The organism is Nocardioides sp. (assembly GCF_044226305.1).
Taxonomy (GTDB): Bacteria; Actinomycetota; Actinomycetes; order Propionibacteriales; family Nocardioidaceae; genus Nocardioides.
On record NZ_JBGAHF010000008.1, the window covers coordinates 1 to 57,006 of the forward strand.

General features: G+C 73.7%; 54 protein-coding genes and 1 tRNA gene (1 of these 55 only partly in view). 40 read left to right on the forward strand and 15 right to left on the reverse strand.

Going from position 1 to position 57,006, the window contains the following annotated elements:
- Nucleotides 1–3: 3 nt before the first annotated feature.
- Nucleotides 4–1,128 (reverse strand): DUF1015 family protein, encoded by a 1,125-nt coding sequence (locus tag ACILQ5_RS09965; protein WP_395657842.1) that lies wholly within the window; start codon nt 1,126–1,128, stop codon nt 4–6.
- 14 nt (nt 1,129–1,142) lie between these two features.
- Between ACILQ5_RS09965 and ACILQ5_RS09970 the strand changes: the two genes are divergently transcribed.
- From ACILQ5_RS09970 to ACILQ5_RS10025, 12 genes are all read left to right on the forward strand, one after another.
- Nucleotides 1,143–2,174, forward strand: a complete 1,032-nt coding sequence (locus ACILQ5_RS09970) for an HAD-IIA family hydrolase (RefSeq protein WP_395657843.1) — start codon at nt 1,143–1,145, stop codon at nt 2,172–2,174.
- Between the two features lie 9 nt (nt 2,175–2,183).
- Entirely contained in the window at nt 2,184–2,420 is a 237-nt protein-coding gene (locus ACILQ5_RS09975) for a hypothetical protein (RefSeq protein WP_395657844.1), read from the forward strand.
- Nucleotide 2,421: 1 nt separating this feature from the next.
- Nucleotides 2,422–3,261, forward strand: coding sequence for a TlyA family RNA methyltransferase (locus tag ACILQ5_RS09980; RefSeq protein ID WP_395657845.1), 840 nt, complete (start codon nt 2,422–2,424; stop codon nt 3,259–3,261).
- A complete protein-coding gene (locus ACILQ5_RS09985) occupies nt 3,258–4,226 on the forward strand; it encodes an NAD kinase (protein WP_395657846.1) in 969 nt (322 codons plus the stop codon). Before ACILQ5_RS09980 ends, ACILQ5_RS09985 begins: the two co-directional genes overlap by 4 nt.
- The gene (gene recN, locus ACILQ5_RS09990; protein WP_395657847.1) at nt 4,219–5,970 is read left to right on the forward strand and encodes a DNA repair protein RecN; all 1,752 of its coding nucleotides are present in this window, start codon (nt 4,219–4,221) and stop codon (nt 5,968–5,970) included. The genes ACILQ5_RS09985 and recN overlap by 8 nt, the downstream gene beginning before the upstream one ends.
- A gap of 81 nt (nt 5,971–6,051) precedes the next feature.
- Entirely contained in the window at nt 6,052–7,236 is a 1,185-nt protein-coding gene (steA, locus tag ACILQ5_RS09995) for a putative cytokinetic ring protein SteA (RefSeq protein WP_395657848.1), read from the forward strand.
- A complete protein-coding gene (locus ACILQ5_RS10000; protein WP_395657849.1) occupies nt 7,233–8,099 on the forward strand; it encodes a copper transporter in 867 nt (288 codons plus the stop codon). Before steA ends, ACILQ5_RS10000 begins: the two co-directional genes overlap by 4 nt.
- Before the next feature lie 57 nt (nt 8,100–8,156).
- Nucleotides 8,157–9,887: a CTP synthase gene (locus tag ACILQ5_RS10005; RefSeq protein ID WP_395657850.1), complete on the forward strand. Its 1,731-nt coding sequence runs from the start codon at nt 8,157–8,159 to the stop codon at nt 9,885–9,887.
- Between the two features lie 5 nt (nt 9,888–9,892).
- The gene (locus tag ACILQ5_RS10010; RefSeq protein WP_395657851.1) at nt 9,893–10,519 is read left to right on the forward strand and encodes an NUDIX domain-containing protein; all 627 of its coding nucleotides are present in this window, start codon (nt 9,893–9,895) and stop codon (nt 10,517–10,519) included.
- Nucleotides 10,516–11,640, forward strand: a complete 1,125-nt coding sequence (gene ald, locus ACILQ5_RS10015) for an alanine dehydrogenase (protein ID WP_395657852.1) — start codon at nt 10,516–10,518, stop codon at nt 11,638–11,640. Before ACILQ5_RS10010 ends, ald begins: the two co-directional genes overlap by 4 nt.
- A gap of 25 nt (nt 11,641–11,665) precedes the next feature.
- Nucleotides 11,666–12,589, forward strand: coding sequence for a site-specific tyrosine recombinase XerD (gene xerD, locus ACILQ5_RS10020; protein ID WP_395657853.1), 924 nt, complete (start codon nt 11,666–11,668; stop codon nt 12,587–12,589).
- A 5-nt stretch (nt 12,590–12,594) separates the two neighbouring features.
- On the forward strand, nt 12,595–15,105 hold the full coding sequence (locus ACILQ5_RS10025; protein WP_395657854.1) for a DEAD/DEAH box helicase: 2,511 nt from the start codon (nt 12,595–12,597) through the stop codon (nt 15,103–15,105).
- A gap of 41 nt (nt 15,106–15,146) precedes the next feature.
- On the opposite strand, the gene ACILQ5_RS10030 is transcribed toward ACILQ5_RS10025, so the two are convergent.
- Nucleotides 15,147–16,523 (reverse strand): glycosyl hydrolase, encoded by a 1,377-nt coding sequence (locus tag ACILQ5_RS10030; RefSeq protein WP_395657855.1) that lies wholly within the window; start codon nt 16,521–16,523, stop codon nt 15,147–15,149.
- Between the two features lie 23 nt (nt 16,524–16,546).
- On the opposite strand from ACILQ5_RS10030, the gene ACILQ5_RS10035 reads away from it, so the two are divergent.
- The 6 genes from ACILQ5_RS10035 to ACILQ5_RS10060 all read left to right on the forward strand — a co-directional run bounded on the left by ACILQ5_RS10035 (nt 16,547) and on the right by ACILQ5_RS10060 (nt 20,814).
- Nucleotides 16,547–16,858, forward strand: a complete 312-nt coding sequence (locus ACILQ5_RS10035; protein ID WP_395657856.1) for a GNAT family N-acetyltransferase — start codon at nt 16,547–16,549, stop codon at nt 16,856–16,858.
- A 355-nt stretch (nt 16,859–17,213) separates the two neighbouring features.
- Nucleotides 17,214–18,107 (forward strand): ParA family protein, encoded by an 894-nt coding sequence (locus ACILQ5_RS10040; RefSeq protein ID WP_395657857.1) that lies wholly within the window; start codon nt 17,214–17,216, stop codon nt 18,105–18,107.
- Complete coding sequence (locus ACILQ5_RS10045) at nt 18,104–18,448, forward strand: hypothetical protein (RefSeq protein ID WP_395657858.1); 345 nt, start codon at nt 18,104–18,106, stop codon at nt 18,446–18,448. Before ACILQ5_RS10040 ends, ACILQ5_RS10045 begins: the two co-directional genes overlap by 4 nt.
- Entirely contained in the window at nt 18,445–19,356 is a 912-nt protein-coding gene (locus ACILQ5_RS10050; protein ID WP_395657859.1) for a segregation and condensation protein A, read from the forward strand. The genes ACILQ5_RS10045 and ACILQ5_RS10050 overlap by 4 nt, the downstream gene beginning before the upstream one ends.
- On the forward strand, nt 19,328–20,047 hold the full coding sequence (gene scpB, locus ACILQ5_RS10055; RefSeq protein WP_395657860.1) for an SMC-Scp complex subunit ScpB: 720 nt from the start codon (nt 19,328–19,330) through the stop codon (nt 20,045–20,047). Before ACILQ5_RS10050 ends, scpB begins: the two co-directional genes overlap by 29 nt.
- Nucleotides 20,044–20,814, forward strand: coding sequence for a pseudouridine synthase (locus tag ACILQ5_RS10060; protein WP_395657861.1), 771 nt, complete (start codon nt 20,044–20,046; stop codon nt 20,812–20,814). The genes scpB and ACILQ5_RS10060 overlap by 4 nt, the downstream gene beginning before the upstream one ends.
- Nucleotides 20,815–20,836: 22 nt before the next feature.
- Here the strand turns inward: ACILQ5_RS10060 and ACILQ5_RS10065 are convergent, their stop codons facing one another.
- Entirely contained in the window at nt 20,837–21,574 is a 738-nt protein-coding gene (locus ACILQ5_RS10065) for an N-acetyltransferase (RefSeq protein WP_395657862.1), read from the reverse strand.
- Between the two features lie 140 nt (nt 21,575–21,714).
- Here ACILQ5_RS10065 and ACILQ5_RS10070 point away from each other — a divergent pair, with 140 nt between their 5' ends.
- From ACILQ5_RS10070 to ACILQ5_RS10120, 11 genes are all read left to right on the forward strand, one after another.
- Nucleotides 21,715–22,236, forward strand: a complete 522-nt coding sequence (locus ACILQ5_RS10070) for a nitroreductase family deazaflavin-dependent oxidoreductase (RefSeq protein ID WP_395657863.1) — start codon at nt 21,715–21,717, stop codon at nt 22,234–22,236.
- A 17-nt stretch (nt 22,237–22,253) separates the two neighbouring features.
- A complete protein-coding gene (locus ACILQ5_RS10075; protein ID WP_395657864.1) occupies nt 22,254–23,039 on the forward strand; it encodes a helix-turn-helix domain-containing protein in 786 nt (261 codons plus the stop codon).
- 4 nt (nt 23,040–23,043) lie between these two features.
- Nucleotides 23,044–23,436, forward strand: a complete 393-nt coding sequence (locus ACILQ5_RS10080) for a VOC family protein (RefSeq protein ID WP_395657865.1) — start codon at nt 23,044–23,046, stop codon at nt 23,434–23,436.
- Between the two features lie 101 nt (nt 23,437–23,537).
- The gene (aroH, locus tag ACILQ5_RS10085) at nt 23,538–23,924 is read left to right on the forward strand and encodes a chorismate mutase (RefSeq protein WP_395657866.1); all 387 of its coding nucleotides are present in this window, start codon (nt 23,538–23,540) and stop codon (nt 23,922–23,924) included.
- 8 nt (nt 23,925–23,932) lie between these two features.
- Nucleotides 23,933–24,994, forward strand: a complete 1,062-nt coding sequence (locus ACILQ5_RS10090) for a prephenate dehydrogenase (RefSeq protein ID WP_395657867.1) — start codon at nt 23,933–23,935, stop codon at nt 24,992–24,994.
- Nucleotides 24,995–25,005: 11 nt separating this feature from the next.
- Nucleotides 25,006–25,677 carry a (d)CMP kinase gene (gene cmk / locus ACILQ5_RS10095; RefSeq protein ID WP_395657868.1) on the forward strand — a complete coding sequence of 224 codons (672 nt, stop codon included), beginning with the start codon at nt 25,006–25,008 and terminating at the stop codon, nt 25,675–25,677.
- Nucleotides 25,674–26,438 (forward strand): lysophospholipid acyltransferase family protein, encoded by a 765-nt coding sequence (locus tag ACILQ5_RS10100; RefSeq protein WP_395657869.1) that lies wholly within the window; start codon nt 25,674–25,676, stop codon nt 26,436–26,438. Before cmk ends, ACILQ5_RS10100 begins: the two co-directional genes overlap by 4 nt.
- Nucleotides 26,435–27,796, forward strand: a complete 1,362-nt coding sequence (gene der, locus ACILQ5_RS10105) for a ribosome biogenesis GTPase Der (protein ID WP_395657870.1) — start codon at nt 26,435–26,437, stop codon at nt 27,794–27,796. Before ACILQ5_RS10100 ends, der begins: the two co-directional genes overlap by 4 nt.
- A 12-nt stretch (nt 27,797–27,808) precedes the next feature.
- A complete protein-coding gene (locus tag ACILQ5_RS10110) occupies nt 27,809–28,816 on the forward strand; it encodes a hypothetical protein (RefSeq protein ID WP_395657871.1) in 1,008 nt (335 codons plus the stop codon).
- 37 nt (nt 28,817–28,853) lie between these two features.
- On the forward strand, nt 28,854–29,405 hold the full coding sequence (locus ACILQ5_RS10115; protein ID WP_395657872.1) for a DinB family protein: 552 nt from the start codon (nt 28,854–28,856) through the stop codon (nt 29,403–29,405).
- Nucleotides 29,406–29,474: 69 nt separating this feature from the next.
- Nucleotides 29,475–29,548 (forward strand) — tRNA-Pro (locus ACILQ5_RS10120).
- 26 nt (nt 29,549–29,574) lie between these two features.
- Here ACILQ5_RS10120 and ACILQ5_RS10125 read toward each other — a convergent pair.
- Nucleotides 29,575–31,908: a heavy metal translocating P-type ATPase gene (locus ACILQ5_RS10125; protein ID WP_395657873.1), complete on the reverse strand. Its 2,334-nt coding sequence runs from the start codon at nt 31,906–31,908 to the stop codon at nt 29,575–29,577.
- An 87-nt stretch (nt 31,909–31,995) separates the two neighbouring features.
- The gene (locus ACILQ5_RS10130; protein ID WP_395657874.1) at nt 31,996–32,892 is read right to left on the reverse strand and encodes an alpha/beta fold hydrolase; all 897 of its coding nucleotides are present in this window, start codon (nt 32,890–32,892) and stop codon (nt 31,996–31,998) included.
- Between the two features lie 156 nt (nt 32,893–33,048).
- On the opposite strand from ACILQ5_RS10130, the gene ACILQ5_RS10135 reads away from it, so the two are divergent.
- From ACILQ5_RS10135 to ACILQ5_RS10145, 3 genes are all read left to right on the forward strand, one after another.
- Entirely contained in the window at nt 33,049–34,515 is a 1,467-nt protein-coding gene (locus ACILQ5_RS10135) for a WS/DGAT domain-containing protein (protein WP_395657875.1), read from the forward strand.
- A gap of 66 nt (nt 34,516–34,581) precedes the next feature.
- The gene (locus ACILQ5_RS10140; protein WP_395657876.1) at nt 34,582–35,124 is read left to right on the forward strand and encodes a dual specificity protein phosphatase family protein; all 543 of its coding nucleotides are present in this window, start codon (nt 34,582–34,584) and stop codon (nt 35,122–35,124) included.
- Nucleotides 35,125–35,213: 89 nt separating this feature from the next.
- Nucleotides 35,214–36,362, forward strand: coding sequence for an NDMA-dependent alcohol dehydrogenase (locus tag ACILQ5_RS10145; RefSeq protein WP_395657877.1), 1,149 nt, complete (start codon nt 35,214–35,216; stop codon nt 36,360–36,362).
- Between the two features lie 60 nt (nt 36,363–36,422).
- Here the strand turns inward: ACILQ5_RS10145 and ACILQ5_RS10150 are convergent, their stop codons facing one another.
- The 4 genes from ACILQ5_RS10150 to ACILQ5_RS10165 all read right to left on the reverse strand — a co-directional run bounded on the left by ACILQ5_RS10150 (nt 36,423) and on the right by ACILQ5_RS10165 (nt 41,965).
- Nucleotides 36,423–38,780 carry a lysylphosphatidylglycerol synthase domain-containing protein gene (locus tag ACILQ5_RS10150; protein ID WP_395657878.1) on the reverse strand — a complete coding sequence of 786 codons (2,358 nt, stop codon included), beginning with the start codon at nt 38,778–38,780 and terminating at the stop codon, nt 36,423–36,425.
- Nucleotides 38,777–40,873: an alkaline phosphatase family protein gene (locus tag ACILQ5_RS10155; protein ID WP_395657879.1), complete on the reverse strand. Its 2,097-nt coding sequence runs from the start codon at nt 40,871–40,873 to the stop codon at nt 38,777–38,779. The genes ACILQ5_RS10150 and ACILQ5_RS10155 overlap by 4 nt, the downstream gene beginning before the upstream one ends.
- Before the next feature lie 65 nt (nt 40,874–40,938).
- Nucleotides 40,939–41,763: a siderophore-interacting protein gene (locus ACILQ5_RS10160; RefSeq protein WP_395657880.1), complete on the reverse strand. Its 825-nt coding sequence runs from the start codon at nt 41,761–41,763 to the stop codon at nt 40,939–40,941.
- Nucleotides 41,687–41,965, reverse strand: coding sequence for a hypothetical protein (locus ACILQ5_RS10165; RefSeq protein WP_395657881.1), 279 nt, complete (start codon nt 41,963–41,965; stop codon nt 41,687–41,689). Before ACILQ5_RS10165 ends, ACILQ5_RS10160 begins: the two co-directional genes overlap by 77 nt.
- Nucleotides 41,966–42,209: 244 nt before the next feature.
- Here ACILQ5_RS10165 and ACILQ5_RS10170 point away from each other — a divergent pair, with 244 nt between their 5' ends.
- Both ACILQ5_RS10170 and ACILQ5_RS10175 read left to right on the forward strand, forming a co-directional pair.
- A complete protein-coding gene (locus ACILQ5_RS10170; RefSeq protein ID WP_395657882.1) occupies nt 42,210–43,718 on the forward strand; it encodes a cobyric acid synthase in 1,509 nt (502 codons plus the stop codon).
- Complete coding sequence (locus ACILQ5_RS10175; RefSeq protein WP_395657883.1) at nt 43,715–44,233, forward strand: bifunctional adenosylcobinamide kinase/adenosylcobinamide-phosphate guanylyltransferase; 519 nt, start codon at nt 43,715–43,717, stop codon at nt 44,231–44,233. Before ACILQ5_RS10170 ends, ACILQ5_RS10175 begins: the two co-directional genes overlap by 4 nt.
- Before the next feature lie 9 nt (nt 44,234–44,242).
- Here the strand turns inward: ACILQ5_RS10175 and ACILQ5_RS10180 are convergent, their stop codons facing one another.
- Nucleotides 44,243–44,803, reverse strand: a complete 561-nt coding sequence (locus tag ACILQ5_RS10180) for an AAA family ATPase (RefSeq protein ID WP_395657884.1) — start codon at nt 44,801–44,803, stop codon at nt 44,243–44,245.
- Nucleotides 44,804–44,894: 91 nt separating this feature from the next.
- Here ACILQ5_RS10180 and ACILQ5_RS10185 point away from each other — a divergent pair, with 91 nt between their 5' ends.
- Nucleotides 44,895–45,629, forward strand: a complete 735-nt coding sequence (locus tag ACILQ5_RS10185; RefSeq protein ID WP_395658045.1) for a spermidine synthase — start codon at nt 44,895–44,897, stop codon at nt 45,627–45,629.
- Nucleotides 45,630–45,761: 132 nt separating this feature from the next.
- On the opposite strand, the gene ACILQ5_RS10190 is transcribed toward ACILQ5_RS10185, so the two are convergent.
- The 3 genes from ACILQ5_RS10190 to ACILQ5_RS10200 form a co-directional block, all read right to left on the reverse strand.
- Nucleotides 45,762–47,360 (reverse strand): long-chain-fatty-acid--CoA ligase, encoded by a 1,599-nt coding sequence (locus ACILQ5_RS10190; protein ID WP_395657885.1) that lies wholly within the window; start codon nt 47,358–47,360, stop codon nt 45,762–45,764.
- Nucleotides 47,361–47,435: 75 nt separating this feature from the next.
- Nucleotides 47,436–48,560: an acyl-CoA dehydrogenase family protein gene (locus ACILQ5_RS10195; protein ID WP_395657886.1), complete on the reverse strand. Its 1,125-nt coding sequence runs from the start codon at nt 48,558–48,560 to the stop codon at nt 47,436–47,438.
- Nucleotides 48,561–48,575: 15 nt separating this feature from the next.
- Nucleotides 48,576–49,763, reverse strand: coding sequence for an acyl-CoA dehydrogenase family protein (locus ACILQ5_RS10200; protein ID WP_395657887.1), 1,188 nt, complete (start codon nt 49,761–49,763; stop codon nt 48,576–48,578).
- Between the two features lie 110 nt (nt 49,764–49,873).
- Here ACILQ5_RS10200 and ACILQ5_RS10205 point away from each other — a divergent pair, with 110 nt between their 5' ends.
- The 4 genes from ACILQ5_RS10205 (at nt 49,874) to ACILQ5_RS10220 (ending at nt 53,251) form a co-directional block, all read left to right on the forward strand.
- Complete coding sequence (locus ACILQ5_RS10205) at nt 49,874–51,055, forward strand: Rieske 2Fe-2S domain-containing protein (protein WP_395657888.1); 1,182 nt, start codon at nt 49,874–49,876, stop codon at nt 51,053–51,055.
- Between the two features lie 4 nt (nt 51,056–51,059).
- Entirely contained in the window at nt 51,060–51,353 is a 294-nt protein-coding gene (locus tag ACILQ5_RS10210) for a hypothetical protein (protein WP_395657889.1), read from the forward strand.
- A 4-nt stretch (nt 51,354–51,357) separates the two neighbouring features.
- Nucleotides 51,358–52,458, forward strand: coding sequence for a 2Fe-2S iron-sulfur cluster-binding protein (locus ACILQ5_RS10215; RefSeq protein ID WP_395657890.1), 1,101 nt, complete (start codon nt 51,358–51,360; stop codon nt 52,456–52,458).
- A 163-nt stretch (nt 52,459–52,621) separates the two neighbouring features.
- Nucleotides 52,622–53,251 carry a hypothetical protein gene (locus ACILQ5_RS10220; protein ID WP_395657891.1) on the forward strand — a complete coding sequence of 210 codons (630 nt, stop codon included), beginning with the start codon at nt 52,622–52,624 and terminating at the stop codon, nt 53,249–53,251.
- A 30-nt stretch (nt 53,252–53,281) separates the two neighbouring features.
- Here the strand turns inward: ACILQ5_RS10220 and ACILQ5_RS10225 are convergent, their stop codons facing one another.
- Entirely contained in the window at nt 53,282–53,953 is a 672-nt protein-coding gene (locus ACILQ5_RS10225) for an MBL fold metallo-hydrolase (protein ID WP_395657892.1), read from the reverse strand.
- Nucleotides 53,953–54,636, reverse strand: coding sequence for a maleylpyruvate isomerase family mycothiol-dependent enzyme (locus tag ACILQ5_RS10230; protein WP_395657893.1), 684 nt, complete (start codon nt 54,634–54,636; stop codon nt 53,953–53,955). The genes ACILQ5_RS10225 and ACILQ5_RS10230 overlap by 1 nt, the downstream gene beginning before the upstream one ends.
- Before the next feature lie 146 nt (nt 54,637–54,782).
- On the opposite strand from ACILQ5_RS10230, the gene uvrA reads away from it, so the two are divergent.
- Nucleotides 54,783–57,006: the 5' portion of an excinuclease ABC subunit UvrA gene (gene uvrA, locus ACILQ5_RS10235; RefSeq protein WP_395657894.1), read on the forward strand. 755 nt of this gene lie beyond the right edge of the window; only the first 2,224 of its 2,979 coding nucleotides appear in the window; it begins with the start codon at nt 54,783–54,785; the stop codon falls past the right edge of the window.

The window sequence follows — 57,006 nt, forward strand, 5'->3', positions numbered from 1 at the left end:
GGCTCATCCGTCGCGCAGCGCGCGGATGAGCACGCCCACGTTCGGCTTCGGTTGGAAGGAGGTCGCCTTCTCCGGCAGCAGGCGGTCGGCCGAGCACGCCGCCAGCACCTCGGCGAAGCCGGGCGCGGGCATCAGGACGGCGGTGCCTCGGCGGCGCCCGACGGCGTCGAGGGCGTCCTCGACCGTGTGGTGGTACCCCACCCGCCCGGGGACCGCCCGCAGGGCCGGCACCAGGCGCTCGTGCAGCACCTCGACCGCCAACCGGTCGGCCGGCACCTCGAGCCGGACCGTGCTCCAGGCCCGGCCGTCGGTCACGGCGAGGGTGTCCGGGGTGAGCGCGGCGAGGGCTTCCTCCCGGGAGGCTTCCTGGAACGCCGCGCCGGTGTGCCGTGCGGCGTCGGCGACGTCGGCGAGCGAGGTCCTGGCGAGCACCCGGTGCACCGGGCCGAGCCGGAGCGGCGTGTCCTGCTGGTCGACCAGCATCGCGAGCCCGGCGCGGCCGGCGGGCGAGGGGTGGGTCCGCTGGAGCTGGAGGTAGGCGGCGTAGCGGTGGTGACCGTCGGCGATGAGGACCTGCTGGTGTGCGAGAGCAGTGTCGACCGTGGCGAGCTGCCCGGGGTCACGGACCGCCCACACCCGGTGCCGCTGACCGCCACGGTCGACGAACTCGCGGACCGGCGGCCCCTCCTGCACCTCGTCGAGCAGGGCGCGGACCCGCTCCGGACCCTGGTGGACCAGCAGGATCGGCGCCGGGTTGATCTGCATCTCCCGCATCCGCGTGGCGAGCTGGTCGACCTGGCGGGGGTGGATGCCCTCGTGCGGGAAGACCGCGACCTCGTCGCGGTCGGTGGCCAGGCGCGAGATGTCGAGGGCGCCGACCAGGGCGCGGACCGCGAGGTCGCCGACCGCGTACTCGTGGAGGTAGACCGCCGGCTCCGCGTCGTGCTGGACGTGCCCGCGTCGCTCCCACCGCTCGAGACGCTCGGCGACGTGCCGGTAGGGGCGGGTGAAGCCGCGGACGGCGCCGGGAGCGCCGATCCGGGACGGGTCGAGGGTCAGGCCGCGAAAGGGCAGGAGCCGCAGCGGCCGGGCCACGTGGGGAGCGGGGACCAGCGAGTGGGCATCCACCTCAGCATCGTAGGGTGCCAGCACGCCCGGACCCCGAGGAGGGACGCGTGCTCGGCTCGTCAGCCCAACCGTTGTGCCAGGACTACGACCTCGCGATGCTCGACCTCGACGGTGTGGTCTACGTCGGGGGCGACGCCGTCCCGGGCGCCCCCGGGCACCTGGCCGACGCCCGCGCCGCCGGGATGCGGCTGGCGTTCATCACGAACAACGCCTCGCGGCCGCCGGCCCAGGTGGCCGAGCACCTGCGCGAGCTCGGCGTGGCGGCCGAGGTGGACGACGTGGTGACCTCGGCGCAGGCGGCGGCCCAGGTTCTGGTGGACCGGTTCGGCGCGGGCGCCCGGGTCGTGTCGCTGGGCGCGGTCGGGCTCCGGGAGGCGCTCGGTGCGGCGGGGCTGGTCCCCGTCGGGGCCGACGACGACGCGGTCGCGATCGCCACCGGGTACGGGCCGGACGTCCTGTGGTCGGAGATCATGCGCGCGGCGGTCCGCATCCGCGACGGTCTGCCCTGGGTGGCCAGCAACACCGACGGCACCTTCCCGGCGGCGTTCGGGGTCGCGCCCGGGCACGGCGTGCAGGTCGACATGCTGCGCCGGTTCACCGGGGTGGACCCGGTCGTGGCCGGGAAGCCGGAGCGGCCGCTGCTCGACGAGACCGTGCGCCGAGTCGGCGGGCGACGACCGCTGATGGTCGGGGACCGGCTCGACACCGACATCGAGGGCGCGCAGCGGGCGCAGCTGGACTCGTTGCTGGTGCTCACCGGCGTGACCGGCCTCCCGGAGCTGGTGGCTGCGCCCCCGGAGCTCCGGCCGACCTTCGTGGCCCCCGACCTCGCCGGGCTCCTCGAGACCCACCAGGCGCCGGTGGCGGACGGTGACGGTTTCGCCCTCGGCGGCTGGCACGCCGCCGTCGCCGACGGAGGCCTGACGGTGGCGGGTCACGGCGCGCCGGCCACCTGGTGGCGCGCGGTCGCCGTGGCCGCGTGGACCCACCTCGACGCCTCCGGGACACCGGCGGACGTGTCGGGGCTGTCGACCCCTGCGCGATAGCCTCGAGCCATGAGTGACGACCCGGGGCTTCACGACCCCGCGCAGGAGCCGGCCGAGGCGGATCCGGCCGCGCCCGAGCACGAGCGCGTCCGGACCGGCGTGCCCCGGGTGGACGAGGTCATCGTCGCCGTCGAGGAGCTCGAGGACCGGCCGGTCGAGGAGCACGTCGGCGTCTTCGAGACCGCCCACGAGCAGCTGCGCCAGGCCCTCGACGCTCCGGACGACGCGCCCGACGACCCGGCCTGACGTGCCGCCACGACGCCTGCGTCTCGACGCGGAGCTGGTCCGTCGCGGTCTGGCCCGGTCCCGTGAGCACGCCAGCGAGCTGATCGCCCAGCGCCGGGTCACGGTGTCGGGGGCGCTGGCGACCAAGCCGGCGACGGGCGTCACCACGGACGTGGCGATCGTCGTGGCCACCGACCCGGACCGGCCCGAGTACGTCTCGCGCGGCGGGCACAAGCTGGCCGGCGCCCTGGCGGTCTTCGAACCGGCGGGCTTCGTCGTCGACGGCCGCCGCTGTCTGGACGCGGGTGCGTCGACCGGCGGGTTCACCGACGTGCTCCTGCGGCACGGCGCCGCGCAGGTGGTCGCGGTCGACGTGGGCTACGGCCAGCTGGCCTGGAAGCTGCAGCAGGACGAGCGGGTGCTCGTGCGCGACCGGGTGAACGTCCGGGAGCTCACCACGGAGATCACCGGCGGGCCGGTGGACGTCGTCGTGGGGGACCTCTCCTTCATCTCCCTCCTGCTGGTGCTCGACGCGCTGCTCGGCGTGACCGCACCGGACGGCGACCTGGCCCTCATGGTCAAGCCGCAGTTCGAGGTCGGGAAGGACCGGGTGGGCAAGGGCGGCGTGGTCCGCGACCCGGCGCTGCGCGCCGAGGCGGTGTCCGCGGTCGCGGACGCCGCGGCCGAGCGAGGGTGGGGAGCACACCTGCTCGCGACCAGCCCGCTGCCGGGGCCGTCGGGCAACGTGGAGTTCTTCCTCTGGCTGCGCCGTGGACCGGCCGACCTCGACGCGGACGCCATCCACACCGCGGTGCGTGCCGCCGCTCCGCCGGGGGCGGCGGGTGAGAAGGTGGACCCGTGACCGCGACCGACCCGACGGCCGTCCGCCGCGTGCTGCTCGTCGCCCACACCGGGCGCGACGACGCGCGGGAGGTGGCGCGCGGGTTCGCCAAGACGCTCGGTGCCCACGGCCTGCTGGTCCGGCTGCTCGCCTCCGACGCCCGCGACCTCGGGCTCGAGGACACGGCCGAGGCCGTCGAGGTGGTCGACAGCGCCCACGGGGCCAGTGCCGACTGCGAGCTGGTGCTCGTGATCGGCGGCGACGGCACGATCCTGCGGGCCGCGGAGCTCACCCACGACGCCGGGACGCCGGTCCTCGGCGTCAACCTGGGACACGTCGGGTTCCTGGCCGAGGCCGAGTACGAGGACATGGAGTCGACGATCGAGGCGATCGTCGCCCGGCGCTACAGCATCGAGGACCGGCTCACCCTGGACGTGACGGTGCAGCGCGACGGCGAGGTGCTCGCCCGCACCTGGGCCCTGAACGAGGCGAGCGTCGAGAAGGCCGCGCGCGAGCGGATGATCGAGGTCGTCGTCGAGGTCGACGGCCGCCCGCTGTCGCGCTGGGGCTGCGACGGCGTGGTGTGCGCGACGCCGACCGGCTCCACGGCGTACAACTTCAGTGCCGGCGGCCCGGTCGTCTGGCCGGGCGTCGAGGCGCTGCTGATGGTGCCGATCAGCGCCCACGCCCTCTTCGCGCGGCCGCTGGTGGTCGCGCCGTCCTCGGTGCTCGCCGTCGAGGTCCTCGCCCGGACCGACGGCTCGGGCGTGCTCTGGGCCGACGGTCGCCGCACCGTGGAGCTGCCGCCGGGTGCCCGGATCGAGGTGCGCCGCGGCACCATGCCGGTCCGTCTGGTGCGGTTGCACGAGGCCCCCTTCACCGACCGCCTGGTCGCCAAGTTCGGGCTCCCCGTCGAGGGCTGGCGGGGCTCCAACGAGCGCCGGCGGCGGGCGCCCGGGGACGATCCGGGGAGCGCCGGTGCTTGAGGAGATCCGGATCAGCTCGCTCGGGGTCATCGAGTCCTCGACGCTGGAGCTCGGGCCCGGCCTGACCGTGATCACCGGTGAGACCGGCGCGGGCAAGACGATGATCGTGACCGCGCTCGGCCTGCTGCTCGGTGGCCGTGCCGACACCGGTGCGGTCCGGACCGGTGCCCGCACGGCCCGGGTGGAGGGGGTCGTCCGGGTCGACCGCCTGCCGGAGGTCGCTGCCGCCGTCGAGGACGCCGGCGGCGAGGTCGAGGACGGCGCCGTCGTCCTGGCCCGCAACGTGTCGGCGGAGGGCCGCTCCCGCGCGTTCGCGGGAGGCGCCTCGGTGCCGGTGTCGACCCTCGCCGAGCTGGCCGAGCCGCTGGTGGCGGTGCACGGTCAGTCCGACCAGCACCGGCTGCTGAGGGCCCGGGCGCAGCGCGAGGCGCTGGACCGCTTCGGGGGCGAGACGCTGGCCGGGCTGCTGACGACCTACACCGACCTGCACCGCCGACTCGAGGCCACCGAGCGCGAGCTGGACGAGGTCGTGGCCACCGCCCGGGAGCGGGCGCAGGAGGCCGACCTGCTGCGGTTCGGGCTCCAGGAGGTCGAGGCCGTCGCGCCGGAGCCGGGGGAGGACGTCGTCCTCGCGGCCGAGGAGTCGCGGCTGGGCTTCGCGGACACGCTGCGTGCCGCCGCCGAGCAGGCCCGGGAGGCGCTCTCCAGCGAGCAGGGCGGCCCGGACGCGCTGGCGACCTCGTCCGCCGCCCGCACCCTCCTCGACGGGGTCCGCGAGCACGACGCCGAGGCCGGCGAGCTCGCCGACCGGCTGGCCGAGATCACCTACCTGCTCTCCGACGTCGCGGCCGACGTCGCCTCCTACGCCGCCCGCATCGACACCGACCCGGCCCGCCTCGCCGCGGTCTCCGAGCGGCGCGCCGCGCTCACGGCGCTGACCCGCAAGTACGGCGAGTCGATCGACGAGGTGCTGGCGTGGGCCGACCGCTCCGCGACCCGCCTGCTCGACCTGGACCACACCGACGAGCGGATCGAGGCGCTGCGCGCGGAGCAGGCCGACCTCCGTCGCGACCTGGCCGCGGCCGCGGGCGCGCTGTCCGCCGCGCGGCGCGAGGCGGCGGGCCGGCTCGGGGAGGTCGTGACCGCCGAGCTCGGGCTGCTCGCGATGCCCCACGCCCGCCTGGGCGTGGACGTGCGCCAGGTCGAGGTGCCCCCGCCCGAGGCCGGCTCGCACGGACCGCTGCTGGTCGACGGGCGCCGGCTGCGCTACACCGCCTCCGGCGTGGACGAGGTCGAGCTGCTGCTCGCCGCCAACACCGGCGCGGAGCCGCGCCCGCTCGCCAAGGGTGCCTCGGGCGGTGAGCTGTCCCGCGTCATGCTGGCCCTGGAGGTGGCGCTGGCCGGCACCAGTCCGGTGCCGACGTTCGTGTTCGACGAGGTCGACGCCGGGGTGGGTGGTGCCGCGGCCGTCGAGGTCGGCCGTCGCCTGGCCCAGCTGGCCCGCTCCGCCCAGGTGCTGGTGGTGACCCACCTGCCGCAGGTGGCGGCGTACGCCGACCGGCACGTCGTCGTCGAGAAGTCCTCCGACGGCACCGTGACGAGCTCCGGACTGACGCTCCTCGACGACGAGCAGCGCGAGCGCGAGCTCTCCCGGATGCTGGCCGGGCTGGCCGACTCCGACACGGCGCTGGCCCACGCCCGCGAGCTGCTCGACGTGGCCCAAGAGGCACGCGCGGCCGGGTAGCCGGCACCGCCCGGGCAGGTGACGCGCCCGGCCTCGCGGGTCCGCTGATCACCGGTCCTCGGCTGGCAGCATGGGAGCGTCATGAGGATCTCCGTACGCACCCGCCCCTCCGTCGGTCTGCCCGGCCTCGTCGGCACCGCTCGCGTCGATCGCCGCACCCGCGGCCTGCTGCCGCGGCTCCGTCCCGGCGACATCGCCGTGCTCGACCACGTCGACATGGACCGGACGACCGCGCAGGCCCTCGTGGACGCCGAGGTCGCTGCCGTCGTCAACGCCGCGCCGATGATCTCCGGGCGCTTCCCGAACCTCGGACCCCAGGTCCTCGTCGAGGCGGGCGTCCTCGTCGTGGACGGCATCGGTGCGGCCGGGCTCGCCGCCATCGCCGACGGCAGCACGGTGCGGGTCCACGACGGGTCCGTCCTCGCCGGGGAGGAGCTCCTGGCGTCGGGCCGCGAGGCCGACGCCGAGACGATCGCCGCGGAGCTCGACGGGGCGCGGACCGGACTGGTCAGCCAGCTCGAGACCTTCACCTACACCAGCGCCGAGTTCCTCCGGCGCGAGCAGGACCTCCTGCTCCACGGCACCGGACTGCCGCGGCTGGGCTCCCGCATCGCCGGTCGGGCGGTGGTCGTGGTGGTCCGCGGGCACGACCACGAGCGTGAGCTGGAGCTGATCGGACCCTTCCTGCGCGAGCAGCAGCCGGTCCTCGTCGGCGTCGGCGGCGGCGCGGACGTCCTGCGGGCGGCCGGGCTGCAGCCGGACGTCGTGGTGGTCGATGCCGGCGCCGAGGACTCCGAGATGCCCGCCGCCAAGACCCTCAAGGCCGCGCGCGACGTGGTCGTGCGCTCCGACCGGGGCTCCGGCCGTGGCCAGCTCGAGCAGCTCGAGCGGCTCGGCGTCCGGGCGCTCGCGTTCGAGTCCGCGGCCACCGCCGAGGACGCCGCCCTGATCCTGGCCGACGCCGGCGAGGCGGCGGTGATCGTCGGCGTCGGGATGCACGCGACGCTGGAGGACTTCCTCGACCGGCAGCGCGGCGGTCTGGCCAGCACCTACCTGACCCGGCTCAAGGTCGGGCCGCGCCTCGTCGACGCCGCAGCCGTCCCCTACCTGTACTCCGGCCGGGTCCGACCCTGGCACCTGTTCCTGGTGATGATCGCCGGTCTGGTGGCCCTGGCCGCCGCGATCGCCGTCACCCCCGTCGGCCAGGAGTGGGCCGACCAGCTCTCCTCCTGGCTGTCCGACACCGTCCAAGGACTTCTTCCGTGATCTCGTACCGTCACCACATCGTCTCGCTCGTCGCCGTCTTCCTCGCTCTCGCCGCCGGCATCGCGCTGGGCGGCGGCCCCCTCAGCGACCTCGGCCGCGACGACCAGCCGGCGTCGGCGAGCACCACCCCGGACCGGACCGTCGAGCAGCACGCCTCCTACGGCGACGAGTTCGCCACCGCGTCGGCGGCCGCCCTGTACGCCGGCGGGCTCAAGGACCAGAGCGTCTCGATCGTCACGATGCCGGGTGCGGACGGCGCCACCGTCAACGCCCTCGGCGCCCAGGTCGAGGCGGCCGGCGGGACGGTCGGCGGGACGTACGACGTCCAGCGCACGCTCACCGACGTCTCGGAGAAGTCGCTCGTGGACACCCTGGGCAGCCAGCTCGGGACGCAGCTCGGCTCGGGCGCGGTGAGCGCCGACGCGTCGACGTACGTCCGGATCGGGCAGCTGGTCGGGTTGGCGGTGGCCCGCTCGGAGCTGCCGAGCTCGGACGCCACCTCGGTGCGCGAGAGCCTCGCCGGCGCCGAGCTGCTGACCTCCCCGGACGGCGCGCTGCGCGCACCCGTGGTGGTGCTGGTCCTGGGCCGGCACACCGACCCGGCGATCCTCTCGGGCGTGGTGGCCGGCCTCGCGGAGAAGGCGACCGGGCTGGTCGTGGCCGGGACCACCGCGTCGGCGGCCGCGGCCGGCGACCTCGGTGTCCTGCGCGGCGACGCCGCCGCCGACCACGCCGCCACCGTCGACGGCGTGGAGACACCGCTGGGCCAGGTGACGGCGGTGCTCGCCGCCATCCGCTCGCTGACCGTGCAGGGCGGTGCCTTCGGCGCCGCCGGCGCGGACGGCGCCGTCCCGCTCCCGTGAGTCCGTCGGTGCGTCGGACGCCGGACGTGAGCCGGCTCTGACGTAGGATGGAGTCCCGTGAGTAGCCGGACGCCGACCAAGCACGTGTTCGTGACCGGAGGCGTCGCCTCCTCGCTCGGGAAGGGACTCACGGCGTCGAGCCTGGGGAGCCTGCTCAAGGCGCGCGGTCTGCGCGTGACCATGCAGAAGCTCGACCCCTACCTGAACGTCGACCCGGGGACGATGAACCCGTTCCAGCACGGCGAGGTGTTCGTCACCAACGACGGGGCCGAGACCGACCTCGACATCGGTCACTACGAGCGCTTCCTGGACACCGACCTCAACCAGATCGCCAACGTGACGACCGGGCAGGTCTACTCGAGCGTGATCGCCAAGGAGCGCCGCGGCGACTACCTCGGGGACACCGTCCAGGTGATCCCGCACATCACCAACGAGATCAAGGACCGCATCCTCGCGATGGGCACGCCGGTCGACGGCAGCGAGGTCGACGTCGTGATCACCGAGGTCGGCGGCACCGTCGGCGACATCGAGTCGCTGCCGTTCCTCGAGGCGGCGCGCCAGACCCGGCACGAGATCGGCCGGGACAACTGCTTCTTCCTGCACGTCTCCCTGGTGCCGTACATCGGACCGTCCGGGGAGCTCAAGACCAAGCCCACCCAGCACTCCGTGGCGGCGCTGCGTCAGGTCGGCATCCAGCCCGACGCGGTGGTCTGCCGCGCCGACCGGGAGCTGCCGCCGTCGATCAAGCGGAAGATCTCGCTGATGTGCGACGTCGACGAGGAGGCCGTGGTGACGGCCGCCGACGCGCCGTCGATCTACGACATCCCCAAGGTGCTGCACGGGGAGGGGCTCGACGCGTACGTCGTACGGCGGCTGGACCTGCCGTTCCGCGACGTCGACTGGACCAAGTGGGACGACCTGCTGCGCCGGGTGCACCACCCGATCGAGCACGTGACCGTCGCCCTGGTCGGCAAGTACGTCGACCTGCCGGATGCCTACCTCTCCGTCGCGGAGGCGCTGCGGGCGGGCGGCTTCGCCCACGAGGCCAAGGTCAACCTGCGCTGGGTGGCCTCCGACGAGTGCCAGACCCCGGCGGGCGCGGCCAAGCAGCTGCAGGACGTCGACGCGATCTGCGTGCCCGGCGGCTTCGGCGTGCGCGGCATCGAGGGCAAGCTCGGCGCCCTGACCTTCGCCCGCACCCACGGCATCCCGACCCTCGGCCTGTGCCTGGGCCTGCAGTGCATGGTGATCGAGTACGCCCGCAACGTGGTCGGGCTCGAGAAGGCCGGGTCCACCGAGTTCGACCCCGACAGCCCCGAGCCGGTGATCGCCACCATGGCCGAGCAGCACCAGTACGTCGAGGGGGCCGGCGACCTCGGCGGCACCATGCGGCTCGGCCTCTACCCGGCCGCGCTCAAGGAGGGCTCGATCACCCGTGAGGTGTACGGCGCGCCGCTCATCGACGAGCGGCACCGCCACCGCTACGAGGTCAACAACGCCTACCGCGAGCAGCTCGAGGAGGCCGGCCTGGTGTTCTCCGGCACCTCGCCCGACGACAAGCTGGTCGAGTTCGTCGAGCTCCCGCGCGAGGTCCACCCCTACTACGTCGCCACCCAGGCGCACCCCGAGCTGCGCTCCCGCCCGACCCGCCCGCACCCGCTCTTCGCAGGCCTGGTCGGTGCGGCGATCGAGCGGCAGCGCGAGCTGCGGTTCCCGATCGACGAGACCGGGCTGCGCCGCGACCCCGACGACGCCGCCGACGGCGCGCTCGAGCACGAGGACGCCTGATCGCGGTGCCGCCCGAGCTCGCGGACCTCCCCGAGGAGTGGCCGGTCTCCGCGAGCCGGGTCGCGTACGACGGCGGCTGGGTCGTCCGGGTCCGCGAGGACCAGGTGCGCCGTCCCGACCACCCCGAGGAGGAGCCGTTCGCCCGGCTGGTCGTCGAGCACCCCGGCGCGGTGGTCGTGATCGCCGTGGACGACGAGGACCGGGTGCTCTGCCTGTGGCAGTACCGCCACGTCATCGGGCGACGGCTCGTCCAGCTCCCCGCGGGGCTGCTCGACAAGGCGGGGGAGGACCGGGTCGAGGCCGCGCGCCGCGAGCTGCTGGAGGAGGCCGGCCTCGAGGCCCGGGAGTGGACGCACCTCACCTCGACGTACTCCTCGCCCGGCTTCACCAGCGAGCTCTCGCACTACTACCTCGCCCGGGGGCTCACCAGCGTGGACCGCGGGGACTTCCGGCCGCAGCACGAGGAGGCCGAGATGGAGGCCGCGTGGGTCCCGTTCGCGGAGCTGCACGACGCCGTGGTCGCCGGTCGGCTGTCCGACGCCCACCTCGCCATCGCGGTGCTGGTCGCCCGGAGTAGGCTCGCGCCCGCGCCCCGAAGGAGTGGCGCAGATCACCGAAGGAGCAGTCAGTGAAGGTCGGCGTCCCGAAGGAAGTCAAGAACCACGAGTACCGGGTGGCGATCACGCCGATCGGCGTGCACGAGCTGGTCGCGCACGGTCACGAGGTGGTCATCGAGCAGGGTGCGGGCCTGGGCTCGCAGATCCCCGACGAGGAGTACGTCGGTGCCGGCGCGACGATGGTCGCGACCCCGGAGGAGGCCTGGGGCACCGACGGTGGCGTCGACATGGTGCTCAAGGTCAAGGAGCCGGTGTCGGAGGAGTACCACCGGATGCGGGAAGGGCTGACGCTCTTCACCTACCTGCACCTGGCCGCCGACAAGCCGCTGACCCAGGAGCTGCTGGACCGCAAGGTGACCGGCATCGCCTACGAGACCGTGCAGCTGCCCTCGGGCGGGCTGCCGCTGCTGTACCCGATGTCGGAGGTCGCGGGCTGCCTCGCGCCGCAGGTCGGCGCGTACTCGCTGATGAAGGCCCAGGGCGGCCGCGGCGTGCTGATGGGTGGCGTCGGCGGGGTCGCCAACGCGAAGGTCGTCATCATCGGCGCCGGGGTCTCGGGCCAGAACGCCGCGAACATCGCGCTCGGGATGGGCGCGGACGTGACGCTGCTCGACACCGACCTGGACAAGCTGCGGATGTCGTTCTGGCGCTACAACAACCGGGTGCACGGGCTGGCGTCGTCGAAGCTGGCCATCGAGCAGCAGGTCACCGAGGCCGACCTGGTCATCGGTGCGGTGCTGATCCCCGGCGCTGCTGCGCCGAAGCTGGTCTCCAACGAGCTGGTCTCGCGGATGAAGCCGGGCTCGGTGCTCGTCGACATCGCCGTCGACCAGGGCGGCTGCTTCGAGGACACCCACGCCACGACGCACTCGGACCCGACCTACCAGGTGCACAACTCGACCTTCTACTGCGTCGCGAACATGCCGGGCGCGGTGCCGAACACCTCGACCTACGCGCTGACCAACGCGACCCTGCCGTACGCCGTGGCGCTGGCCGACAAGGGCTGGCAGCAGGCCTGCCGTGACGACCGCAGCCTGGCGCTCGGGCTCAACACCCACGCCGGCGACCTCACCAACGGGCCGGTCGGCCAGGCGGTCGGGATCGACGCCGTCGAGCTGGACGGGGTGCTCGCCTGAGCCGCACGGGATCGACCCCGGCGACATGAGCGACCTCCAGCGTGCCGTCCGGACCTACCTCGACCACCTCTCGGTCGAGCGGGGTCTCGCGACGAACACGCTCACGTCGTACCGTCGCGACCTCCGCCGGTACCAGGAGTACCTGGCGGAGGCGGGGGTGGACGACCTCGCGTCGGTCACCGAGTCGACCGTGTCCGACTTCCTGGTCCGGCTGCGCGAGGGCGACGAGCGGCACCCGGCGCTGAGCTCCACCTCGGCGGCGCGGACCGTCGTCGCCGTCCGTGGGTTCCACAAGTTCGCGGTGGCCGACGGCCTGGCGGAGGTGGACCCGGCCAGCGGGGTGAAGCCGCCGACGCCGGCGAAGCGGCTGCCCAAGGCGCTGCCGCTGGCCGACGTGGAGGCGATCCTGGACGCGGCCGGTGCCCCGGGCACCACGCTCGCGCTGCGCGACCGTGCCCTCCTGGAGGTGCTCTACGGCACCGGCGCCCGCATCTCCGAGGCGGTCGGGCTCGACGTCGACGACCTCGACATGGTGGACGGCACCGTGCTGCTGCGCGGCAAGGGCAGCAAGGAGCGGCTGGTGCCCGTCGGCTCGTTCGCCCGGGAGGCGGTGGACGCCTACCTGGTGCGTGGCCGGCCCGAGCTCGTCGCCGCGGGCCGCGGGACCCCGGCGCTGTTCCTCAACGCCCGTGGTGGCCGGTTGTCGCGGCAGTCCGCGTGGTCGGTGCTGACGAAGGCGGCCGACCGGGCGGGAGTCACCCGGGACGTCTCGCCGCACACGCTGCGGCACTCCTTCGCCACGCACCTGCTCGACGGCGGCGCCGACGTCCGGGTGGTCCAGGAGCTGCTCGGTCACGCCTCGGTCACGACCACCCAGGTCTACACGCTGGTCACCGTCGACAACCTGCGCGAGGTCTTCGCGACGGCGCACCCGCGCGCCCGGGACTGAGTGCCGTGCCCGACCTCCTCGACGACATCACCGGCGCCGCGGCCGACCGCGGCCTGACGCTCTACGACCACCAGGAGGAGGCGATCCTCGCGCTCCTGTCCGGTGACAACGTCGTGCTCGCGACGCCGACCGGCTCCGGGAAGTCCCTCGTCGCCGAGGCGGCCCACCGGGCCGCCCTCGCGGAGGGCCGGGTCTCCTTCTACACCGCCCCGATCAAGGCCCTGGTGAGCGAGAAGTTCTTCGCGCTCGTCGAGCAGTTCGGGGCCGAGGACGTGGGCATGCTGACCGGCGACGCGTCGGTCAACGCGGACGCTCCGATCATCTGCTGCACCGCGGAGGTGCTCGCCAACATCGCGTTGCGCGAGGGCTCCGGGGCCGACGTCGGGCTCGTCGTCATGGACGAGTTCCACTTCTACGCCGAGCCGGACCGCGGGTGGGCCTGGCAGGTGCCGCTGCTCGAGCTGCCGCAGGCGCAGATGCTGCTGATGTCGGCGACGCTGGGCGACGTCAGCGACCTCGCCGCCGACCTCACCGGGCGCAACGGCCGGCCGACGACGGTCGTCGACGACGCCGTACGACCGGTGCCGTTGACGTTCACGTGGGCGACGACGCCGATGGCCGACACGCTCGAGGAGCTGGTCACGACCGGCCAGGGCCCCGTCTACGTCGTGCACTTCACCCAGAAGGACGCCGTCGAGCACGCGACCTCCCTGCTCAAGGCGGCCTGGGTCCCCAAGCCCGACCTGGGCTCGCGCCTGGACCAGGTCCGGTTCGGCGCCGGCTTCGGCAAGACCCTCTCGAAGCTGCTCCGACGGGGGATCGGCGTCCACCACGCGGGGATGCTGCCCCGCTACCGGAGGCTGGTCGAGCAGCTGGCCCAGGCCGGGCTGCTCGGCGTCATCTGCGGGACCGACACCCTCGGCGTCGGCATCAACGTCCCGATCCGCACGGTCCTGTTCAGCGGGCTCGCGAAGTTCGACGGCAGCCGCCAGCGGATCCTGCGGACCCGGGAGTTCCTCCAGATCGCCGGCCGCGCGGGCCGCGCGGGCTTCGACACCGCCGGCTACGTCGTCGTCCAGGCACCCGAGCACGTCATCGAGAACGAGAAGCTGAAGGCCAAGGCCGAGGAGCGCCGGGCCTCGGGGCGCAAGAACGCCAAGGCCCAGCTGCGGAAGCCGCCCGAGGGCACGGTCGTGTGGACCGAGCAGACCTTCGAGAAGCTGGTGGGCGGCACGCCCGAGCCGCTCGTCTCGCGGATGAAGGTCGACAACGCGATGCTGATCAACGTCCTCGCGCGCGAGGAGGACGCCTTCCCGGTGCTGCGTCGCCTCCTCATGGACAACCACGAGGACCGACGCAACCAGCTCCGGCTCGCGCGCCGGGCGCTGCGGCTGGCCCGGTCGCTGGTGCACTCGGGGGTGCTGACCCGGCTCGACACGCCCGACGAGCACGGCCGCCGCTACGTCCTGACCGTCGACCTGCCCGTCGACTTCGCCCTCAACCAGCCGCTGGCGCACTTCGCGCTCGCGGCGCTCGACGTGCTCGACCCCGAGGCGGACGAGCACACGCTCGACATCGTGTCGGTGGTCGAGTCGGTCCTCGAGGGCCCGCGGCAGGTCCTCCTCCAGCAGCAGTACGTCGCCCGCGGCGAGGCCGTCGCGGAGATGAAGGCCGACGGGCTGGAGTACGACGAGCGGATGGCGCTGCTGGAGGACGTGACCTGGCCCCGGCCGCTCGCCGAGCTCCTGGAGGCGACCTACGAGATCTACCGCGAGCGGCACCCCTGGCTCCGCGAGGACGCGCTGCAGCCGAAGTCGGTCGTGCGGGAGATGTACGAGCAGGGCATGTCGTTCACCGACATGGTCTCCCGTTACCAGCTGGCCCGGTCCGAGGGGCTGGTGCTCCGTTACCTCACCGACGCGTACCGCACCCTCCGGCAGACCGTGCCCGAGCACCACCGCACCCCCGAGCTCGAGGACCTCGTCGAGTGGCTGGGGGAGACGGTGCGGCAGACCGACTCCTCGCTGCTGGACGAGTGGGAGGCGCTGGCCGACCCCGAGCACGTCCGCACGGACGTCGCACACCACGAGCCGCCCCCGCCGCCGCGCCCGATCTCGAAGCAGGACCGGGCCTTCCGGGTGATGATCCGCAACGCGATGTTCCGCCGGGTCGAGCTCGTCGCCCGCGACGACCTGGACGGCCTGATGGCGATCGAGCGGTCGGCCGCGGACCGCACCGACCCGCCGGGGGAGGTGCTGATGACCCGGTCCGCATGGGACGCGGCCATCGAGGACTACTACGCCGAGCACGACCGGGTCCTCCTGGACGCCGACGCCCGCGGTCCGGCGCTGCTGGCCGTCGCGGCCACCGGCCGGACCTGGCGGGTCACCCAGACCCTCCACGACCCGGCAGGGCACCACGACTGGGTGGTCGAGGCCGAGGTCGACCTCGACGCCTCCGACGAGGCCGGCGAGCTGGTGCTCCGCACCACGGCGATGCGCCGGCTGGGCGGCTGAGGTCGCGGCGCAGCCGGGGGACCTCCGAGGGTTCAGCGGGTTCAGAGGGTGCAGAAGCCGAACGGGCAGGAGTCCAGCCAGGACAGGCCGCCCTTGAGCGAGGAGATCTGCTTCGCGCCGGCGGCGTCGTCGACCCAGAGCAACGCCCAGACCGGTGGCCGGGCCTGGGCCCGGGCGGTGGCGGTGACGTTCGCGGCGCTCCAGACCTGCTTCTTGTCGGCGTACGGGCCGATCTCGGTGAACGCCATCCGGCGCACCTTCTTCGCCACCTCGGCGTAGCCGTCCATCGACGGCGCCTGGCTGCGGTGGCTGCCGGTCGAGGGCCAGTAGCTGTCGATGCCGGCCACGTCGACCTTGGCCGGGAGCAGGGTCTGGGGGGCGGCGATGCCCTTGCGGCTGCTGGCCGCGAACGAGTAGGCCCACAGCACGTTGTGGACGCCCGCGTCCCGGGCGCGCTGCTGCATCTCCCGCCAGACCGCCTTGTAGGTCGACGCGGTCGGTCGGCCCCACCAGAACCAGTCACCGTTGGCCTCGTGCAGCGGGCGGAACACGACCGCCACGCCGGCGTCCTGGAAGGCGTGGAGCACGGCGAGCTGCTCGTCGTAGTCGGCCCAGAAGGCGGCCGCCTCCGGGGTGTCCTGCAGCACCGCACCGAGCTGGTGCCAGCTGCGGTCGTTGTAGGAGTCGGCGGCCCCGGTGTGCGGGTTGGGCGTGTGCCACGACGCGGTCAGCACCGCTCCGGACTGCGCCGAGGCGACCAGGTCGGAGAAGGCCTGGTCGAAGAAGGGAAACTCGTAGGTCTTGGTCTTGCCGAGCTCCATCAGGTCGAACCCGACGACCGAGACGCGGCGGTCGCCGAGCGCGGTCAGCGGCGCCTGGTAGGGCAGCGTCGACATGTTGAGCTCCTGGCCGACGCCCATCAGCCCGGCTCCCTGCCAGCGGTCGAGGCGGGCGGCGAGGCACCGAGCGGCAGCCGTCGCCTCGGGGTCGACGAGGGCGACCTTGGGGGAGCAGGCGGTCGGGGAGGACACCTTGAGCGTGACCGTGGGGCTGGTGACCTGCGGCTTGCCGTGCCACGGCACGGCCACCACGCGGAGGACCTGCGGCCCGGCGGCGCTGGTGTCCAGCGGCAGGACGTTGCGCCCCGAGCCGTCGGCGGTGGTGTCGGCGACGGGCGTCCACGCCCCGTCGGTGAGCCGCTGGACGGCGAGCGGGCGGTCGGCCTGGGCCGGCGTCAGCTTGGACACGAGGGCCGCGGGCTCGCCGACCGTCACGACCGGCGGTGCCAGGCGGGCGGCGAGCGTCGCCTTCTCGGCCCGGGGGTGCGGGCGCGCGTGACCGGGGGTCGACACGGCAACGATCAGTCCCCCCGTGAGCAACCCCACCAGTACGGCCTTCGCGGCCCCCCGTGGTCGCACACCCGCAGTCTACGGTGGGGGGCATGACCGACGTCGCGACTTCACGCAACCTTGAGGATCAGCGCTGGGAGGGGCGCGTCGACGGCGAGCTGGCCGGCTTCGCCTCCTACCAGCTGACCGACGAGCTGGTGGTCTTCACCCACACCGAGGTCGACGACCGGTTCGAGGGCAAGGGCGTGGGATCGGCCATCGTGCGGGCCGCGCTCGACGACGTCCGGCGGGAGGGGACGCGCCGGGTGCTGCCGCTGTGCCCGTTCGTCAAGGGCTGGATCGGCCACCACCCCGACTACGCCGACCTCGTGTACGGCGCCCCCGCGAGCACGGCGCGGGACTGATCCGTCCTCCACAGGTGAGTGCACAGGCAGGGGGTCGCCTGTGCACCCGGAGCCGCGCGACTGCACAGGTCATCAACAGATTTGGCCCGTGGCCTGGGGGTTTCGCCCCCCGTCTTGTCGCTGTCGGGGCCCGCACCTAGAGTCGCCCGCGAGTCGGACACATGTCGTCGAGTCGACATGTGGACGACCTACCGGGAGGAGCGTGGGGATGAGCGCAGGCGGCACCTACGGAGGAGCCACGTCCAGCGGGAGCGCCGCGAGCCAGGTGCCACCCTTCGTGCGCACCCCCGTCCCACCCAACCCGTCCCCCGATCGACCGTCCACCGACGCACCCTTCCCCGAAGCCGGAGACCACGTGGCTGACGCCCTGCCCTTCGAGCGGCCCGTCGAGCGACCCGCGGCCGAGCGCCCGCTCGGCCCGACCGGTCGCCCGATGCCCGACCTTCCCGAGCCCCGGGTCCTCACCGAGCACGGGCCCGCCCGGGTGGTCGCCATGTGCAACCAGAAGGGCGGCGTCGGCAAGACCACGACGACGATCAACCTCGGGGCGTCGCTGGCCGAGTACGGCCGCAAGGTGCTGCTGGTCGACTTCGACCCGCAGGGCTCGCTGTCGGTGGGCCTCGGCCTCAACCCGCACGAGATGGACCTGACCGTCTACAACCTGCTCATGGAGCGCGACGTGGTCCTCGAGGACGTCGTGGTGCCCAGCGGCGTGCCGGGCATGGACCTGCTGCCCTCCAACATCGACCTGTCGGCGGCCGAGGTGCAGCTCGTGCACGAGGTGGCCCGCGAGCAGACGCTGCAGCGGGTGCTCGCCCCGGCGATCGCCGAGTACGACGTCATCCTCATCGACTGCCAGCCCTCGCTCGGCCTGCTCACGGTGAACGCGCTCACCGCCAGCGACGGCGTGATCGTGCCGCTGGAGTGCGAGTACTTCGCCCTGCGCGGCGTGGCCCTGCTGAAGACGACCATCGACAAGGTGCAGGAGCGGCTGAACCCGCGGCTCGAGATCGACGGCGTGCTGGGGACCATGTACGACGGCCGCACGCTGCACAGCCGCGAGGTCATGGAGCGGCTGGTCCAGGCGTGGGGCGACCTGGTGTTCCACACCGTCATCCGGCGCACCGTGAAGTTCTCCGACTCGACCGTCGCCGGCGAGCCGATCACGACGTACGCGTCGGCGTCGGCCGGGGCCGAGGCCTACCGCCAGCTGGCCAAGGAGGTGCTGGCTCGTTGTCTCGACGGGTGAGCCTTCCCGCTGCCGACGACCTGTTCCGTCCGACCGCCCCGGCCGCCGCCCCGGCGCCTGCGCCCGAGAGCGCGGCGGAGGAGCCGGACCAGGGCCCGGACCAGGGCCCAGGCAAGGACCGCAAGCCGAGCGGCCGGGTGCGGCACGACGAGAAGATGACGGTCTACGTCACCTCCGACGAGCTGCTCGACCTCGAGCACGCCCGGCTGGTGCTGCGCCGGTCGCACGGCCTCGCGGTCGACCGCGGCCGGCTGGTGCGCGAGGCGGTCGCGATGGTGCTCGCGGACTTCGAGACCCACGGTGACGACAGCGCGCTGGTGCGACGATTGACCGAGGAATGACCGCCCAGCCCGACGTCTCGCCGACGGAGGCCGCCGCCCCGGGGTTCGAGGTGCGCCTGGACAACTTCGAGGGCCCCTTCGACCTGCTGCTCAACCTGATCGCCAAGCACAAGCTGGACATCACCGAGATCGCGCTGTCGAAGGTCACCGACGAGTTCATCGCGCACGTCAAGGCGGCCGGACCGACTTGGGAGCTGGAGCAGACCACGTCGTTCCTCCTCGTGGCCTCCACCCTGCTCGACCTCAAGGCCGCCCGGCTGCTGCCGCAGGGCGACGTGGAGGACGAGGAGGACCTCGCGCTGCTCGAGGCCCGCGACCTGCTCTTCGCCCGGCTGCTGCAGTACAAGGCCTTCAAGCACGTCGCCGGGTTCCTCGAGCAGCGGCTGGCCACGGAGTCGCGGCGGCACCCGCGGGCCGTCGGCCTCGAGGAGCGGTACGCCGGCCTGCTGCCCGAGGTGCTCATCGGCATCGGCCTGGAGCAGTTCGCCCAGCTCGCGGCCAAGGCGCTCGAGCCCAAGCCGGTGCTCGAGGTCTCGCTGCACCACATCCACGCGGCGAAGGTCAGCGTGCGCGAGCAGGCCGCCCTGGTGGTCGAGCGCCTGCAGCGGCAGGGCACGATGACCTTCCGCGCCCTGTGCGGCGACTCGCCGGACCGGCTCACGACGGTGGCGCGGTTCCTGTCGCTGCTCGAGCTGTTCCGGGAGGGTGCGGTCGCATTCGACCAGGTCAGCCCGCTCGGGGAGCTCACGATCCGCTGGACCGGCTCGGAGGACGCGGACGTGGACGACCTGATCACCGACGAGTTCGACGGCGCCCCGCCCGAGGCGGAGCCCGCACCTGCGCAGGGAGGGACCGATGACCGAGTCGAGGACGGAACCGATGACGGAGTCGATGACGCCGACGGCTGACGAGACGCTCGCCGTGCCGGTGGCGGCGCTGCGACCCGCGCTCGAGGCGGTGCTGATGGTCGCGGACCAGCCGCTGGAGGCGGTCACGCTCGCGACCGCGGTCGGTTACCCGGTCCCGGAGGTGACCGCCGCGCTGGACGCCCTGGCCGCGGAGTACACCGAGCAGGGCCGGGGCTTCGACCTGCGCAACGTCGGCGGCGGCTGGCGCTACTACACCCGCGACGAGTACGCCGCGGTCGTCGAGGGCTTCGTGCTCGACGGCCAGCAGGCCCGGCTCACCCAGGCGGCCCTGGAGACGCTCGCGGTGGTCGCCTACAAGCAGCCGGTCTCCCGCGCCCGGGTCTCGGCGATCCGCGGCGTGAACGTCGACGGCGTGATGCGGACGCTGCTCAACCGGGGCCTGGTGGAGGAGGCGGGCCACGACCACGCCACCGGGGCCAACCTCTACCGCACCACCGGCTACTTCCTCGAGCGGATCGGGGTCACCTCGCTCGACGAGCTGCCCGAGCTGGCGCCGTACCTCCCGGACATGGACGACCTCGAGGACGAGCTCGCCGAGATGGTGGCCACCCCGGTCGCCACCGAGTCGACGCCCGAGCCGGGGCCCGAGCCGGCGCCCGATCCGGGGCACCCGCACTCGCCGCACAGCGGCGACGGCACCGAGCCCGACGGCGGGACCGAGCCCACGTGAGCATCCCGCGGGACGCCCGCCCGGAGATCGAGACCGACGAGGACGGGCTGGTCCGCCTCCAGAAGCTCCTCGCCCAGTCGGGCGTCGCCTCCCGGCGCAAGTGCGAGGAGCTGATGCTCGGCGGGCTGGTCGAGGTCGACGGCGAGGTCGTCACCCGGCTCGGCACCAAGGTCGACCCCCGGACCGCGGTGGTCCGGGTGGACGGCAAGCGGCTGCCGCCGATCTCGGAGAAGGTCTACCTGGTGCTGAACAAGCCCCGCGGGGTCGTGTCCACCATGTCGGACCCCGAGGACCGCAGGAACCTCGGCGACCTGGTCGCTGACCGCCCCGAACGGCTCTTCCACGTCGGCCGCCTCGACACCGACACCTCCGGGCTCATCCTGCTGACCAACGACGGCGACTTCGCGCAGCGGATGGCGCACCCGTCGTACGAGGTGGACAAGACCTACGTCGCCGAGGTCGAGGGCGAGGTGTTCCGGCGCACCGTCAAGCAGCTCCTCGAGGGCGTGACCCTCGAGGACGGTCCGGTCACCGTGCGGCGGGCGCGGATCGTGCAGGCGACCCCGACGAAGTCGATCGTCGAGCTGGTGATCCACGAGGGCCGCAACCGCATCGTCCGGCGGCTGCTCGACCACGTGGGGCACCCGGTCCGCCGGCTGACCCGTACCGCGATCGGCCCGGTCCAGCTCGGCACCCTGGCGGTGGGGGAGATGCGCGACCTCACGCTCGCCGAGCTCGGCGAGCTGCTCGACGTCAGCCAGCTCTGACCGACCAGCTAACCGCGGTCGCTCAGGCTCCGGTGCGGTGCACGACCCAGACGTTCGGCTCGACGTACACCGCGACCCCGTGCTCGGCGTCGCAGTGCACGGGAGCGAGCGCCCGGGGGACGACGACCGGGCCGGTCACGTCGAACGGCAGCCCGGTCCACTCCCGCCACTCCTCGAGCGTCCCCGGCACCACCATCGAGCGCGGGGCCACCTTCTCGATCCGGCCGCCGGCCCGGACGTGCACCCGCAGCCAGGGGTCGACCGGGAGCCCGTCGGCGCGCACCCTGAAGGCGTACGTCGACATCGGCTCGTGGGGGTCCTCCTTCGCGTTCGGGCGGACCGGTGCGGCGAGCTCGGCGAACCCGTGCCGGGCGGCGTTCTCCCGCATCGCCGTGAGCATCCGCCCGGAGAGGCCCGTGCCCTGGCGGTCGGGTCGGACCGCGATCTCGACCGCGGAGATCGCGTCCGGGGCGTCCCCGTGGATGCTGGTGAGAAGTCCGTTGCGGATCACGCAGTCCCACCCGTGGTCGGGCAGGGGGTGGCCGCCCAGGAGGAACGGGACGGAGTACGCGGCCGCGACGACCTCGCCCGCCTCGTCCTGGGCGACGAGGACGAACTCCGGGAACCGCGTCTCGAGGTTGTTGTAGAACAGTCCGCCGATCGGGTCGTGGCGCATGAACTCCGGCCACGAGGTGGGCATGTCCCACAGCGGCCCGACGAGGTCGGGCCGGTCGGCGAGCACGGAGATCGTGAGCGGCACACGGACATGCTGCTCCCACGCGCAGGCGTACGTCGCGGCCTTTTTCGGCGCAGGCCGCCGCGCTCGCCGCAGGCCCGGACCGGTGCGACCGCTTCGCCCGTTTCGCCGCCTGCTGCCGCGGCCACCGCTAGCGTGCGGCCATGAGCCTCGCCGACGAGCTGTCGTACGAGTTCCGGCGGCCCAACGCCGTCCAGCGCGCGATGCAGGCCCTGGGCGCGAGCCGTCCCGGGGCCTGGTTGTTCGCCAAGATCCTGCCGCCGGTCGACACGGTGGTGCAGCGGCTGACGAAGGGGCGCCACACGGTCCCGAGCGTCCTCGCGGGGCTCCCGGTCGTCGACGTGACGACCACCGGCCGGAAGTCCGGCCAGCCGCGCACCGCGCACCTGATCGCCGTGCCCCACCACGGCTCCCTGGCGCTGCTCGGCACCAACTTCGGCCAGGCATCGACCCCGACCTGGGTGCTCAACCTCGAGGCCGACCCCCACGCGCGGCTGCACTACCGCGACCGGACCGCGACCGCGGTCGCCCGCCCCGTTGAGGGCGCGGAGTTCGAGGAGATCCTGACCCGGGCCGAGTCGCTGTACGCCGGCTACCGCAAGTACCAGGGCCGGATCACCGGCCGCCGGCTGCGGATCTTCGTGCTGGACGCCGCAGCCGCCTGACGGCGTACCGTCGGGGCATGCGGGGAGCGCTGGCGCCGTACGTCGCCTCCGTGGTCGCCTACGACGTCGACCTCGGTGGGCCCGGCGTGCACCGGGGCCTGCCATCGACGACGGTCACCTTCGTGCTGCCGGTCGGCGAGCCGCTCGACGTCGGCTGGCAGGACCGGCCGGGGTCGCGGGAGCAGCGCTGGTCGACGCTCTCCGGCCTCCACGCGCACCCGGCCGAGATCCACCACGACGGCCACCAGGCCGGCGTGCAGCTCGCCCTCACGACGACCGGCGCCCGCGCCCTCCTCGGGCTGCCGGCGGCCGAGCTGGCGGGCCTGCTGCTCGAGCTCGACGACGTCGCCCCGGCCCTGCGGCACCTCCCCGAGCGCCTCCACGCGACGCCGCGGGCCGGGTGGGTGGACCTCGTCGAGCAGGCGCTGGTCGAGGCGCTCGCGCAGCACGACGCCCCGGAGCCGCGCGCGGAGGTCGGCCACGCCCTGGCCCGGCTCACGCGCGGCGCGTCCGTGGCCGCGGTGGCCGACGAGGTCGGCTACAGCCGCCGGCACCTCGGCTCCCTGGTGCGCGCGGAGTGCGGGATCGCGCCCAAGCAGGTGCAGCGGATCGGCCGCTTCCAGGCATCGCGTGCCCTGGTCGGCCGGGTGCCGCTCGCCGACGTCGCCCACCGGTGCGGGTACGCCGACCAGTCGCACCTGACCCGCGAGTGGGTGGCGCTGGCGGGCTGCCCGCCGTCGACCTGGCTGCGCGAGGAGTTCCCGTTCCTCCAAGACCTCGGCACCACGGTCGAGGGAGGGTGACCCCATGACCGACGCAGCGCAGATCCGGCTCTGGCACACGATGTCCTTCCGCGACGCCGACGCGATGATCGCCTGGCTCTCGGCGATCGGCTTCGTCGAGCACGCGACCTACCGCGACGACGCCGACCCCGGCGTCGTCGTCCATGCCGAGTGGCTGTGGCCGGGCGGCGGCGGGCTGATGTTCGGCAGCCTGCGCCCCGGCGGTGCGGTGACGAACGTCGGTGGCTCGGCGGCGTACCTGGTCACCGACGACCCCGACGACGTCTTCCGGCGCGCCGTCGAGGCGGGCGCGACCGTCCAGCTGGAGATGGTGGACCAGGACTACGGCGGCCGCGGGGGCAGCGTCATCGACCCGGAGGGCAACCACTGGTCGTTCGGGAGCTACCAGCCGTCGTAGCGGTCGGGGGCCGCCGCCCTGCGCACCTCCTGGGGTCTCGACGAGCTCGACCACCGGACGCCCGCCGGTCCGGCCGGCGCCGCCTCGATAGCCTGTGGTCCGTGGCAGTCAGGGCAGTGCGGGGAGCGACCCAGCTCGACGAGGACGTGCGCGACCACATGCTGGAGCGGGTCGCGGAGATGGTCAGCGGCGTGATGAGCGCCAACGGGCTCGAGGTCGACGACTTCATCTCGGTGATCTTCACCGCCACCTCCGACCTGCACTCGGAGTTCCCGGCGTACGCCGCCCGCCGGCTCGGCTTCGGCGACGTGCCGCTCATCTGCGCCCGCGAGCTCGAGATCGACGGGTCGATGCCTCGCGTGGTCCGGATGATGGCCCACGTCGAGACCGAGCTGCCCCGCGCCGACATCACGCACGTCTACCTGCACGGTGCCGCGGCGCTGCGCCGGGACCTGACCCGGGTCCGGGCGGTGCCCGACGATGAGTGAGCCCCGCGGTGAGTGAGCTCAGCGGGCCGGTCGAGGTGGTCGGCGCCGGTCTGCTCGGCACGTCGATCGGGCTCGCCTGCCGCCGGGCCGGGCTCGAGGTGCTGCTCTCCGACACCTCGCCCGAGCACGTGCGCACGGCCTCCGGCCTCGGCGCCGGCCGCGCCCGGCGGGCCGGTGACCGCCCGCAGCTGGTCGTCGTCGCCGTCCCGCCCGACCACCTCGGCGCCGAGATCGTGCGGGCCCTCGAGGGCACCGACGCCGTCGTGACCGACGTCGGCAGCGTCAAGACCGGCCCGTTGGCCGCCGTGGTCGGCCGCCCCGGGGCGGAGCGGTACGTCGGCAGCCACCCGATGGCCGGCAGCGAGCGCTCGGGGCCGCTGGCGGGCAGCGCCGCGCTGTTCGACGGGCGACCGTGGGCGATCACGCCGCACGAGGGCTCCGCGGCCGACGCCGTCGCGCTGGTCGAGGCGCTCGTGGCCGTCTGCGGCGCCGTACCCGTGCGGCTCTCGCCGGCCGAGCACGACCGCGCCGTCGCCCGCACCTCCCACGTCCCGCACCTGCTGGCGTCGCTGGTCGCGGCGCGGCTCGCGGAGGCGCCGAGCGGGCACCTCGCGCTCACCGGCCAGGGCGTGCGCGACGTGACGCGGGTGGCGGCCGGCGACCCGGTGCTCTACGGCCAGATCGTCACCGCCAACGCGGACGCGGTCCTCGCCCTGCTGGGGGAGGTGCGGACCCAGCTCGAGACCCTGATCGACGTCGTCGCGACGGCGGACCGGGGCGGGCTGGAGGCCCTGCTCCGCGAGGGTGTCGCCGGCACCCGGGCGATCCCCGGCAAGCACGGCGCCCCGCTGCCGCCCACCCGCTCGGTGTTCGTGTCGGTGCCCGACCACCCCGGCGAGCTGGCCCGGCTGTTCGCCGACGCGGGCGCGAGCGGGGTCAACATCGAGGACGTCCACATCGACCACGACCCCGGTCGTCCGGTCGGTCTCGTCGAGCTCCTGGTCGAGGAGAGCCGGGCCGAGCACCTCCTGGGCTCTCTGGAGTCCCGGGGATGGGTGACGCACCGGTAGGCTTCACGCCCGTGAGCAGCCCCCTCGTCGTCGCCGTCGACGGGACCTCGGGTTCCGGCAAGTCCAGCACCTCCCGCGGTGTCGCGGAGCGGTTGGGCCTGCGCTACCTCGACACCGGAGCGATGTTCCGCGCCATGACCTGGTGGATGCTGCGCCAGGGCGTCGACGTCCACGACCCCGCCGCCGTCGCGGCCCGGGCGGGGGAGCCCGAGATCGTCTCCGGGACCGACCCGACCGCCCCGACGATCGCCGTGGACGGGACCGACGTCGCCGTGGCGATCCGCCAGGAGGACGTGAACGCCGCCGTGTCGCCGGTGAGCGCCGTCCCCGAGGTCCGCGCCCGGCTCCTCGCCCTCCAGCGCGAGGTCATCGCGGCCGACGGCGGGATCGTCGTCGAGGGCCGGGACATCGGTTCGGTCGTCGTCCCGGACGCACCGGTCAAGGTCTACCTCAGCGCCGACCCGGCGGCGCGGGCCGAGCGCCGCACCGCGGAGGAGGGCGGGCGCGACGTCGAGGTGACCCGCGCCTCGCTGCTCGCGCGGGACCAGATCGACTCCGGCCGGGCGACCGCGCCCCTGACGATGGCCGACGGCGCGGTGCACATCGACACCACCGACCACACCCTGGCCGAGGTGATCGCCCAGGTGGTCGCCCTCGTCGAGGACGCCGGAGCGCGCACGTGAGCCGCGTCCCGGCGCACCACCTCGACCCACCGCGGAGCGACCGGGTCAAGCCGGCGCCGCGCTACCTCCTGCACCCGTTGCGACCGGTGGCGCGCTTCGTGATCCGGCGCCGGTACGACGTCCGGGTGCACGACGTGCACCACGTCCCGACCTCGGGCCCGGTGATCTACGCGTCCAACCACGTGGGCGTCATCGACGGCCCGGTGCTGGCGATCTTCGCGCCGCGCCCGGCGCACGCGCTGACCAAGCGGGAGATGTTCAAGGGCTTCCTGGGCCGGTTCCTCTGGCACTCCGGGCAGATCCCGCTGGACCGCTACAACCCCGATCCGGCCGCGGTCCGCACCTGCCTGCGCGCCCTGCGCGACGGACGGGCGATCGGCATCTACCCCGAGGGCAGCCGCGGCGCGGGCGACCTCGCCCGGTTCCACCGCGGCGCGGCCTACCTGGCGCTGGTGTCCGGGGCGCCCGTCGTACCCGTCACGACGCTGGGGAGCCGCGAGCCGGGGGGCGCGAGCGGGTCCCTGCCGCGACGCGGGGCCCGGATCGACCTGGTGTTCGGCGAGGTCTGGCGCACCGACCCGGTGCCCTGGCCCCGCACCAGGGAACAAGTGGAGAAGACTTCGTTGTTGCTACGAGAGCACATGCTGGTCCAGCTGGACCGGGCGCGCGCGTCGACGGGGAGAGAGCTTCCCGGTCCGCTGCCGTCGACCGACGTAGACCCCGACCCCGACACCGGGGTCACCGACCGAGGAGCACCATGACCGAGCTCGAGCCTGCCACCGACGAGCAGCCCGAGAGCACCGGCCCCGTCCCGGTCCTGGCTGTCGTCGGCCGACCGAACGTCGGCAAGTCCACGCTCGTCAACCGCTTCATCGGCCGCCGCGAGGCGGTCGTGGAGGACGTCCCGGGCGTCACCCGGGACCGGGTGTCCTACGACGCCCTCTGGAGCGGCCGCGCCTTCACGGTCGTCGACACCGGTGGTTGGGACCCCGACGCCCGCGGGCTCGCCGAGCGGATCGCCGCCCAGGCCGAGATCGCGGTCAGCCTCGCCGACGCGGTGCTCTTCGTCGTCGACGCCACGGTCGGCATCACCGACGCCGACGAGGCCGTGGTCCGGATCCTCCGCAAGTCCGGCAAGCCCGTCGTGCTGGCGGCCAACAAGGTCGACGACCAGCGCACCGAGGCGGAGGCGTACGGCCTGTGGAACCTCGGCCTGGGGGAGCCGTACTCGGTCTCGGCGCTGCACGGCCGCGGGTCCGGCGACCTGCTGGACGCGGTCCTGGCCGCGCTGCCCGAGCCGCCGCCCGAGCGGGAGCCGGAGGCCGGCGGTCCGCGCCGGATCGCGATCGTCGGCAAGCCGAACGTCGGCAAGTCCTCGCTGCTGAACAAGCTGGCGGGGGAGGAGCGGGTCGTCGTCGACAACGTCGCCGGCACCACGGTCGACCCCGTCGACGAGCTCGTCGAGCTCGGTGGCCGTACCTGGCGGTTCATCGACACCGCCGGCATCCGCAAGCGGGTCAAGGAGGCCTCCGGGCACGAGTACTACGCCTCGCTGCGCACCGCGACCGCGATCGACCGCGCCGAGGTCGCCGTCCTCGTCGTCGACGGCGGGCAGAGCATCTCCGAGCAGGACGTCCGCATCATCCAGACCGTCCGCGAGGCCGGACGCGCCCTGGTGATCGCGTTCAACAAGTGGGACCTCGTCGACGAGGAGCGCCGCCACTACCTCGAGCGCGAGATCGAGCGCGAGCTCGTCCAGGTCCAGTGGGCGCCGCGGATCAACATCACCGCCCGCACCGGCTGGCACGTCGACCGGCTGCTGCCGGCGCTGGACCGGGCCCTCGAGGGCTGGGAGACCCGGATCTCCACCGGCGCGCTCAACGGCTTCCTGGGCCGGCTGGTCGCCGAGCACCCGCACCCGGTGCGCGGGGGCAAGCAGCCCCGGATCCTGTTCGGCACGCAGGCGTCCACCCGGCCGCCGATGTTCATCCTGTTCACCAGCGGCAAGCTGGACGCGTCGTACGAGCGGTTCATCGAGCGCCGGCTGCGCGAGGAGTTCGGGTTCGTCGGCACCCCGATCGTGCTCCAGCAGCGGCCGCGCGAGAAGCGCAAGCGGTAGTACCGTCAGGCCATGAGGCGACTGGTGGCCGTGGCCGGAGCGGCGGTGCTCGGGACGACCGTGCTCGGTCCCTCCGCGGCCACCGTGCCCGAGCTCCCCGGTCCGGTCGCCGGTCCGGGCGCCGAGCAGGGCGCGAAGCCGGTCGCCGGCACCAGCTGTCCGACCTTCCCGAGCGACAACTGGTGGCATGCCGACGTCAGCGGGCTGCCGGTGCACGACCGCAGTGAGCAGTGGCTCTCCCACATGTCGACCGGCGTCGACCTGCACCCCGACTTCGGCCCGTCCTTCGGCGACGGCCCGAACTACGGCATCCCGATCACCGTCGTGGCGTCGTCGCACCCGAAGGTGCGGGTCCGCTTCGACTACGCCTCCGAGAGCGACCGGGTGCGCTACCCGCTGGGCGCGGACACCCGGATCGAGGGTGGCCGTGGCTCGTCGGGCGACAAGCACGCGATCGTCGTCGACAAGGGCAGCTGCCGGCTCTACGAGACGTGGAACACCCGGGTCCGGCGCGGGCACTGGGTCGCCGGGTCCGGCGCCGTCTGGTCGCTGGGCTCGAACGACCTGCGCCCCGACGGCTGGACGTCGGCCGACGCCGCGGGGCTGGCGATCCTGACGGGCCTGCTGCGCTGGAACGAGGTCAAGGCCGGGGACGTCGACCACGCGATCCGGTTCACCACGGACGTCACCAGCAACCACCACCTCTGGCCGGCGCGCCACGACGCGGGCTCGCAGGACGGCCTCGCCTACCCGCCCATGGGCGCACGGTTCCGGCTGCGCGCCGGGTTCTCCGAGGACGGCTACTCCCAGCACGCCGTCGCCGTCATCGAGGCGATGAAGACCTACGGCCTCGTGCTCGCCGACAACGGCTCGCCGTGGTACTTCCAGGGTGAGCAGAACGCGCGCTGGCCCGCTTCGCTCATCGAGGAGCTCAAGAGCATCCCCGCGTCGGAGTTCGTCGCCGTCGACACCTCCTCCCTCAAGGTCTCCGACGACTCGGGCCAGGTCGGGTCGCGCTGAGGGCCGACCTGTCGGCGGCGGCCCCTAGCGTGGTCCCATGACCACCTCACCGACGGCCACGCCGGGCACCGGCGAGCGCCAGGACCTGCTCGACGCCCTCCACCACCACCGCGACCTGTTCCGGTTCACCGTCCGGGACCTCTCCGACGACGCCGCCAGGTCCCGGCCGACCGTGAGCGCCCTGTCGCTGGGCGGGTTGATCAAGCACGTGACGGCGGTCGAGAAGAACTGGGCCGACTTCGTCGTCGACGGGCCGGCGCCCCAGCCCGACGTCGACTGGGCGGACATCGACTGGAGCAACCCGCCCGAGGCGGTCCGCCAGCACCAGGAGGGCTTCGTCATGCTCGAGCACGAGACCCTCGCCGGGCTGCTCGCGGCGTACGACGAGGTCGCCGCCGCCACCGACGAGCTGGTGCGCACCGTGGACCTCGATGCCCGGCAGCCGCTGCCCGCGGCGCCCTGGTTCGAGCCGGGCGCGAGCTGGTCGGCCCGGCGCGTGTTCGTGCACATCCTCGCCGAGACCTCCCAGCACGCCGGGCACGCCGACATCCTGCGCGAGACGATCGACGGCCAGAAGTCGATGGGCTGACCGGCCCACCCGATTCAGTCCGGGCCTCGTGGCTGCGGTAGGGTTCACGCGGTTCCGCGAGGGACCACTCGGGCTGTGGCGCAGCTTGGTAGCGCACTTGACTGGGGGTCAAGGGGTCGCAGGTTCAAATCCTGTCAGCCCGACCGAGTGACCGCAGGCCAGAGGCCGTCTACCGCTCCGGCGGCAGGCGGCCTCTGCTGCTCCCGGCGAGGTCGGGGACCGTGGGGAGCAGGCTGAACGCGCCCTCCTCCTCCTGGGCGTTGTGGAGCCGGAGCACGCCGTACAGGCCGTAGAGGAGCCGCCGCAGCTCGATGACGTCCTCGGGCTGGGCGTCGTCGTCGAGCTCGGCGAGCAGCCGCCGGAGCCGGCTCGCCTGGTGCTCGATCTCGGCGTGGGTGCGGCTGAGCGCCACGGTCGCCGCGTCCCCGCCGAGGGCGCGGGACACCAGGGGGACCAGGAGCTCCTCGTCGGCGCGCTCGTGCGGCAGCAGGTCGCGCTCCAGCCGATCCATCAGCTCGCGCACCGGGGCCAGGTCGCGGTCCTGCGTGGACAGGCCGTCGGCCACCGCCCGGAGCTGCTCGACGACGCCGAGGGTGGCGTCGTGCTCCACCTTCAGCCGGCGCGCGAGCTCGACGTCGGCGGCCGCCATGGTCACGGTGTGCTCCGCTCCGGGGAGGACCGCGCGCAGGGCGAGCCCGATCGCCAGCACGTCGATGACCTCCTGCAGCACGGCGCCCGCCGCCGGGGGTAGGAGACCGGCCGCGGCCACCCCCATCGCCACCAGCGAGAGGCCCATGCCCACCAGGACGGCCTGCCGGGCGATGCGCCGCGAGCGCTGGGCGATCAAGATCGCGTCGGCGAGCGCGTCCACCCGGTCCACGACCAGGACGACGTCCGCGGCCTCGGAGGACGCCGTCGCGCCCCGCGACGCGAGGGCGACACCGACCCCCGCGGCGGCCAGCGCCGGTGCGTCGTTCACGCCGTCGCCGACCATGATCGTGGCGGCTCGGCTGCTCTCCGTCTGGATCGCGGCCAGCTTGTCGGCCGGGTCGCAGTCGGCCAGGACCGCGTCCGTGCCCACGACCCGCCCGACCATCTCCGCCACGTCGGCGCGGTCGCCGGTCACCAGCACCACGCGCTGGATCCCGGCGTTCCGGAGCCCGCGCACCATCCGCGGCGCGTCGGGTCGGATCACGTCCTCGAGCAGGAACACCCCGGCGGGCCGGCCGTCGACCGCCACGAAGACGGTGAGCGAACCGTCCAGGCTCGCGCGCCGCCGGGCCTGCCGGACCCATCCGGGTGTCGGTCCGGGGACGATCCAGGCCGCCTTCCCGAGCCTGACCTCGTGGGGGCCGACCCGGCCGCTGAGGCCGTACCCGTGCTCCTCGACCACGTCGTCCGGCATCTCCAGCGTCAGCCCCTGGCGGCTCGCCGCGGTGACGATCGAGCTGGCGAGCACGTGGGGCGACACCTGGTCCAGGGACGCCGCCAGCCGCAGCATCTCGTCGGGGTCCACCTCCGGCCCGGCGGTGACCACGTCGACCAGGACCGGCCGGCCCTGGGTGAGGGTGCCGGTCTTGTCGAAGAGCATCACCCGGCCGGCGGCCAGCCGCTCCAGCGCACCGCCGCCCTTGATGACCACGCCGACGCGGGCCGCCCGGGACAGGCCGGAGATGAAGGCGATCGGGGCAGCGAGCAGCAGGGGGCACGGCGTCGCCACGACGAGCACGGCGACGGCGCGCACCGGGTCGCCGCTGAGCGCCCACGCGCCGCCCGCCAGGAGCAGCGTCATCGGGACGAACAGGACCGCGAGCCGGTCGGCGATCCGGACGAACGGCGCCGACTGCGCCTGGGCCTGCTCCACCAGGCGCACCAGCCCGGCGTAGGTGGACTCGGCCGCGACGGCGGTGGCGACCAGGTCGACGGGGGCTCCCGCGTTGACGACGCCGCTGCGGACGTCCTCGCCGGCGGGTCGTTCCACGGGCAGCGGCTCGCCGGTCAGTGCGGACTCGTCGAGGAGGGCGTCCTCGAGGAGCCGACCGTCGACGGGGACCAGCGACCCCGTGCCGACGAGCAGCCGGTCGCCGCGCACGACCTCGTCCACCGGGACCTCGACGACCCCGCTCGCGACCCGGCGGAGCGCGGTGCGGGGTGACCGCTCGAGCAGCAGACCGAGCTCCCGGCGGGCCCGGGCCTCGGCCCGGGCCTCGAGCAGCCGACCCGAGGCGAGCATCACGGTGATCATGGCGCCGGCGAAGGCCTCGCCGACCGCGAGCGCGCCCACCAGGGCGAGGACCGCGATGACGTCGACCGTGAGCTCGTGCCGTCGTACCGCCGCCACCGTCCAGGCGACCGACGCGCCGAGGCCGAGGACCGTGGCGACCGTCCAGCACTGGGTCGCGGGGTCCTGGGCGCCGAGCAGCCAGGCGCCGCCGCCGATGGCGAGGAGCAGGGTCGACGCGACGAAGAACAGCACGTCCTCGTGCCCGTGCAGGCGCTTCACGTACCGATGCTCACACTCGCGGCGCCCCGGCAACCGGGTCGAAAGCCCTCACCTGGCACGTCCTCCGGCGCCCGCGCGCCGACCGGCTCAGGTCCCGTGTGCGCCGAGGTGCTCGAGCACCGCCGCCTGGACGTCGGCGGCGTCCGGGCCGAGCCAGGCCGAGACGTGGGAGCCGCCCTCGAGGTCGACCAGCCGTGAGTCCGGCAGTCGGTCGTGGGCGTGGACGCTGTGCGCGTGGGGGACGTCGGCGTCGGCGCGGGCGTGCACCAGGAGGACCGGGGCGGCGACGTCCTCGAGGGGGAGGTCGAGCGACGCGTACCGGTCCAGGTCGTTGGTGAACCCCGCGCGCCGCGGCCCGGTGATCGTGTCGAACAGGCCGAGCGCGAAGGAGCGTTGCTCCTCGTCCGCGAGGACCTGCCCGGTGAGCTCCTTGACCTGCTGGCGGGACAGGTCGCCCTCCCCGGACAGCAGCATCTTCACGGCCGTCCTCGGCGCCCCGTCGGTGAGCCGGCCGCTCAGCCAGCTGCCGAACCGGTTCATCAGCAGCTTCTCCTCGGCCAGCGCGACCCGCCGCCGCAGGTCCACCTGGTACGACGTGCTCACGGCGGCGAGGGCGACCACGGACGCGACGCGGTCCGCGTGCCGGGCGGCGAGGAGGTAGCTCGACGGCCCGCCGCCGGACCAGCAGGCGACGTGGAAGCGGTCGATCCCCAGGGCGTCCATCAGGGCCACCGCCAGGTCGGCCTGCTGCTCCGGTGTCCGGTTGCCGTCCGTCAGCGCCGTGCCGCGATAGCCCGGCCGCGAGAGCGCGACGACCCGGTGGGTGTCGACCAGCGACCGGGTCATCAGCGCGCCCTGGTCGCACCCGCCCGGGGTCCCGTGGACGAAGAGCACCGGTGGACCCGAGCCGACGTCGACGTGCTCGACGGGGCCGGCGGCCGTGTCGAGCACGACCGGTGCGGGGGCAGGTGCGTCCGACGTCATGGGGCCTCCCGAGGCCGTCGTGGGTGTGTGGTCCGAGTCTGACCCGCCCGGACCGGACCCTGCGGCCGATTCGCCGGATCGGGCTGTGGCCACTCGACTGGAGGGAGATGACGTTCGCCCCTGCCGCCGCGGTCCGGCCGGCGACAGGATCAGGCCATGAGCACGACGACGGAGCAGCACGCCTCGAGCGCGGGCCGGCGGCAACGACTGGGCGTGCAGGACGCGCTCTGGCTGGAGATGGACACCCCCGGGAACCTGATGGTGGTCGACAGCGTCTTCTGGACCGACGGGCCGATCGACTGGGACCGCTACCTCGCGGTCATGCGGGAGCGCCTGTGGGAGCGGTACCCGGTGTTCCGCAGCGTCGCGGTGCGCGACGACGACGGCACGTGGTGGTGGGAGGAGCAGGAGGGCGCCGAGCTCGAGGCGAGGTACCGGCGCGTCGAGCTCCCCGCCCCGGGTGGCGACGCCGAGCTCCAGGCGCTCCTCGCCGAGCAGCGCGTCGCCCCCCTCGACCCTGGGGAGCCGCTGTGGTGCTCGATCCTGGTCGACGGGTACCGCGGAGGGAGTGCCGTGATCTTCCGCGGTCACCACGCGATCGCGGACGGCATCCGGATGGTCCAGCTGACCTTCAGCGTCTTCGACGCCAGCCCGGACGGCACGCCCGCTGCACCCGCCCCGGTCGACCGCCCCGACGCGGCCGCTCCGACCGAGACCCGCCCCAGCGGGGTGGTGGCGCTCGCCACCGGTGCGGTCGGCACGTCCTGGCAGCTCGCGCGGACCGCGTTGACGAACCCGGTCGGAGCCGCCCACAGCGTCGTCTCCCTCACGAGCGCCGCCGTCGGTGCGGTGGGCGGCCGAGCGGTGGCCGCAGTACCGGGCGACCTGGACACGGTCCGCAAGCTCGTCCTCGGGACGCGGAACGACAACGCGGCGTGGACGGGGCACGTGGGCGACCGCAAGGTGATCTCGTGGTCCGAGCCGCTCTCGCTCGCCGAGACCAAGCGGATCGCGCACGAGCACGGCGCGACCGTGAACGACGTGCTCGTCACCTGTGTCGCGGACTCGCTGCGGGCCTACCTCGACGCCCACGGCACGGTCTGCCACAGCGTCACCTGGGACGTCCCGGTCAACCTGCAGCCCTTCGACCCCGACCTGCCGGTCGTGCTCGGCAACGGCTTCGCGCTGGTGCAGCTGGAGCTGCCGACCCACACCGACGACATCGAGGAGGCCCTCCGCACGGTCCGGGGGCGGATGGCGCGGATCAAGCGCGGGCACGAGGCCATGGTCGACTTCGGCATCCAGGCGCTCATCTCGCGCCTGAGCACGGGTCTGTACCGGACCAGCATCGACCTCCTGGCGAACCGCGCGGTCGGCGTGCTCAGCAACGTCCCGGGACCGCAGGTGCCGCTGTACGCCGCCGGGCAGCGGGTCGAGTCGATCCTCGGCTGGGCGCCGACCGCGGCCGACCAGGCGATGAGCCTGACCATCTACAGCTACGACAGCAAGGTGTTCGTCGGGCTCGCCGCCGACGCCGGGCTCGTGCACGACGCGAGCACGATCATGACCGGCTTCACCGACGCCTTCGAGCGGCTCGCGCGGGGACCGGCCGACCGGCGCTGACACGGCCGTGCGCGCCCGGCCGCGGCCCGACGGCGCTCGGGCCCGCCCGGGTGCGAGGATCGCGGCGTGCTGTGCCACGCGTGCTACGCCGAGCCGGACGCGATCGCCGACTGCACCGCCTGTCGCGGCACCGGACGCGCCACCCGGATGCCGCTGTGCGAGGAGGCCTGGAGCGAGGTGGTGCCCGGGCTCTGGCAGGGCGGCCACGACGTGCGGTCGCAGGCGGGTACGGCGGGGGTGGTCGGCGCGGAGTTCGACCTGGTCGTGAGCCTGGCGGTGCGCGAGGGCTCGGGGCCGGCGGACGGTGTCGAGCACGTCGTGCTCCGGATGGCCGACGCCGGGGTCGACGCAGCCCTGGCCGCGCGGGTCGACGCGCTCGCCGCCCAGGTCGTGGCCGCGCTCGCGGACGGCCGGCGGGTGCTGGTGCGCTGCTCCGGCGGGCTGAACAGGTCGGGCCTGGTGGTGGCCGCCGCCCTGGTGCGCCAGGGTCGGACCCCCGACGAGGCGATCGGGCTGGTGCGGGCCGCCCGGGGGCCGTGGGCGCTCACCAACCCCGGGTTCGTCGCCCACCTGCGCACGCTCGGGCCGGGCGGTCTCGCCCTCGGCTGACGACTTTGCCCCAGGGACCTGACAGGCGGGCCCCTCGGGGGCTAGTTTGCTCCGAGAACACGTTCTACTTCTTGCCTGAGGGAGACCCGATGAAGACTCGCGCCGCCATCCTGTGGGAGCCGCACACCGACTGGAGCGTGGAGGACATCGACCTGGACCCGCCCAAGAAGGGCGAGATCCTGGTCAAGCTCGCGGCCTCCGGCCTGTGCCACTCCGACGAGCACCTGGTGACCGGGGACATGGTCCTCGACCCGGAGCTCGCCGAGGCCTTCGGCCTCAAGCAGTTCCCGATCATCGGTGGGCACGAGGGTGCCGGCGTCGTCCAGGAGGTCGGCCCCGACACGGCCGGCTTCGAGGTCGGCGACCACGTCGTCTTCAGCTTCATCCCCTCGTGCGGCAAGTGTCCCTCCTGCTCGACCGGGCACCAGCACCTGTGCGACCTCGGCGCGTTCCTCCTCAGCGGCCTGCAGCTCAGCGACTTCTCCTACCGCCACCACGCCAAGGACGGCCGCGACCTCGGCATCATGGTCGGGCTCGGCACCTTCTCGCCGTACACCGTCGTCAACGTCGACAGCGCGGTGAAGATCCGCCAGGACGTCCCGCTCGAGCGGGCCGCCCTCGTCGGCTGCGGCGTGACGACCGGCTGGGGCTCGGCGACCTACGCCGCCGACGTGCAGTCCGGCGAGACCGTGGCCGTCATGGGCCTCGGCGGCATCGGGATGAGCGCGGTGCAGGGCGCCTCGATGGCCGGAGCCCGGTTCGTGGTCGCGGTCGACCCGGTCGACTGGAAGCGCGAGAAGGCGCTCACCCTCGGCGCCACCCACACGGCCGCGTCCATGGCCGACGCCCAGGCCGTGATCAGCGAGCTGACCGGCGGGATGATGGCCGACAAGGCGATCCTCGCCGTCGGCCTCGCGACCGGTGACCTGATCGCCCCGATGATGAGCCTGGTGAAGAAGGCCGGTCGCGGCGTCGTCACGTCGGTGGCGAACATGATGGCCGACGACGTGAAGCTCAACCTGTTCGAGATGTCGATGATGCGCAAGGAGCTCGTCGGCTGCATCTTCGGCAACGCGAACCCGCGCTACGACATCCCGCGGCTCCTCGACCTCTACATGGACGGCAAGCTGAAGCTCGACGAGATGGTGACCACCGAGTACACCCTCGACGAGATCAACCAGGGCTACCAGGACATGCGCGACGGCAAGAACATCCGGGGCGTCATCCGCTACGAGTGACCGACCCCGTCCGACAGCACCGCCCCCGGCGTCCGCGCCGGGGGCGGTCTGCTGTCCGGGTCAGCTGATCCAGTCCTTCTTGCGCAGCCAGCGCAGCGCCCAGATGCCGTAGACGTCCGGACCGTACGACGTCGCGATCCGCTGGGTGACCGCGATCGCGAACGCCGGCCCGCTCGGCACGCCGACCGCGACCAGGCCGGCGGTCAGCGCGGCCTCGGCGACGCCCACGTTGCCGGGGACCGGGATGAGCGCCGAGAACAGGGCCGCCGCGCCGACGACGAACACGCAGTCGGCGAACCCGGGGCCGGGGTAGAGGCCCTCGACCATGAGGGTCAGGCAGAGCCCGGTGATCAGCAGCGACACCAGGTTGCTGCCGAACATCAGCAGCGCCCGGGACGGGCTGGCGGTGACGATCCGCAGCGAGGCCCACTGGGCGCGCACCCCCTCGGCCACCTTCCGGCGCAGCGGACGGACCAGGGCCAGGACCAGGGCCGAGACCACCAGGACGACGAGCAGGACCAGGACGAGCTGGTCGAGGTCGTCGGGACCGGTGAGCGACACGCTCGGGACCCGGTTGACGAACAGCAGCCCCAGCACGACGACGAGCGCGTTGCACACCGACGCCGCGAAGGCGTCGAGGGCGGCGGCGCTGACCGCGACGGTGGGCGGCTCCCCGAACCGACGGATGAACGACGCCGTGAGGGCGACCCGCCCGACGGTGGCGGAGATCGCCAGCCCGACGGTCTTGATGGCGTACTGGATCTGCGCCAGCGGCCACAGCGGCAGCCGGCTCGGGACCGCCGACATCGTCGAGACCGAGTCGGCCACCGACGTCGCCTGGGCGACGACGAGGCCCGCGGCCACCCATCCCCAGGACGCGTTCTTCCAGGTGTCGAGGACCGTCGCCCAGTCGATGCCGACGAGCGTGGACAGCAGGGCGTAGGCCGCGAAGAGGATCAGCCCGGCCTGCGCCAGGTCGCGCAGCTTGACCCGGGCGATCGGTGCCGGTGCCGGCGCCTCGACCCCGGTGCGCTCGGTGATCGCGGTGGCGATCTCCGGCAGGACGGCCTTGACGCCGTCCGCGGCTCGCAGCGAGCGCGGCAGGGCCGCCCGCTGCAGGTAGGGCAGGGCCGCGGCGACGGCGTCGGCGCCGAGGCCCGCGATCGCCGCGTCCGCGGCCCGGTCCGCTCCGACGAGGAGGGCCTGGGCGGTCAGCTGGGTGGCGACCTCACGGCCGCGGTCGGCGGCCGAGGCGGCGATCCGGCCCTCGGCGAAGTCGGAGACCACGATGGAGCCGTCGCCGGCCCGGCCGACCCGCCGGAGGGTGAGCAGCGTGTGCGCCAGCCCGGCCCGGTGGAGACGTCCGACCGCGGCCCAGACCTCGCGCAACGTCTCGTCGTCGAGGTCGTCGCGTTCGTCGAGCGGCGGCGGTGGGGCGGTCAGCGCCAGCACGGCGTCCCCGTCGACCGAGCCCGCGGCCAGCACCTCCGGGACGGCGACGCCCGCCTTCCCCGCCAGCAGGGTCACGAGCGCCTCGTGCTCGACCAGCTGCAGCCGGGTCGCGTCGGGGGCGGACTGGTCGCGGTAGGCGAGCGTGCGCCACCAGCGGGCGGCGCGGTGCGCGTCGCTGGCGTCGCGGCCGTAGACCTTGACCACGAGCGGGCCGGCCGTGGGCGAGACGGCCGTGACCTCGCGCACGCCCCACGGCTGGCGCTCGGCGAACCGCAGCTCGCCGGCCGCCACGCCGACCCCGTCGAGCGCCCGGGCGACGTCGGCCAGGTCGGGATAGCCCGCCGGGGAGCCGAGCACGACGAGGGCGATCCCCGCGGCGGCCAGCCCGATGCCCAGGGCGCCGGCCACGTCGGTGGGGCCGCCGATGCCGATGACCCAGGCGGCGACACACTGCACGGCGACGATGGCCACGCTCAGCCGGCGGTAGGCGAGCACCAGCCACGGGCGGAGGACGAGCAGCACCGCGGCGGAGACCGCCACCCGGACCACGGGGAAGCTGGACTCGCTGGCCGAGCGCACGGGGGAGGGGTCGACGTCGGGCCAGCCCTCCCCGGCGAGGAACGAGGCGGCGAGCAGGGCGACGACCGCGGCCGCCGCGGCGAGCAGCAGGGTGAGCGGGAGCCGACCTCGTCGCGGGAAGGTGAGGAGGGTCAGCACCACCGCCGCGGCGGCGTAGACGAAGCCGAGGAAGTAGGCGGCGTCGAAGATCCCGGTGACCCAGCGTGGCAGGTCGTCGGCGACCTCACGGACGGCGCTGTCGAGGCTCCCGACGCCGTTCGACGCCTCGCGGGCGCTGACGGCGATGATGAGGACGCCGAGCAGGCCGATCGCGACGTCGACGGGTCGCCGCGAGAACCCGCCACCCTGCACGAAGAACCGTCGGGTCCGCCGCTCGGTGTCGCTCACGCGGCGCCCCCGGCGCCCGCCCCGGGCAGCTCGTCCGGGAGCCCGGTGCGGTGCCCGAACTGCTCGAGCCAGCCGACGAGCACCCGGTGCAGGGCGTCGGCGCCGACCACCATCTCCCGGGGCATCTCGAGGTCGACGGGGTGGACGATCATCCCGCGATCCTGCCACCCGCCGAGGCCGCCGTGGCAGGCCACGAGCCCCTCGAAGGCCGCCACCTCGTCGAGGTCGTCGACGAGGCTGTTGACGTAGATGTCGGGCGCCTCGGCCATGGTCGCTGCGCGCAGCACGAACTCCGGTGCGTGCGGGCCGTACGGCGCCAGCGGGTCCTCGCCCACGACGACTCCGTCGCGGACCCGGTGCTCGCCCCCGGCGCCGTAGGCGACCGGTCCGTGCTCGGCGGTGTCGACGACCGCGAAGCCGATCCCGGGGTGGGCGACCAGCCCCGGGAGCAGCGCGGGGTACCGCTGGTCGAGCTCGTCCCTGCTCAGCCGGTGGTGCTCGCCGGCGACGTAGATCAGGCCGAGGTTGCCGGACCCGAACACCAGGAACTCCTCGTGGTCGGGGGTGCTCGTCCGCTCCGCGCCCGAGGTCGACCCGGTGTCGAAGCTGTCGTCGGTGATCCGCTTCGAGGCGCGTCCGAGCGCCCGGCCCAGGACGGTGTCGTGGCTCGCGTTGCCGGCGACCATCGAGTTCAGCGACCCGCTGGCCTCGGCGTTGCCCTGCGACGCGACGGTCGTCGCGTGGGACAGCCGGGCGACCAGCTCGGCCAGCTCCTCGCCGTACCGGTCGACGAAGATCGCGCCCTGCGACTGACCGTGGTCGGAGAGCACGACGATCTGGTAGCGCCGCGGCGCCACCTCCGCGACGGCCTCGATCTGGGCGAGCACCCGGTCGATGCCGGCGAGCGCGTCGAGGGACTCCGGCTGCAGGATCCCGCAGTGGTGCGCGACCGCGTCGTAGTCGACGTAGTCGACGTAGACGCTGCGCCGGCCCTGGAGCATCGCGTCGGCGACGAGGGTGGTGTTGAGGTCGCGGACCACGCCGGTGAGTGCGGCGCGCTCCATGGTGAAGCCCCATCCGCGGTGCACGCGGGGCCGGATGTCGCGCCGCGTGGCCCGGGCCGACTGGAACCGCTCGCGGAAGATCTCGCTGAGCGCGCGGGTGAAGCTGCGGGTGAAGCCGGCCGGGGAGCCCAGGAAGCGGGAGACGGACCTCCGGGACTCCCGGGTCTCCTGGCTGCGCCCGACCGCGCTCATCGTCGCGTACGCCGTCGGCGCGTCCCCGGTGAACAGGTTGCTCACCGAGACCCCGTCGTCGACCAGCAGGCCCCGGCCGTCGGAGTGCATCGCCTCGATCGCGGCGGCGTCGCCGGGACGGTTCGCGACGTACACCTTGCCGGAGGGCCGGTCGACCCAGCGGAACGCCGGGATGCCGTCGATGGTGCCGTGCAGGATGCCCATCTGGCTGGCCGGGGTGGTCGCCGGGAGCTTCGGGCGCCACTCGACCGCGTGGTGGGTCCCGGAGCGGACCCAGCGCGACAGGGTGGGCAGGGTGCCGGCCCGCACGCACCAGTCGAGCACCGGGTAGGGCACGCCGTCCATCTGGACGAACACGATGCCCGGCACCTCCGGGTCGGGGATCGTCGTCCTCCTCCGGTGCGCGCGCCGCAGCAGCGTGGCGGTCACGGCGTCGTCGGTCCCGGCGGTGCCGATCCACACGAAGAACGTGGAGACGACCGCGACGATCCACGACGTGAGGACGGCGGTCACCAGGTCGGCGGCGGAGAGGCCGTAGGGCGCGTAGAGGACCACCCAGACCGCGACGGCCTGGCCGAGCAGGCCGAGCAGGAGGGCGCCCACCCAGCCGAGCAGCACCGCCCCCTCGACCAGGAACACCCGCAGGGCCGCGCCGATGACGGCCACCAGCACGGCGGCGAGGAACGCCTGGAACCAGCCGCTGAGCGGCAGGTCCGGCAGCAACCAGGACGAGAGCAGGAACCCGACGGTGGCGCCGACGAGACCGAGCAGGGCACGTCCGAGGTCACCCCGGCGCAAGCGCCACCGGCGACGTCTCCCCGTGGCGGGACCGACCATGGCCGCGACGCTAGCGGCCCGCGGAGGTGGGCCGTTGGCCCGTTGCGGGTGACTTTCGGCCGCGGTCAGGCGGCTCCGGTGCCGACCTCGGCGTCCATCTGCGCGACGAAGTCGCGCTTGACCCGGCGCCACGCCTCGTCGGTCATCGTGCGCCGCCAGTACGGCGAGCAGGACATGTCCGCGCGGGCGATCCCGCGGTCGGTCAGCAGGTGCCGGCGGATCCCCCGGACCTCGTCCGCCTCGCCGTGGACGAACGCGTGCACCCGGCCCGCGGGCAGGTCCAGCTCCTCGAGCGCGTGGAGGAGCAGGGTGCCGTCGGTCCCGGGATCTCCCGAGCGGTGCAGCCACCCGACGTCCAGGTCGGCGGGGGAGGGCAGGTCGACCTCGTGGTCGGGGCCGTCGCACACCAGCCGCACCACGGCCCGGCGCCCCGCCGGGACCGCCTCGAGCGAGGCTGCGATCGCGGGCAGCGCGGACTCGTCACCGACGAGGAGATGCCAGTCGGCGTCGGGGTCGGGTCGGTACCCGCCCCCGGGACCCTCGAGCACGAGGACGTCCCCGGCCTCCGCCCGAGCGGCCCAGGGGCCGCCCACGCCCTCGTCGCCGTGGACGACGACGTCGAGCGTCAGCCGGCCCGACGCCGGCTCCCAGCGGCGCACCGTGTAGCGCCGGCGGGCCGGCCAGAGCTCCTCGGGATGGTGCTCGCGCACCTCGGCCGGCACGAAGACCGGGCCGTAGGGGGCGTCCTGCGGCGGGATCGCGACGTTGACGTAGGCGTCGGTGGCGTCGGGCATCGCGAAGCCCGCCAGGCCATCACCCCGCAGCACCACCCGGACCAGCACCGGCGTGAGCCAGCTCGCGGTCTCCACCGTCGCGTGCCACGTCGGCATCCAGGACCCCCTCGACCGCTTCCGGTGCGTCGACCCTATCCGCGCTGTGGTCGAGGGTGGTCTCGCAGGCCCGGTAGACCTGCCACAGGTAGAGGCAGAGCAGCGCGAAGGTCAGGACGATCACGATGCTGAGGAACGTGACCCACCACATCGTGTCGGTCTGGGTCATCACGTAGTTGTTGCCGTCGTACTGGGCGGGCATGGGGTCCTCCGTCGGCGGGTCCGGCGAGTCGTCGCCTGGTGGCGGTCTGCCGTCACGGTCCCAACCGGCGCCGGCGCGACGGCAGGGCCGCGGGTCCCGAGAGGTGCGGGACCAAGGACCCGAGGGACGGGGACCCCTCCGGGCTGGCACCATCGACCCCGATGGATCCTCGAGCGCCCCGGCACACCCCTCGCCGTACCCCTCGCCGTACCCCTCGTCGTACCCCTCGTCGTCGGGCGGCCGCGTGAGCGGGCTGCTCGTCGCCGGCACGTCCTCGGACGCCGGCAAGACCGTCGTCACCACCGGGATCTGCCGTGCGCTCGCCCGTGCCGGGGTGAAGGTGGCCCCGTTCAAGGCGCAGAACATGTCGAACAACTCGATGGTCTGCGGAGACGCGGTCCACGGGACCGCCGAGATCGGTCGCGCGCAGTGGGTGCAGGCGCTGGCCGCGCGCGCGGAGCCGGAGGCGGCGATGAACCCGGTCCTGCTCAAGCCGGGGAGCGACCTGCGCAGCCACGTCGTGGTGATGGGTCGGCCGGCGGGCACCGTGTCCGCCACGGACTTCGTCGACGGTCGCCGGCACCTGGCCCGGGCGGCGTACGACGCCTTCGACGACCTCGCGTCGCGCTACGACGTGGTCGTCGCCGAGGGGGCGGGCAGCCCGACCGAGATCAACCTGCGCAGCAGCGACTACGTGAACCTCGGCCTGGCGCGGCACGCGGGCCTGCCCACGGTCGTGGTCGGCGACATCGACCGTGGTGGCCTGTTCGCCGCGATGTACGGCACCCTCGCGCTCCTCGAGCCGGCGGACCAGCGGCTCGTCGCGGGCTTCGTGGTCAACAAGTTCCGGGGCGACCGGGGGCTCCTCGAGCCGGGCCTGGCCCAGCTCGCGGACCTGACCGGCCGGCCGGTGCACGGCGTGCTGCCGTGGCACCCCGATCTCTGGCTGGACTCCGAGGACGCCCTCGACCTCGACGCCCGTCGGGTCCGCGACGAGCCGGCGACGCTGCGGGTCGTGGTCGTCCGGCTCCCGCGGATCAGCAACCTGACCGACGTCGACGCGCTGGGCCTCGAGCCCGGTGTGGACGTCGTGTTCACCGCCGACCCGCGCTCGCTGGTCGACGCCGACCTCGTCGTGCTGCCCGGCACCCGGGCGACCCGGGCCGACCTCGCCTGGCTGCGCGAGCGGGGCCTGGACCGCGCGGTGCGGGCGCACGCCGCGGCCGGACGCCCGGTGCTGGGCATCTGCGGAGGATTCCAGATGCTCGGCCGGACGATCGCCGACCCTGCCGGCGTCGAGGGTCCTCCCGGCGAGGTCGACGGGCTCGGGCTGCTCGACGTCCGCACCGACTTCGTCCCCGAGAAGGTGCTCCGGCTGCCTCGGGGCGCCGCCCTCGGGGCGCCCGCTACGGGGTACGAGATCCACCACGGCCGGGTGACCCGCGGCGCGGGCGTCGAGGAGCTCCTCGGCGGGGCCCGCGCCGAGCACGTGCTCGGCACGATGTGGCACGGCAGCCTCGAGTCCGACGGGTTCCGGGCCGCCTTCCTCGCCGAGGTCGCCGTCCTCGCCGGCACGACCTGGGAGCCCTCGGGCGTGAGCTTCGCCGCCGCCCGCGAGCGGCGCCTGGAGCTGCTGGCCGACCTGGTCGAGGAGCACCTCGACCTCGAGGCGCTGCACGGGCTGGCCGTCGCGGGGGCGCCGCCCGGCCTGCCGCTGCTCGCCCCCGGGTCGTCGTGGGGGGACCGGTCGTGAGGACGCTCGTCACCGGAGGCGTCCGGTCCGGCAGGTCGCTGCACGCCGAGGAGCTGCTCGCCTCCCGCGACGACCTCACCTACGTCCTGCCCGGGCCGGTGCACGACGAGGCCGAGTTCGCCGTCCGGCTGGCCGAGCTGCGCTCCCGGCGTCCCGTCACCTGGACGACCCACGAGACCGGCGACCTGGCCGAGGCGCTGTGGATCCCCGGTCCGGTGCTGGTCGACTCGCTCGACACCTGGCTGACCCGGCTCCTCGACGAGGCCGGGCTCTGGGACGCGCGGGTCGAGGACGTGACGGCGTACGTCGACGAGGAGACCGCTGCCGCGCTCGCGGCCCTCGAGGGGACGACCGAGGACCGGGTCCTGGTGACCAGCGAGGTGGGGTTGGGGATCGTGCCCGAGCACCGGTCCGGGCGGCTGTACCGCGAGCTGCTCGGCACCCTCAACCAGCGCTTCGCGGCCGCCTGCGGGGAGGTGCACCTCGTGGTCGCCGGTCGGGTCCTGGTGCTCTGACCGGCTGCCTCAGGCCAGCGGCGCGAGGACTCCGTCCAACCAGCGCTCCACGTCGCGCCGGTGGCGCAGGTGGACGACCGGCAGGTCCGGTCGGGCGGCGCACACCGCCGGGATCCGCTCGTCGTAGAGGTGGCGCGTGCTGATCGCCCATCGGACGATGTGCTCGCGGTCGGTGAGGACCGTGTGCAGCGGAGCCTCCCGGTTGCCGTTCCAGAGCTCCTCGCGGCGCCACCGCCGGCCGACGGTGCGTCGGACGACGCGGCCCAGCGTCACCGGGAACGGGGGGTCGAGCCAGACCAGCAGGTCGGCCTGCGCGGTCAGCAGCGGCCGGGCGTCGTCGTACTGCCACTCGGTCACCCAGCGGCCGACCGCCAGGAACGCGGCGACGTCCGCCTCGAACTCGGGGCGCCGGGTCCAGCCCGGGCCGTGGTGCAGCGCGTCCATCTCGGTGTAGGGCAGGTCGAGCAGGGCACCGATCCGGCGGGCGAGGGTGCTCTTGCCCGACCCCGAGACGCCGGCGACGGCGATCCGCTCCGGGCGGCGTGGGAGCGGGTCGGAGGCGCTGAGCACCGCGGCATCGTACGGTGCCGGGGTGGAGGGTGCGGGTGGTGACGGCTGCGAGATCGTGCCGGGCGGGCGGCCCGGGGCGTTCGTGCTGCGCATGGCCGGCGCGAGCCAGTCGCACGTCGACCTGCGCCACCCGCTGCACCTCGAGTTCGAGTACGTGCGCCGCATCGGCGACGTGCTCGACGCGTGCGCCCCGGGTGGCGCACCGGTCCGGGTGGTCCACGTCGGCGGCGCGGCGATGACGCTTCCGAGGTACGTCGCCGCGTCCCGGCCGCGGTCGGCCCAGGTCGTCCTCGAGCCCGACGCCGCCGTGACCGAGCTGGTGCGGGTCGAGCTGCCGCTGCCGCCGCGCAGCGGCATCAAGGTGCGCCCCCGCGACGGGCGCCGGGGCCTCGCCGAGCTCCGCGACGACCACGCGGAGGTGGTCGTCGTCGACGCGTTCGCCGACGCCCGGGTGCCGGGGGACCTGGTGACCGTCGAGTGCTTCCGCGAGGCGGCGCGCGTGCTCGACCACGACGGGCTGCTCGTCCTCAACCTCACCGACCGGGCGCCGTTCCCCTGGGCGCGCCGGGCCGTCGCCGGCGTGCGCACGGTCTTCGACCAGGTGATGCTGACCGCCGAGCCGGCGACGCTGCGGGCCCGGCGCCTGGGCAACCTCGTGGTCGTCGCGTCGCGGGGCCCGGTCCCCGTCGACGCCCTCCGCCGGCGCGCGGCGAGCGCGCCCGCGCCGTACCGTGTCCTGGACGCGGCGCAGGTCAGCGACTCCTTCGGCGGCGGCACGCCGTTCACCGACGCCGACACCGCCGACTCCCCGGCGCCGGACGGGTGAGGGCCGACGACGTCCCGCGCTCCCGCGACGTCGGCGTACCCCGTCGCCGGTGGTCGCCGGTTCACCACCCGCAGCAGCCGACGCGCCGGCAGCGACAACAGCAGCGGCAACAGCAGCGGCCCGGCGGACGCGCTAGGCGTACGACGTCCCGCGGGCCGCGCGGGTCCAGAGCACGCCGTCGCCGGCGACCGGGCCCTCCGCGGCGAGCTCCCGCTTGAGGACCTTGTTGGTCGCCGTGCGCGGGAGCGTGCCGACCACCCGGACGAAGCGCGGCCAGGCCTTGGGGGAGAGGTCCGGCTGGGCGGCGAGGAACTCCTCGAGGCCGGCCGGCGACAGCGGGCCCCGGACGACCAGCGCCGCCATCACCTGGTCGCCGACGGAGTCGTCGGGCACGGCGTAGACCGCCGCCTCCGCGACGGCCGGGTGGCGCAGCAGGATCCGCTCGACCGGTGCGGCGGCGAGGTTCTCGCCGTCGACGCGGAGCCAGTCGGCGGTGCGCCCGGCGAAGTACACGAACCCGGCGGCGTCGCGGTAGGCCAGGTCGCCGGACCAGTACCTGCCGCCGCGCATCCGCTCGGCCTCGGCGTCGGGATCGCGGTAGTAGCCGGCGAACGCGCCCGCGCCGAGCGTGTTGACGAGCTCGCCGGTCGCCTCCTCGGCGTTGAGCAGCACGCCCGCCGCGTCGAACACGGCGTCGGGCGTCTCCTCCTCGGTGACGGGGTCGAGCACCTTCACGCCGTCGAGCGGGCGGCCCAGGCTCCCGGGCGGCATGTCCGGCACCCGCTGGACGACGACGGCGTTCTCGGTGGAGGAGTAGGAGTCGACGACCGTGCACCCGAACCGCCGGCCGAACCCCGCGATGTCGCGGTCGTTGGCCTCGTTGCCGAACACCAGGCGCAGCGGGTTGTCCGCGTCGTCGGGCCGCTCCGGCGTGGCCATCACGTAGGTCAGCGGCTTGCCGACGTAGTTGGCGTACGTCGCGCCGTACCGGCGCACGTCCGGCAGGAAGCCGGACGCGGAGAACCGCCGGGCGAGCGCCACCGTCGCGCCCGCGGCCAGCGCCGGCCCCCACCCGGCCATGACCGCGTTGGAGTGGAACAGCGGCATCGACAGGTAGGCGACGTCGTCGGGGCCGAGCCCGAACCGCTCCGCGAGGAACCGGCCCGGGTGGGCGACCTTCGCCTGGGTGACGTTGACCGCCTTCGGGTCGCCGGACGTCCCCGACGTGAAGATCAGCATCATCAGGTCGTCCGGCCCGACCTCGACGTCCGGGACGGCGGCGCCGGCGTGCTCCTCGACGAGCGCCGCCCAGTCGGGGCAGTCCAGCGGCAGGACCGGCACGTCGACATCGGCCAGCAGGTCGGCATGGGCGGCGTCGGTCACGACGAGCTGGACGTCGGCGCGCGCGACGTCCGCCGCGAGCGCCGGTCCGCGCCGGGTCGGGTTGAGCCCGACGACGACCTGGCCGCCCAGCGCGGCGCCGCCGAGGAGGAAGAGAAACTCCGGGACGTTCTCGAGCAGCACCCCGACGTGGGGAGGGAGGTCGGGGTCGAGCAGCGCCGACAGCACGGCCGAGCGCACGCAGGACTCCCGCACGACCTCGTCGTAGGTCCAGGTCTCGTCCTCGAACACCAGCCCGGGGTGGTCGTCGCCGCGCCGCGCCAGCAGCTGCTCGCGGACGGTCGGCATCGGTGGGGTGGTCTCGAGGCTCGTCGCTGACGCTCCTCGCACCTCAACCACCGTGTGTCGGCGGTCGAGGTGCGAAGGCGCTCCGGCGCCTGAGCAACGAGACCACCGCGCGAAGCATCACGCCGGCTCGGCCGCCAGCGCCCGTCCGATCGTGAGCGCCTGCTCGGTCGCCCCGCCGTGCAGGAACTCGAACCGCTTGGCGCTGGTGAAGTAGCGGTGCGCCTCCCCGTCGAGGTCGATGCCGACGCCGCCGTGGACGTGGACGGTCGTGTGGGCGAGCCGGTGGCCGGCGTCGGCCGCCCACAGCTTCGCGATCGCGACCTCGGTGTCGGCCGGCAGTCCCTCCTCGAGCCGCCAGGCGGCCTGCCACAGCGTGAGCCGCTGGCCGAGCACGTCGATGTAGCCGTCGGCGAGCCGCTGCGAGACCGCCTGGAACGTCCCGATCGGCCGGCCGAACTGCTCGCGCGTCTTCGCGTACGACGACGTCAGCCGCAGCGCTCCCTCGGTGATCCCGAGCTGCTCGGCGGCCCCCGCCAACAGCACCAGCTGGCGCAGCCGGTCGTCGGCCGACCCGTCGGCGGGCCCGACCAGCCGGTCGGCCCCCAGCACGGCGCCGTCCAGGTCGAGGCGCGCGACGGCGTCCCGGTCGGAGGACCGCTGGGCGACGACCGTGACGCCGGCGTCACCGGGCTCGACCAGGAAGACCCCGACCCCGGACGGGGTCTCGGCCGGGACGAGGAACGCGTCGGCGTACGGCCCGGCCGGTACGACGGCTTTGCTGCCCGTCAGCCGGTAGGCGTCGCCCGCGGCCGACTCCTCCGGGGTCGCGGTCGTCGTCGGCCGCGCGGGCGCCCAGGCACGTTCCTCGGCCACCGCGGGCGCGAGCACCACCGCGCCGGTCGCGGCACCGGACAGCCAGCGCTGCTGTTGCTCCTCGGAGCCGAGCTCGGCGAGCAGCCGGGAGGCCGGGCCGTGCGCCGCCAGGGGCACGGGCGCGACCGTGCGACCCACCTCGACCAGCACCCGGCACAGCTCGACGAGGCCGAGCCCGGCGCCGTCGTGCTCCTCGGGCAGCGCGAGGCCGAGCAGGCCCGCCTCGCCCAGGGCGGCCCACAGGTCGCGGTCGAAGCGGTCGCCGTCCGCCTCGACGGCCTTCATCCGCTCGTTGGTGGCGCGGTCGCGCAGGAGGCCGGCCGCGAGCTCGCCGGCCTCGTCCTGCTCCTGGGTGAACCGGAAGTCCATGTCGTCTCCTCGTTCTCAGCGCTTCGCGGCGGGGAGGCCGAGGCCGACGTACCCGATGATGTCGCGCTGGATCTCGTTGGTGCCGCCGCCGAAGGTCATCACCAGCGCGGACCGGTAGAAGCGCTCGAGCCGACCCTGGAGCACCGCGCCGTCGGAGTCGCCGGTGACGCCGGCGTTCGGGCCGACGACCTCCATCAGCGAGCGGTAGACCTCGGTCGCGAGCTCGGAGCCGTAGATCTTGGTGGCCGACGCCTCGGCGGGGGACAGGTCGACGCCGGCGTCGGCGTCGGCGGCGAGCTTCCAGTTGATCAGCCGCAGGGCCTCGGTGCGGGCGTGCGCCCGGCCGAGCGCGATCTGCACCCACTCGGCGTCGATCACCCGCTGGCCGTCGGGGTTCTTCGTCTCCTGGGCCCAGCGGCGGACGAGGTCGATCGACTGGGTCAGGGGAGCGGCCGAGGTCAGTGCCACCCGCTCGTGGTTGAGCTGGTTGGTCATCAGGGACCAGCCGCCGTTGAGCTCGCCGACCAGGTTGCCGGCCGGCACCCGCACGTCCTCGTAGTACGTCGCGCTGGTGCTCACCCCCGCGACCGTGTGCACCGGCGTGTAGGAGAAGCCGGGCGCGTCGGCCGGGACCAGGATCATCGAGAGGCCCTTGTGCCGCGGCAGGTCCGGGTCGGTGCGGCAGGCGAGCCAGATCCAGTCGGCGTACTGGATCAGCGAGGTCCACATCTTCTGGCCGTTGATGACCCACTCGTCGCCCTCGCGCACCGCGCGGGTCCGCAGCGAGGCGAGGTCGGTGCCGGACCCGGGCTCGGAGTAGCCGATCGAGAAGTGCAGCTCGCCGCGCAGGATGCGGGGGAGGAAGTACTCCCGCTGCTCGTCGGTGCCGTAGCGCATGATCGTCGGGCCGACGGTGTTGAGCGTCAGGTAGGGCACCGGGACGCCGGCCACCGCGGCCGCGTCGGTGAAGATCAGTTGGTCGGTCATCGACCGGGCCTGGCCGCCGTACTCCGTCGGCCAGCCGATGCCCAGCCAGCCGTCGGTGCCCAGCTGGCGGATGACGTCCTTGTAGACCTGGGTGTCGCCGAACTCGCCGGTCGCCGACGAGAGCCCGGCCCGCACCTCGGGCGTCACCAGCGCGGCGAAGTACTCGCGGAGCTCCTCGCGCAGGCGTTCCTGCTCGGGCGTCAGGGCGATGTGCATGGGACTCTGCTTTCTCCCGGGCTTGGTGTCGGGGCTCTCCCGTGCTGGCATGGCAGCACGGAAAACTATAACCTGTTCTAAGTTTCGGTCGACAGGTCTGGAGGACGGCCATGAGCGACACCCGCATCCCTGCGCCCGGCGGCGCACGCGCCCTGGACCAGGGCACGCCGCCGACGCGGTTCGCGCGCGGTTGGCACTGCCTGGGCCTCGCGGAGACGTTCCGGGACGGCAAGCCGCACGGGATCGAGGCGTTCGGCGGCAAGCTCGTCGTCTGGGCCGACTCCCACGGCGAGATCCACGTCCTCGACGGCTTCTGCCGGCACATGGGCGGTGACCTGACCCAGGGCGAGGTCAAGGGCGACGAGGTCGCGTGCCCCTTCCACGACTGGCGCTGGGGCGGCGACGGCAAGTGCAAGCAGATCCCCTACGCCCGACGGGTGCCGCTGCGGGCCCGCACCCAGCGCTACCCGGTGGTCGTGCGCAACGACCAGGTCCTGGTCTGGCACGACGTCGAGGGCTCCGAGCCCGACCTCGACATCCTCCCCCCGGAGCTCCCGGGGCTCGCCGAGGGCGAGTACACCGACTGGTCGTGGGAGGTCGTGCCGATCACCGACTCGCACTGCCGGGAGCTGATCGACAACGTCGTCGACATGGCGCACTTCTACTACGTGCACTTCTCGTTCCCGACCAGCTTCCGCAACGTCTTCGAGGGCACCCAGGCGACCCAGTTCATGGAGTCCAAGGGCCGCCCCGACAAGGCCGGCGGCTACGGCAGCGCCGAGCTGTTCCTCAAGTCCGAGGCCACCTACTACGGGCCGGCGTACATGATCAACTGGCTCGACGTCGACTACAAGGGCTTCCAGACCGAGGTCATCCTCATCAACTGCCACATCCCGACCGGGCCGGACTCGTTCACGCTCCAGTACGGCATCACGGTCAAGAAGCCCGAGGGCCTCGACGACGCGACCGCCCAGCTCATCTCGGAGAAGTACGCCCAGATGTTCGGCGAGGGGTTCCTCCAGGACGTCCACATCTGGAAGAACAAGGTGCCGGTCCAGAACCCGTTGCTCTGCGAGGAGGACGGCCCCGTCTACCAGCTGCGCCGCTGGTACGAGCAGTTCTACGTCGACCGCGCCGACGTCCAGCCGGAGATGGTCGACCGCTTCGAGTTCGAGGTCGACACCACGAAGGCCAACGAGTTCTGGCAGGACGAGGTCGCGGAGAACCTCCGCAAGAAGGCGGAGGAGGAGTCCGCGACCGCGGACTCCCCGCAGATCATGACGGGGACCTGAGCCGATGGCCTCCTTCGTCCCGACCAGCGACGAGACGCTCGAGGACCAGCGGCTCTACACCCGTGCCCGCCTGGTCGAGGTCGCCTGCCTCGACTGCCTCGCGACGGTCGGCGTGAAGAAGAACAGCGAGCACCACACCTCCATCCAGTGGACGGGCGAGGCCCGGGCGCACTGCCCGGAGCTGTCCCGGCGCACCACCGGTCGGGAGGCGCACCCCGCGTGCCCCCGGATGGCGGCGAGCATCGAGGCCGCGGTGCGCGAGGGGCGCGTGACCATCGGGGCCGAGGACGGTTACTGAGTCGATGACAGAGGAGTCCTTCGAGCTGAAGGTCGTGGACGTCGTCGAGGAGACGGCCGACGCGCACTCGGTGTCCTTCGAGGTCCCGGCCGGTGCCGAGGAGCTGTTCGCGTACAAACCCGGACAGTTCCTCACCCTCGCCGTGCCCAGCGACCGGACCGGCGTCGCCGCGCGCTGCTACTCGTTGTCGAGCAGCCCGATCGGCGGCGGACCGCTCACGATCACGGTCAAGCGGACGGCCGACGGCTACGCGTCCAACTGGATCTGCGACCAGCTGCGCGAGGGCGACTCGATCCGGGTGCTGCCGCCGAGCGGCATCTTCACCCCCGCCTCCCTGAGCGCCGACCTGCTGATGTTCGCCGGCGGCAGCGGCATCACCCCGGTCATGTCGATCATCCGGACCGCGCTCGCGCAGGGCACCGGCCGGATCGTGCTGTTCTACGCCAACCGCGACGAGCGCTCGGTCATCTTCGCCGGGGAGCTGACCCGGCTCGCGGCCGAGCACCCCGACCGCCTGCTCGTCGTCCACTGGCTCGAGACCGTTCAGGGGCTGCCCAGCCAGGACCAGGTCCGTGCGTTCGCGTCCGCCTACACGTCGTACGACGCGTTCGCGTGCGGCCCGGCGCCGTTCATGAGGCTCGCCGTCGCGGCGCTGAAGGAGCTCGGCTTCCCGCGCGAGCGCCGGCACCAGGAGAAGTTCGTCTCGCTCGGCGGCAACCCGTTCGGCGACCTGCACGACCGCGAGGTCGCCGAGCACGAGATCGAGGACGCCGACCGGGACCTGGACGACACCGGGCCGACCGCCGACGACGGGACGCAGCCGCAGGGACCGGTGCGGCTCGAGGTCGAGCTCGACGGCCAGGACTACGCCTTCGACGACTGGGCGCCGGGCACGAAGCTGCTCGACCACCTGGAGTCCAAGGGGGTGCGGGCGCCGTACTCGTGCCGTGAGGGGGAGTGCTCCGCCTGCGCGATCCGGCTGCTCGAGGGCGAGGTGAAGATGCTCCACAACGACGTCCTGGACGACGAGGACCTCGCCGACGGCATCCGTCTGGGGTGCCAGTCGGTCCCGGTCACGGACGTCGTGAAGGTGACCTACCACTGACCCGTGGTCCAGTCCGGGGGTCCATACCGGACGACCGGAATGCGTAACGACCGGTCGACCGGGGAAGTTTGACGCTCGTCCATGAAGCGACCACCCCCGGGTCGCGACCGACGCCGGCCGCGCCGGCGCCGTGCGGGTCTCGGGTCTTCCGGAGGGATGAGCCATGTTTCTCGGACTGTGCTTGATCTGCGTGACCCTGGCGGGCTGGGCGGCCGTCGCCGCGACGACCCGGCCGGCCGACGACCTCAGCCGCCGACGCGACGTGCAGCGCCGCTCCCGCCAGCTGGTGCGGAACCCCGACCGGGTCAACTACCTCGACGTGGAGAACCTGCTGCTCTCGGGATCGATCCCCTCGGCCACGGTGCTGCGCGTGCTGGAGCGGGCGACCGCTCGTCGGCTGGGCGCGCGCACGATGTGGCGGTGGGCGGCCACTCACGGGGTGCAACAGCTCGTGACCGTCGTCGACGCCGGGGTCGCCGAGGACGCCCTGCTCGAGCACCTCGACGCCGGCAGTGCGCCGGACTGGGAGGCGCTGGCCCTCTTCGCCCGGCTGGCGAACGACACCGTCCCCGCGGGGATGCCGGTCGACGAGCTCGTCGACCTCGACGCGGTCCCCGCCACCAACGACCTCGCCTTCCCCGGCGACCTGGAGAGCTGGTCGACGCCGTCGCTCGACGACGTCGACCTCGAGCAGTTCGACCGCCTGCCGCCGATCGCCGGCCCCGGGCTCTCGTCGTACCGCCCGACCCGCCCCCGGGACCCGGGCGAGGACGACTGGCGCAGGAGCGCCTGAGGGCGGGCCGTTCTCACGCCGGCCCGACGGTCACCAGCCGCGGGCCCGCCAGTCCGGGAGCGCCGGCCGCTCGGCGCCGAGCGTGCTGTCGTCGCCGTGGCCGGGGTAGAACCACGTGTCGTCGGGGAGCCGCTGGAACACCTTGGTCTCGACCTCGTCGATGAGCCGGACGAAGGCGGCCTCGTCGCCGAAGGTGTTGCCGACCCCGCCGGGGAAGAGGGAGTCGCCGGTGAACAGGTGCGGGGTGCCGGCCGGGTCCTCGTAGAGCAGCGCGATCGAGCCTGGCGTGTGGCCCGCCAGCGCGATGACCGCGAGGGTGCAGGAGCCGACGGCCACCGTGTCGCCCTGGCCGACCGGGCGGTCGACGGGGACGCCGGTCTGCTCGGTGATCGCCGCGGCGTCCGGGGTGCCGGCGACGACGGCCGCCCCGGTCGCCGCCACGACCTCGGCGAGGGCGCGGTGGTGGTCCCAGTGCTGGTGGGTGGTGACCACGGTCGTCAGCCCGGCGTCGCCGACGAGCTCGATCAGCAGCCCAGGCTCGGCGGCCGCGTCGACCAGCACCTGGTCCCCGGTGGACCGGCAGCGCAGCAGGTAGCAGTTGTTGGACATCTGCTCGTCGACGGCGACCTTGGTGATCGTCAGGTCGGCCAGCTCCCGGACGTCGGGGTCACCGCCCGGGGTCACGTGCCCGGTGTAGGTCATCAGGATGCTCCGATCCGCGGCAGGACGCCGCTGTCGCTGGTCAGGTCGCTGCCGTCACCGCGGCCGCTGAGCCACCACCCGAGGTCGGCGGCGGTGCCGGAGACGGTCGGCCCGCCGGGGCCGGTCTCCCAGGTCCGGTCGAGGTCGACGGCGTGCAGCGTCATCGGGGGCTCGGGACGGTCGACCATCGCGTCGACGAGGGCCGCCGCGAAGTCCGCGGGCCAGTCGGCCCGGCCGTAGCCCGCGAGGAGGTCGGCGTGGTGGATCTCCACCTCCCGCACACGCATCCAGGGCACGTCCGCAGCCGTGAACACCGGGCCGCCGCCCAGCACCCGCTCGATCGGCGTCGCGCCCCGGTCGTCGGGAACGGCGGCGATCGCGTCGTGCAGCTCGCTCGTCGCACCGAGCAGCCGGGCCCGGATCTCGGACGGGTGCTCGCGGGCGAGCGCCTCGATGTCGGCGTCGCGGGTCTGCTGGCTCCGGTACATCGGCACCGGGTGGCCGTCGACGGTCCCGCGGAGCGCCCCGGCGAGGCCCTCGGCGTTGAGCGCCAGGTGGGCGACCACGTGCCCCCGGCTCCAGCCGGTGCAGAAGCTCGGATCCGGGTACTGCGCGTCGTCGAGGGCGTCGACGGTCCGGACCAGCCGGTGGGTGGCCTCGACGAGGTCGGTGGGGTCGTCCATGGCGTCCATCCTGCCGGACCCGGCGCCGCGCGGGCGCTGTCGGTGGCCCGTGAGATCGTGGGGAACACCCGCGCGTCCTGGATGGTTGTGCTGTGTTCGCGCCGGTTAGGATGGCGAACAGGTGTTCGAAGCGAGGGGAAGTGGCAGTGGCGGACCAGCTCATCGTCCGGGGAGCCCGGGAGCACAACCTCAAGGACGTGTCGATCGACCTGCCACGTGACTCCCTGATCGTCTTCACCGGGCTGTCCGGCTCCGGGAAGTCCTCGCTGGCCTTCGACACCATCTTCGCGGAGGGGCAGCGTCGCTACGTCGAGTCGCTGTCGGCGTACGCCCGCCAGTTCCTCGGCCAGATGGACAAGCCCGACGTCGACTTCATCGAGGGGCTCTCGCCCGCGGTCTCGATCGACCAGAAGTCGACCTCGAAGAACCCGCGCTCGACCGTCGGCACCATCACCGAGGTCTACGACTACCTCCGCCTGCTCTACGCGCGCGCCGGCCGTCCGCACTGCCCGGTCTGCGGGTCGCCGATCGAGCGGCAGACGCCGCAGCAGATCGTCGACCGGGTGCTCGCCATGGAGGAGGGTCGGCGGTTCCAGGTGCTGGCCCCGGTGATCCGCGGGCGCAAGGGCGAGTACGTCGAGCTGTTCAAGCAGCTCCAGACGCAGGGGTTCTCGCGGGTCCGGGTGAACGGCGAGACGTCCACGCTCGACGACCCGCCGAAGCTCGACAAGCAGAAGAAGCACACCATCGAGGTGGTCGTCGACCGGCTCGCGGTCAAGGAGTCCGCCAAGCGCCGGCTCACCGACTCGGTGGAGACCGCCCTCCAGCTCGCGGGTGGGCTGGTGGTGCTGGACTTCGTCGACCTCGACGCCCAGGACCCGCACCGCGAGGTGCGCTTCAGCGAGAAGATGTCGTGCCCCAACGACCACCCGCTCGACACCGACGAGCTCGAGCCCCGGTCGTTCTCGTTCAACTCGCCCTTCGGCGCCTGCACCGCCTGCCACGGCCTCGGCACCCGGATGGAGGTCGACCCCGAGCTGGTCGTGCCGAACCCGCAGGCCAGCCTCGGCGAGGGCGCGATCCAGCCGTGGAGCCAGGCGCACGTCGCCGACTACTTCCTGCGGCTCCTGGGTGCGCTGGGGGAGGAGCTCGGCTTCGACCTAAACACCCCGTGGGAGGACCTCACCGCCAAGCAGCAGCGGTCGGTCCTCGACGGCCACCCCACCAAGGTGCACGTCGTCACCCGCAACCGCTACGGCCGCCAGCGCGCCTACTACGCGGAGTTCGAGGGGGTGCGCGCCTACATCGAGCGCCGCCACCGCGAGGCCGAGTCCGACGTCAGCCGGGAGCGCTTCGAGGGCTTCATGCGCGAGGTGCCCTGCCCGACCTGCGGGGGCAGCCGGCTCAAGCCGGTGTCGGTGGCGGTCACCCTCGGCGCGAAGGAGGCCGGCGGCAAGAACATCGCCGAGGTCTGCGCGATGCCGATCAACGAGACGGCCGACTACCTCCGCAAGCTCGAGCTGAGCCCGCGCGAGCGGCAGATCGGCGAGCGGGTGCTCAAGGAGATCCAGGAGCGGCTGAACTTCCTCCTCGACGTCGGCCTCGACTACCTCTCGCTGGACCGACCCTCGGGGTCGCTCTCGGGCGGCGAGGCGCAGCGGATCCGGCTGGCGACCCAGATCGGCGCCGGCCTGGTCGGCGTCCTCTACGTCCTCGACGAGCCGTCGATCGGCCTGCACCAGCGCGACAACCACCGGCTCATCGAGACCCTGGTGCGGCTCAAGGACCTCGGCAACACCCTGATCGTCGTCGAGCACGACGAGGACACCATCCGGGTCGCCGACTGGGTCGTCGACATCGGCCCGGGCGCGGGCGAGCACGGCGGTCAGGTGGTCCACAGCGGCAGCGTCGAGGGGCTGCTGGCGCACCCGGACTCGATGACCGGGCAGTACCTCTCCGGCCGCCGCGAGATCCCGGTGCCCGCCGTGCGCCGCCCGCGCACCAAGGGCCGCGAGCTCACGGTCGTCGGCGCCCGCGAGCACAACCTGCGCGACGTCGACGTGAGCTTCCCGCTCGGCCTGTTCGTGGCGGTCACCGGTGTCTCCGGCTCCGGCAAGTCCACCCTGGTCAACGACATCCTCTACACGTCGCTGGCCAAGCAGATCTACAACGCCCGGGCGGTGCCCGGCCGGCACAAGAAGATCACCGGGCTCGAGCACGTCGACAAGGTCATCCACGTCGACCAGTCGCCGATCGGGCGCACCCCGCGCTCCAACCCGGCCACCTACACCGGGGTCTTCGACCACATCCGCAAGCTGTTCGCGTCGACCCCCGAGGCGAAGATGCGCGGCTACCTCCAGGGCCGGTTCT

Bases quoted from the DNA above. Each gene is read 5' to 3' on its own strand.
- ACILQ5_RS09975 (WP_395657844.1), top strand. From the start codon at position 2,184: ATGAGTGACGACCCGGGGCTTCACGACCCCGCGCAGGAGCCGGCCGAG.
- steA (WP_395657848.1), top strand. From the start codon at position 6,052: ATGAGGATCTCCGTACGCACCCGCCCCTCCGTCGGTCTGCCCGGCCTC.
- xerD (WP_395657853.1), top strand. From the start codon at position 11,666: ATGAGCGACCTCCAGCGTGCCGTCCGGACCTACCTCGACCACCTCTCG.
- ACILQ5_RS10035 (WP_395657856.1), top strand. From the start codon at position 16,547: ATGACCGACGTCGCGACTTCACGCAACCTTGAGGATCAGCGCTGGGAG.
- ACILQ5_RS10050 (WP_395657859.1), top strand. From the start codon at position 18,445: ATGACCGCCCAGCCCGACGTCTCGCCGACGGAGGCCGCCGCCCCGGGG.
- scpB (WP_395657860.1), top strand. From the start codon at position 19,328: ATGACGGAGTCGATGACGCCGACGGCTGACGAGACGCTCGCCGTGCCG.
- ACILQ5_RS10070 (WP_395657863.1), top strand. From the start codon at position 21,715: ATGAGCCTCGCCGACGAGCTGTCGTACGAGTTCCGGCGGCCCAACGCC.
- ACILQ5_RS10075 (WP_395657864.1), top strand. From the start codon at position 22,254: ATGCGGGGAGCGCTGGCGCCGTACGTCGCCTCCGTGGTCGCCTACGAC.
- ACILQ5_RS10080 (WP_395657865.1), top strand. From the start codon at position 23,044: ATGACCGACGCAGCGCAGATCCGGCTCTGGCACACGATGTCCTTCCGC.
- der (WP_395657870.1), top strand. From the start codon at position 26,435: ATGACCGAGCTCGAGCCTGCCACCGACGAGCAGCCCGAGAGCACCGGC.
- ACILQ5_RS10110 (WP_395657871.1), top strand. From the start codon at position 27,809: ATGAGGCGACTGGTGGCCGTGGCCGGAGCGGCGGTGCTCGGGACGACC.
- ACILQ5_RS10115 (WP_395657872.1), top strand. From the start codon at position 28,854: ATGACCACCTCACCGACGGCCACGCCGGGCACCGGCGAGCGCCAGGAC.
- ACILQ5_RS10130 (WP_395657874.1), bottom strand. From the start codon at position 32,892: ATGACGTCGGACGCACCTGCCCCCGCACCGGTCGTGCTCGACACGGCC.
- ACILQ5_RS10135 (WP_395657875.1), top strand. From the start codon at position 33,049: ATGAGCACGACGACGGAGCAGCACGCCTCGAGCGCGGGCCGGCGGCAA.
- ACILQ5_RS10145 (WP_395657877.1), top strand. From the start codon at position 35,214: ATGAAGACTCGCGCCGCCATCCTGTGGGAGCCGCACACCGACTGGAGC.
- ACILQ5_RS10155 (WP_395657879.1), bottom strand. From the start codon at position 40,873: ATGGTCGGTCCCGCCACGGGGAGACGTCGCCGGTGGCGCTTGCGCCGG.
- ACILQ5_RS10160 (WP_395657880.1), bottom strand. From the start codon at position 41,763: ATGCCGACGTGGCACGCGACGGTGGAGACCGCGAGCTGGCTCACGCCG.
- ACILQ5_RS10165 (WP_395657881.1), bottom strand. From the start codon at position 41,965: ATGCCCGCCCAGTACGACGGCAACAACTACGTGATGACCCAGACCGAC.
- ACILQ5_RS10185 (WP_395658045.1), top strand. From the start codon at position 44,895: ATGGCCGGCGCGAGCCAGTCGCACGTCGACCTGCGCCACCCGCTGCAC.
- ACILQ5_RS10195 (WP_395657886.1), bottom strand. From the start codon at position 48,560: ATGGACTTCCGGTTCACCCAGGAGCAGGACGAGGCCGGCGAGCTCGCG.
- ACILQ5_RS10200 (WP_395657887.1), bottom strand. From the start codon at position 49,763: ATGCACATCGCCCTGACGCCCGAGCAGGAACGCCTGCGCGAGGAGCTC.
- ACILQ5_RS10205 (WP_395657888.1), top strand. From the start codon at position 49,874: ATGAGCGACACCCGCATCCCTGCGCCCGGCGGCGCACGCGCCCTGGAC.
- ACILQ5_RS10210 (WP_395657889.1), top strand. From the start codon at position 51,060: ATGGCCTCCTTCGTCCCGACCAGCGACGAGACGCTCGAGGACCAGCGG.
- ACILQ5_RS10215 (WP_395657890.1), top strand. From the start codon at position 51,358: ATGACAGAGGAGTCCTTCGAGCTGAAGGTCGTGGACGTCGTCGAGGAG.
- ACILQ5_RS10220 (WP_395657891.1), top strand. From the start codon at position 52,622: ATGTTTCTCGGACTGTGCTTGATCTGCGTGACCCTGGCGGGCTGGGCG.
- ACILQ5_RS10225 (WP_395657892.1), bottom strand. From the start codon at position 53,953: ATGACCTACACCGGGCACGTGACCCCGGGCGGTGACCCCGACGTCCGG.
- ACILQ5_RS10230 (WP_395657893.1), bottom strand. From the start codon at position 54,636: ATGGACGACCCCACCGACCTCGTCGAGGCCACCCACCGGCTGGTCCGG.